Raw genomic sequence first — 40,403 nt, 5'->3', positions numbered from 1 at the left:
TCCGGACACTGTCCCGGGGGTAGGTCACACGTCGGGCGACGCCATCAGCGCCGCCGCCGTGAACAGCTCGACGCCCACCGTGATCGCGTTCTCGTCGGCGTCGAAGTCGCCCTGGTGCAGATCGCGTACGGTCCGCTCGCCGGGGCGGCGGACGCCGAGGCGGGCCATGGCGCCGGGGACGTGCTCCAGGTACCAGGAGAAGTCCTCGCCGCCGAGGCTCTGCTCGGTGGACTCCACCGAGTCGAGACCGCAGCGCGTGACCATCGCGCGGCGCAGGAGTTCGGCGGTGTCGCGGTCGTTGACGACCGGCGGCACGCCGCGCACATAGGTGATCTCCGACTTGGCGCCGTGCAGGGTGGCGACCTCGTCGATGGCGGCGTGCACGATGTCGGGCGCGTCCCGCCAGGCGTCCAGGTCCAGGCAGCGGACGGTGCCGGAGAGCTCGGCGTGCTGCGGGATGACGTTGGGGGCGTGGCCCGACTCGATACGGCCCCAGGTCAGGGCCAGTCCGCTGCGGGTGTCGACGCGGCGGGCGATCAGCGCGGGCACGTCGGTGGCGACGCGGGCGGCGGCGGTGACCAGGTCGGTGGTCAGGTGCGGGCGGGCGGTGTGGCCGCCGGGGCCGTCCAGGGCGACGTCGAGCCGGTCGCAGGCGCTGGTGATGGGGCCGTGCCGCAGCCCGATCCGGCCGCACTCGACCTTGGGGTCGCAGTGCAGGGCGAGGATGCGGCCGACGCCCTCCAGCGCGCCGTCGGCGATGGCGGTCAGGGCACCGCCGGGCAGCTGCTCCTCGGCGGGCTGGAAGATCAGCCGCACCGGGCGGGGCAGCAGGCCCTTGGCGTGCAGGTCGGCCAGGACCAGGCCGGCGCCGAGCACGACGGTGGTGTGCACGTCGTGGCCGCAGGCGTGGGCGCGGTCGGGCACGGTGGACCGGTACGCGCAGTCCTTGGTGTCCGGGATGGGCAGCGCGTCGATGTCGGCGCGCAGGGCCAGCAGCGACACGTCGGAGCGCTCACCCTCGGTGTGCCCGATGTCGCAGATGAGCCCGGTTCCGGTGACCAGGACACGGGGCTTCAGCCCGGCCCGCTCGAGCCGCTCCTTGATGGCGGCGGTGGTGCGGAACTCCTGGTTGCCCAGCTCAGGGTGCATGTGCAGGTCACGGCGGAACGCCACGAGTTCGGCGTGCAGTGACTCGCTGAGCGCGCCGGGGAGCACAGCACCGGGGAGGTCGGCCACGGTCTCTCGGGTCATCGATCGGTTCACCCTCTGAAGGGTAGGACGCCCGGACGGTCGACTGACCCTCGATCAACAAAACTTCAGCCCGTGGAGGGAAGAAAATCTGACCGGCGGACGCTTGGCGGCGGACGGGGGTGGGTAAGACCTTTCCTTCTCCCTCCACGGATACCATGCCCGCCGCCCCGGCGCTCGGTTTGTCCAGGGACCGGACCCGTGCGGCCGAGCGGCGCCGGTAGGGTGCGGGGGCGTGACCGACAGCACCTCGGACTACCTGCGTACCACCCACGCGTCCGCGAGCCGCGGGGCGAGGAGGCTCGGGCACGGGGGTTCGTACCGGCGCGGAAGGGCTGACCCTCACGGAGCAACCGGGCCTCAGGTCCCCGGTATCACCGTCGTCAGCCGGTGGGTGTCGCGGGCCGTGCCCGTCACGCCGGACAGGAATCCCTGGGCGCGGGGTGAGGCGTGGGCGGTGAGCCAGGCGGGGTCTATGTCGCAGACCGCGACCCGCACACCGGTGCCCTTCAGGGCGAGGGGGAGGGTGTGGACGACCGTGGAGGGGAAACTCAGCACGGTGCCGCCGATCGGGCCCCGGCGGGCGATCAGCTCCAGGGGCAGGTCGGGGCGGACGATCTCCAGGCCGGTCTCGACGGCCAGCCGGTGCAGCTTCGGGGTGCTCTCGCGGCGGTGCGCGAAGTAGCGGGTGGCGCCGTGGGCCTTGGCCAGCGCCTGTACGGCGGCGAGGTAGCGGTCCGCGTCGACCACGCCGGTCTCCACCAGGGAGGTGCCCACCAGGTCCGCGCTCCTGGTGACGCGGGGCGGGCCGAAGCGGGCGCGGGTCCAGGCGAACTCGTTGGCGGTGACCGTGACGCCGTCCGGGGTCTCGGTCACCGGCATCGCGGAGAAGACCTCCACCCGCCGGCCACCGCGCGGGGTGAGACGGCGCCGGGCGGTGGCGGCCACCGGGGCGAAGAGCAGGTCGCGGGGGCCGGGCCGGCCGCCCCTGCGGTGCCAGCGCACCAGGCGCTCGCCCCGGGCGAGCTGGGCGACGAACTCCATGGTGGCGGTGCCGTCGTCCACCACGACCAGCTCGGGCGCCCGGGTGATGGTGAGCAGGAGCTGTACGTAGCGGGAGAAGGGGTCGCCCATGACGATCCGGCCGGCCCGCCGGAGCGCCCCGGCCAGCGACCCGACGGTGTGGAACGGGGCACCGGCCCCGCCCCGCGCCTCCTCCCAGCGCACCTCGTACCCCTCGTCCCGGGCGAGGTCGGCCATGCGGCGCAGCTGGCCCCGGGTCATGGGGTCGGTGGGGGCCAGCACGACGAGCGTCAGCTCCGCCCCGGCCCCCTCGCGCGCGGGCACCCCGCCCGCGTGGGCCCACTCCAGTACGTTCAGCAGCTGCACCGGGCTCTCCACGAAGGCGAGCGTGCGGGCAGGGGGGCCGGGGTGTCCGGCGCGGGGGCTCATGGGGGTGCGACCGTCCTGTCGTAGAGCAGTCGGGCGAGTGGGATCAGACCGTGAGCGGTTCGCCGGCGGCGGCGGCGATCTCCGCCTCGGCGACCACACCGGAGACCCGGCGCAGCTTCTTCATCGGGCCCAGCTCGGAGTCGTAGACCTTCTTGACGCCGTCGCCGAGGGACGCCTCGATGGCGCGGATGTCACGGACCAGGCGGATCAGGCCCTGCGGCTCGACGGAGGCGGCCTGGTCGGAGCCCCACATGGCGCGGTCGAGGGTGATGTGGCGCTCGACGAAGACGGCGCCGATGGCGACGGCGGCCAGCGTGGTCTGCAGGCCGGTCTCGTGGCCGGAGTAGCCGATCGGGACGTTCGGGTACTCCTTCTCCAGCGTGTTGATGACGCGGAGGTTCAGCTCCTCGGCCTGCGCCGGGTAGGTGGAGGTGGCGTGGCACATCAGGATGTTGTCGCTGCCGAGCACCTCGACCGCGTGCCGGATCTGCTTCGGGGTGGACATGCCGGTGGAGAGGATCACCGTGCGGCCGGTGGCGCGCAGGGCGCGCAGCAGCTCGTCGTCGGTGAGGGAGGCGGAGGCCACCTTGTGGGCGGGCACGTCGAACTTCTCCAGGAAGGCGACGGCCTCGGTGTCCCACGGGGAGGCGAACCAGTCGATCCCCTTCTCCTTGCAGTACTCGTCGATCTGGCGGTACTCGTCCTCGCCGAACTCCACGCGGTGGCGGTAGTCGATGTAGGTCATCCGGCCCCAGGGGGTGTCGCGCTCGATGTCCCACTGGTCGCGCGGGGTGCAGATCTCGGGGGTGCGCTTCTGGAACTTCACGGCGTCGCAGCCGGCCTCGGCGGCGGCGTCGATCAGCTTGAAGGCGTTGTCCAGCTCACCGTTGTGGTTGATGCCGATCTCGCCGGTGACGTAGACCGGGCGGCCGGGGCCGGCCTCGCGGGAACCGAACTTGCGGATGCGGGAGTCGGTGCTCATGTCAGGGTGTTCCTTACTTGCCGGTGGAGATGGGGAGGGTGTCGGGGGAGTCGAGGGAGGGGCCGAGGAGCCAGCCCGCGATCTCGCGGATCGCGCCGTGTCCGCCGGGGACGGTGGTGACGGCGCGGGCGGCGCCGCGTACGGCGTCATGGGCGTCGGCGACCGCGACGGGCCAGCCGACGAGGGCGAGGCAGGGCAGGTCGTTGACGTCGTTGCCCGCGTAGAGCACCCGCTCGGGGGCGATGCCCTGTTCCTCGCACCACTGCTTGAGGGCGAGGTCCTTGCGGTCGATGCCGTGCAGCACCGGCAGCCGGAGCTTGCGGGCGCGGGCGGCGACGACGGGGTTCTGCTCGGTGGACAGGATCAGCGTGGGCAGCCCGGCGCGGCGCAGCGCGGCGATGCCGAGCCCGTCGCCCCGGTGCACGGCGACGATCTCCCGTCCGTCGGTGTCGATCAGCACCCGGTCGTCGGTCTGGGTGCCGTCGAAGTCGAGGACCACGGCGTCGACGTCGTCGAGGGTGGGCAGGGCGCCCGCCGGGACGGTGTCCAGCAGCGGGGCCAGGGCGCGGGCGCGGGCCAGCTCGTGCGGGTCGTCGATCTCCAGCACCCGGGCCGGGTCGGTGCGGACCAGCTCGGTGCGGCCGAAGAAGCGGTGGCCGTGGGCGCGGAAGCCGCTGACGTCCATCGCGTAGGCGGCGCCGGTCTCCAGCAGGTCCTGGGGGCGGTCCTGGCGGCGGGGGCGTACGGCCTTGTCGTGGTTGACGCCGTAGCCGCCGGGCGTCCCGGGGGCGTCGTCGCGCCAGACGAAGCCGTGGAAGGGCGCCACGGTGACGGCGGTGTCGGCGCCGTCACGGGCGACCGCCCCGGCGACCCTGCCGATGTCGTCGGCGAGCAGGAAGGGGCTGGTGCACTGCACGAGCAGCACCACGTCGACGGCCGACCCGGTCCGCTCCTCGAAGGCGTCCAGGGCGTGCAGGACGGCGGCCTCGGAGGTGGCGGTGTCGCCGGCGATGGCGGCGGGCCGGGTGACGATCTCGGCGCCGGCCGCGCGGGCGGCGGCCGCGACGGCAGCGTCGTCGGTGGAGACCACGACGTCGGTGACGGCCGGGGCGCCCAGGCAGGCACGCACCGCGCGGGCCACCAGCGGGACACCGCCCACGGGCGCCAGGTTCTTGGCGGGCACCCCCTTGGAGCCGCCGCGCGCCGGGATCACGGCGAGTACCCGGCGCGGCGGGCCGTCCGGATCGGCGGGCGTGTGGGTCATGGGTTCTGCTCCTCGGGGTGGGGTGGGGTTGGTCACAGCTCGCCCATCCGCCGGATCACGGGGGCGACCCGCTGGACGCCGTGCCGGTAGGCGCCCCGGGCCGCGCGGCGCACGATCTGCCGGACGGGTCCGGCCTCCGCGCGGGTGGCGGGGCTGCCGGGCAGCGGGGCGCCGTCGGGGCCGAGGTGGTGGCGGGCGAGGATGCCGGGCAGATAGCCGGGCGCGGTCTCGGGCGTGTAGTAGGGGTCGAGGCGCGGCAGCGCGCCGGACCGCTCCAGCAGGGCGCCGATACGGGCGCGGGCGGCGTCGAAGGCGCCGGCGTACGACCCGTCCCCCGCGGCGACCCCCTGCCGGGCGAGCCACACCGGGTCGGGCTCCGGGCGGTGCCCGGCGTCCAGCCGGTCCCAGGAGGTGAGGCAGCCGGAGCCCAGGAAGTGGTGGTTGCCCAGCGCCTCGCGGACGCCCAGGTCGGTCAGCACGGCCGTGGGGATGCTCCGGTGCAGGGACTCCAGGGCGGCGGTGGAGCTGACGGTGACCAGCAGGTCGGTCCGGTCCAGCACCTCCCCCATGTGCCCGTACACCAGACGGAGATTGGCCGGCAGCGCCCGCCCCCGGACCAGCTTCTGGTACGGCAGCTCCTCGATGTGCGTGGTGTGCTCGCCGGGCTTGGAACGCAGCTTGAGCAGCACCTCGCGCTCGGGGTGCCGCCGGGCGTGCCCGATGAGCCGCTCCAGCAGGTAGGTACGGTCGGTCCGGTTCTCCGGTACGGAGGGCTGCGCGGCGAACGTCACCGTGAACGGGGCCCGTTCACCCGTGTACGCCTCTCCGCCGAGGAACGGCAGCGCGACCTCGGTGACCGCGCCGGCGTCGGCGCCGACTCCCTCGTACACGGCCCGGAACCGGTCCGCGTCCTGGGCCGAGTTGGCGAGGACGAGGTCGGCGCCGTGCCGCAGCAGCAGGCCGTCGGCGAGCTTCTCGTAGACGACTCCTACGTACCCGGTGACGACCACCGGGCGCGGGCCGCCGCCCCAGGCGTTCCTCAGTCCGTGCAGCATGGCCTGCACCCCGCCGCCGACCAGCGCGAGGACGAGGATGTCGTACGACTCCGCCGTCATGGCGCGCAGGAACTCCGCGCCGGTGACCTCGCGGAGCGAGTCGGCGGTGACGCCGGTCTCCGCGAGCTGGCGGGGTGTCGGGGTGGCCCGGCCTCGCAGGAGGTAGCCGTCGAGGCGGATTCCGGCGGCGGCGGGAGCGATACGGCGCGCGGTGAGCGCGCCCCACTTCCACCGGGTGTCGGAATCGGCGAGGACGGCGATCCGCGGGGACTTCGTTGCACTGGCTGGCACGCCGAAGACGCTAGGAAGCGATTCGTAGCCCCGGCCCAACCCGGCCTCAACAAAGGGTTAACAGCACATCGACGAATGGGGATCCGGGCCCGGATCGGCCTCCGGGAAAACCTGGTTCACTGCTTCGCCACGCTTCGTTCACCCGGTATCCAGACGAGCGTCGACCCGAATGCCGGGCCCCGCCCTAACGTCCTCGGCGTGGTCAAGCTCTCGGTCATCGTGCCGTTCTACAACGTGCAGCAATACGCGCCGGACACATTGAGGAGTCTTCGTGCGAACGCGCGGGACGATTACGAGTTCATTCTCGTGGACGACTGTTCCCGCGACGGGACGCCGGGCATCCTGGAGCGCGCCGAGCGCGAACTGCCGGGCGCCGTCGTCGTCCGGCACGAGCGCAACGGCGGGCTGGCGACCGCCCGCAACACCGGTATCGACCGGGCGCGCGGCGAGTACCTGACGTTCCTCGACGGCGACGACTGGCTCGCACCCGGTTACTACGACCAACTGGTGGGGCACATCGAAGAGTTGGGCTGCGACTTCCTGCGGACCGACCATGTCCAGTGCACCGCGCGCGCCCGGTCCGTGCACCGGGTGCCGCACGGCCGGCGCGGGGTCGTCCTGGACCCGAGGGCGGCGATCCTGCCCGCCGACCGGTCGACCTCGGTGGACTACGCGTACGCCTGGGCCGGGATCTACCACCGGCGGCTGGCGGAGCGGGGGCTGCTGCACTTCACGGACGGGCTGCGCACGGCGGAGGACCGGCCGTGGATCTGGCGGCTGCACCGGGAGGCGGAGTCGTTCGCCGTGGTGGGGCTGCTCGGGGTGTTCTACCGGCGCGGGGTCGCCTCCTCGCTGACCCAGATCGGAGATGTCCGGCAGCTCGACTTCCTCCGCGCGTTCGACCAGGTCATAGCCGAAACGGCCGCCGACAGGGACGCCGATTCCCTGCTGCCGAAAGCCGTGCGCACCTATTGCGCGATCATTTCCCACCATCTGGGAAGCATCGAAAGGTTCGAGCCGCAGGTGGCGAGAAAACTGAAATCCCTGAGCGCGGCCGCCCTGCGGCGCATGCCGCAGGACGTGCTGAACGAGGCGCTGGACTCCATGGACCTGGCCCGCGCCACCCGCCTGCGCCGGCTCCGCCGCCGCCCCTCCCCCGCCGGGGCCGCCGCGTGACCACCCAGATCTTCCAGGCGTCCACGCTGTACGGCGTGGCCACCCTGGCCGCCGCCCTGGACTCCGGCTGCTTCGCCCCCGCCGACCGGCGCGTCCTGCTCGTCTGCAACAACGCGGCGACCCCGGAGACCACACCCCCGCTGGACGAGATGCCCGGCTTCGCCTCGCTGCGCGACCGCTTCGACGACGTGCTGTCGTACAACGAGACGATCCACCCCTTCCACCCCGGCGGCTGGCTGCCTCGCGCGGACGACATGCCGCTGTGGCAGCGGTACTTCCGCCACGAATGGGAACTGGGGGACGAGCGGGTCGAGTTGGCGGTCGAGTCGATCCAGGTCAACCCGTCGCTGGCGCTCACGCAGATCTTCATCGGCGCCCCGGTCACGGTCTACGCGGACGGTCTGATGAGCTACGGCCCCACCCGCAACAAGATCGACCCGCTGGTCGGCACCCGCGTGGACCGGCTGCTCCACCTGGACCTGGTGCCGGGCCTCCAGCCGCTGCTGCTCACCGAGTTCGGGGTCCCGGCCGAGGTGGTACCGTCCGCCGCCTTCACCAAGGTGCTGGCGGAACTGGCCGACACCGGGGACGAGTTGCCCGCGATCGAGGAACCCGCGCTACTGCTCGGCCAGTACCTGTCGGCGCTGGACATCCTCACCCCGGACGAGGAGGAGGCGCTGCACGTCCGGATGCTGCGCGGCGCGGTCGGACTGGGCCACACCCGCGTGGTGTTCAAGCCGCACCCCACCGCACCGGCCCGCTACGCCCGCACCCTGGAGGAGGAGGCGGAGCGGCTCGGGGCGGACCTCACCGTGCTGGACACCCCGGTGCTGGCCGAGGTGCTGTACCAGCGGACGCGCCCGGCGCTGGTCGTCGGCTGCTTCTCCACCGCCCTGCTGACCGCCGCCACGCTGTACGGCCTGCCCGTGGCGCGGGTCGGCACCGGCACCCTGCTGGAGCGGCTCGCCCCGTACGAGAACAGCAACCGGGTCCCGGTCACCGTGGTCGACGCGCTGCTGCCCGAGCTGGGCGACCGGGCGGCCGTCACCGAGGGGCGGCGCGGGATGGCGGTCGCCGAACTGGGCGAGCTGATAAGGGCGGTGGGCTTCGCCATGCAGCCGAAGATCCTGCCCCGGCTGCGGGCCGAGGTCGAGGACTTCCTCACCCGGCACCTGGACCCGGGCACCCTGCGCTACTTCAAGCGCCGGCGGCTGACCGTGCTGGGACTGCCCGGCGGGGTGCCCGCGCAGCTGGCGTTCATCCCGCGCAACGCGACCGTCCGCCGGGTCGCGCGCCGGGCGCGCGGGCTGCGCCGGACCGCCCGCGGCTGAACCGCCCTCCTACCGACCGATTCGATGCCAAGGACTCCACAGATGACCGCCATCTCGCCGCTGGCCCCGCCCGCCGGCCTCTCCCAGCCGGTCGCCACCGGGGCGCGGAACCGGCTCCTCGCCCTGGACGGGCTCCGGCTCGTGGCCGCGCTGATGGTGTGCCTGTACCACTACGCCGGGCGCGGCGGCACGATCTCGGAGTCCTGGCACCAGAGCCCCTCCGAGGTCTTCCCCCGGCTCTCCCAGATCGCCCCCTACGGCTGTCTGGGCGTGCAGTTCTTCTTCGTGATCAGCGGTTTCGTCATCTGCATGAGCGGCTGGGGCCGCACGCTCGGGGACTTCTTCCGCTCCCGTGTGGCCCGGCTGTACCCCGCGTACTGGGTGGCGCTGGTGCTGGTCACCGGGGCGGCCTTCGTACTGCCGGTGGTGGTGCACCCCGTACGGGCGGACGAGTTCCTGGTCAACCTGACCATGCTCCAGCAGCCGATGGGCGCCTCCCGGGTGCTGGGCGTGTGCTGGACGCTCTGGGCCGAGGTCCGGTTCTACGCGCTGTTCGCCCTGTTCGTGGTATGGCGCGGGGCGACCTACCGGCGGGTGGTGCTGTTCGCCAGCGTCTGGACGCTGGCCGCCGCGATCTCCACCACCGCCGGGAACGCCCTCACCGACGCGCTGGTCATGCCGCAGTACGCCCCGTTCTTCGTCGGCGGACTCGCCCTGTACCTGGTCCACCGCTTCGGCAGCAGCCCGCTGCTGTGGGGCCTGGTGGCGATGTCCTGGCTGCTCGGGCAGAGCGCGGCGGTGCGCGGGCTGTGGCATCCGGGGGCGCACGGCGACTTCACCCGGTATCCGGTGGTGATCGTCGCCGTGGTCACGCTGGCCTTCGCCTCGGTGGCGGCCGTCGCCCTCGGCTGGACCCGCTGGGCGTCCTGGCCCTGGCTGGTGACGGCGGGCGCGCTGACGTACCCGTTCTACCTGGTGCACGAGCACCTGGGCTGGTTCGCGGTACGGGTGCTGCACAGGGGTCTCGGGCTCGCGCCCTGGCCGACGCTGGGGCTGACGGTGACGGGGATGCTGGTGCTGGCGTGGCTGCTGCACCGGTTCGTGGAGCAGCCGTTCGGCCCCCGGCTGCGCCGGGCGCTCAAGAGCTGACGTCAGCGGACGCCGTACGCGGCCTCGACCCCGGCCGCGATCAGCTTCAGCCCGTACTGACCTAACCCGCCGCCAGCGACAGCTTCACCGCGAACCCCAGGAACAGCACCCCGGCCGCCGAGGTGGCCGTCGCCGAGAGGCGCCTGCGGCGGCGGAACGCGGCGGCCAGCCGGGAGCCGCTGAAGATCAGGGCGGTGAGGTAGAGGAAGCTGGCGATCTGGGCGAAGGCGCCGAGTACGACGAAGGACAGCGCGGGGTAGGCGTAGGCCGGGTCCACGAACTGGACGAAGAAGGCCACGAAGAACAGGATCGCCTTGGGGTTGAACAGGCTGACCACGAACGCCCGCCGGAACGGCCGCTCGGCCGCCGGCCCCTCCTCGACGGCCTCCGCCACGACCGCCTCGCGCCGGGTCCGCCACAGCTGCCGGGCGGCCCGCAGCATCCCGATCGCCAGCCAGGTGAGATAACCGGCACCGGCGTACTTCACGATCCCGAACAGCACGGCGTTCGCCTGGAGCAGCGAGGCCACTCCGGCCGCCGACAGGGTCATCAGCACGGCGTCCCCGCACCACACCCCGGCGGCCGCCGTATACCCGGGCCTGACCCCCTTCCGCGCCGCCACCGACAGCACGTACAGCGAGTTGGGACCCGGAAGCAGAATGATGAGCAGCAGCCCGGCCAGGTAGGCGGGCAGATCAATGACGCCGAACATGAGAGCGAGTGTCGCACGCCGGCACCGGTGGCTCAGCGGGCGTCCGGTAGCTGATACACCCCCCACACCGACCGCAGCATGACGCGGATCTCGCCCGGGGTGGCCTGGGCGCGGGGGGGCGTTGGCGGCGCCCTCGGCGGCGGTGCCGAACCCGGCGTTCTGCCGCATGGTCCAGGGACGGCCGGTGTACCTGCTCGGGTACACGCCACGGGTGCAGGGGTACGCGCCCGGTTCGCCCAGCTCGGTGGCGGGGTCCCGGCCGGGCAGCGCGTGAGGGCCGTAGACCGGCCGGACGGGTGTGCCCGACTCCGGTTCCCGCGCCGTGGCTGCCTCCGGAATCCGGCGGGGTCGGTCGCCTTCCTCGATGCCTCGATGCCTCGATGCCTCGTTGTTCGGCGGCGGGCGCGCGGGGGAAGCATCCCGGGCATGAGGATTCCGGGGAGCACCGTCGCCCTGTTCGCCTCGGCCGCCGCCCTCGCCGTGGCGCTCGGGGGGTGCAAACCGCCGCCGGAGGGGGCCGACGGGAAGCCGCGGTACCCGGTCCACTTCGACACGCCGTCCGCCCGGCCGCACACCACCACCCGGTTCTTGTTCGCGCGCGGGGACAGCGGGACGGGGGTGCGGGAGCTGCAGGCCCGGCTGCGTCAGGTCCAGTGGCTGTACGACGGGCCGACCGGGGAGTACGACGACCTCACCGAGCGGGCGGTCAGCGGGTTCCAGGCCAAGCGCGGGCTGCCCCGTACCGGCCGCGTGGACCCCGTCACCTGGCAGCGGCTCCGGGCGATGACGCACCGGCCGGGCAGGTGGGAGCTGTATCTGATGGGCGGCCAGCCCGCCGCCGCGCCCGACCCGCGCTGTCTGACCGGGCGGGTGCTGTGCGTGAGCAAGACCAGCCGGACCCTGCGCTGGATGATCGACGGCCGCACGCTGACCACCGTCTCGGTCCGCTTCGGCTCGCAGTACACCCCCACCCGCGAGGGTGTGTTCAGCATCTACTGGAAGTCACGGCACCACGTGTCGACGCTCTACGACTCCCCGATGCCGTACGCCATGTTCTTCAGCGGCGGCCAGGCGGTCCACTACTCCTACGACTTCGCGGCGCGCGGCTACGCGGGCGGTTCGCACGGCTGCGTGAACGTCCGGGACGAGGGGGCCGTCGCCTCGCTCTTCGCCCAGGTGCGCAACGGCGACAAGGTGGTGGTGTACCGGTGAGCGGCGTCCGCCGGTGAGCTGAGGGCGCGGGCAGGACCGGGGGAACGTGTCCCGCCCGCGCCGGTGCACGAGCCGTGAGGTACGGGGGGAACCCCGGCTCAGTGCGACGGCCGATGACCAGTCGGCTCACTCAGTACTGCGCCACCGCGTCCAGAAACGTCACACCTTTCCGAAACAAATTTGCGGAAGTGACAAAGTCGCAGGTCAGAGGGGATCTGATGGCTTGAGGGAAGGTGGAGGTGGAGGTGGGTGTGGGTGTGGGTATGGGGGCGGGGGGCTTCGGCGCCGCCGGCATGGCTGCGGCCGGGCCGGCCGCCGCCCTGCTCCTGATCGCGCTTGCGGCCTCCGCCGCCCTCGCGGTGCGTGCCCCGGTGGTCGCGGGTGCGGCCGGAGCCGTTCACCTCGGCGGCGACCAGTACGGCCCGGCAGTACACGTCGATCCGGTCCGGACCGCCCGCGAGACCATCCAGGGCCCGTCTGTCGCCGGCCTCCGGCTTCTGGCCGTCGCGCAGGTCGCGGCAGGCGGTGGCGGCGGCCCACCAGCGGGCGCCGGGGCGGCGGGAGGGGCGGCCGGACGGGGGCCGCGTGGTGGCCTCGTCCGTGGGCCCGGCCGCTTCGGCATGGTTCCCGGGCGCCGGTGCCCCGGGGTTGACCCCTGGGATGCGCGAGGTGTCCGGGGTCCGCGAGGTACCCGGCGAGGGCGCCGGGGACGTCGGGTCGCCGGACCGGACCGGGCTGGCGGCGGCGGAGACGGAGGCGCCGGGCCGGGGTGTGCCGTGCCGGAACGGGCCGGGCAGCACCCCGCTGCCCGCGGCCACCGCCACCCCGCCCAGCGTGCCGGCGGCCAGCGCGGCGGCGAGCCCGAGCCGGAGCGGCAGGCCCCAGCGGGAGCGCCGGGCCGGCGGGGCGGGGGCGCCGATGCGGACGAGGCCCGCGTCGGCGCGTCCGTACGTGCTCCCGGTCGGGACGGCAGCCGCACGCGCGTCCCGGAACGCGGCCAACGCGGCCTTCTCTCCCGGCAGTTCACCGAGCGCGGGCGCTCCCTGGGCGGCCAGCGCGGCGAGCACTCCCGCGAGCCGGCCGACCCGGTCACGCGCACCGGCGTCGACGGCTTCCAACGGCTGACCACGCAGCAGACGTTCCGACGCCTCACCGTCCAGCCACTTGTCGTGCTCGTCGGCCATCACATGTCCCTCTGCGTCCGCGTACGCGTACGCGTCACACTCGCGGACGGCACCGTGCGACCGCGCGGTGTCCGCTGGGGCGGGAGCGCGTCGAGCCCTCCCGTCGACTCCGGGTCGGCGCCGAGGAGTTCGGCGAGCCGTTTCAGACCCCGGTGCGCGGCGGTGCGGACGGCGCCCGCGCGCTTGCCGAGCGTCTCGGCGGCGGTCTTGGCGTCGAGCCCGACCACCACGCGCAGCACGACGGCCTCGGCCTGGTCCTGCGGGAGCCGGGCGATGAGGGAGAGGGTGCCGCCGGTGGTCAGGGCCTCCATGGCCTCGACCTCGGTGTCCGACTCGGCGGCCCGGCCGGTCAGTTCGGTCTCGTCGCCGCCTATCAGGGGGCGGCGGCCGCGCATCCGTATGTGGTCCAGGGCGCGGTTGCGGGCTATCCGCGCGGCCCAGCCCCGGAACCGGTCGGCGTCACCGTCGAACCGGCCGAGGTCGCGCGCGATCTGCAGCCATGCCTCGGACGTGACGTCCTCGGCGTCCAAGTCGCCGACCAGCGTGCGTACATAGCCGAGCAGCCGTGGATGCACCGCGCGGTACACCGTACGGAACGCGGTCTCGTCCCCCGCCTGAGCCGCGCGCACCGCGGCCGTCAACTCCGCGTCGTCCCCCTGCACCGCACTCCCTTTACGCCCGCCCTCGATCGGCGCGAAACGCACGTTACGGCCTGAAACCGCTGCTCGTCCATGTCTGTGGAAGATGCAACTGACTCGTGACACGTCCTGGGTGTGACACATGACGCGGCCATGACGCAGAACAACATGACGGACCGCTCGCGGTCCGCACCACGCGACGGCCGGGGTCTCTCCTGTGGGGGGTGGCGGCCCTGGCCGTCGCTCTGGCGTTCGGCCCTCCGCCGGGGCACGATGCGGCCCGCGTACGGGGTGCGGGACGGACGGCGCGACGCCGGGCCCGGGGCGGGCTTCGGGAGCCCTTCGACCCGGCGCCTGCAGAACCGAATCATCAAGTTGTCCGGCAAGAGGTTTGACAGTCGTCTGAGCGTACATACGTCGTGTTAACAAAACCCTTACGTCGTCAAGGAGCCGTGTCATGGGCATTATCGCGTGGATTCTCATCGGACTGATCGCCGGATTCATCGCCAAGGCGATCATGCCGGGGAAGGACCCGGGCGGGGTCATCATCACGATCCTGATCGGCATCGCGGGCGGTCTGCTGGGCGGCTTCCTCGGCAAGGTCATCTTCGGTGTCGACTCCATCGACGGCTTCTTCGACCTCTCCACCTGGATCGCGGCCATCATCGGCTCCGTCATCCTGCTGGTCCTCTACCGCGTCATCACGGGCAACCGGCGACACGCCTGAGCACTCCCGGAAACGCGGCACACCGAACGGCTCCTCCCCGCACCTTGTGGGGACGGAGCCGTTCGCCGTGCGTAAGCCCGGCGCGAGGGGGCAGTCGGTGAGAGATGTGATCGACGAGAGTCATCGGCACGTAGCGCCGTGACGCCGTCGCCGTATGGAAGGAATGTCATGTTGCTGCCGGCCGAAAAGAGTCTGCGCGTGGTTCTGGCGCGCTTCGCCGCCGCGCGTATCGACCACGACCAGCGGCCCACCCCCCGCACCGACCGGATGCTGCAGGACTCCGTCTACACGCTGTGCGTCATGACCGGCACCCACACCAGCGAGGACGCCCTGCACGCCGCCGACGCGATGCTGGAGCAGTACCGCGCCGGCCGCGACGGCGTCACCCAGGCCGACGAGGTACTCGCCGCCTGAGGGCCCTGGAGGACCCCTTGCGCCCGCACGCCGGAGGGCGTCTCAGCCGGACACGGGGGTCAGTTCCTCATCGGCCCACTCGGCGAAGGTGGTGAGCGGGATGCCAAGCTCCCTGGCGAACTCGGGCCGGGCGGGCTGGAGGACGACGTTGTTCCACTCGTGTCCGGCTCCCCACTTCGGCATGCCCGCGTCGAGGGCCTCTTCCGCGCTCATGGAGGGCGCGGTCACGGGCACGCCCCATGCGGCGGACAAGGTCTGCGCGATCTGCTCCATGGTGCGCAGGTCACCGGCCAGTTCCAGTTCCACCTGGTGGAACCGGTCGGGGTCCTGGAAGGCGTGCGCGGCGGCCGTGCCGATGTCCCGCGTGGCCACCAGGGCGAGTTCGGTGTCCGGTTTCAGGACCGTCAGCAGTCCGCCGCCGGGCCCCTGGGGAGCCAGTAGGGGCAGGTTCTCCATGAAGAAGGCGGGCTTGATCACCGTCCAGCGGGCAAAGCCCGCACCGCGCACCGCCTCCATGATCGCCTGTTTGGTCTGGAAGTAGTCCGCCATCGCCGCCCAGCGGCCCTCGGCCCAGCCGGGGACCCGGGTGTGCTCACCGACTCCGCTGGTCGAGGACTGCACGAACTGCCGCACACCCCCTGCCTTCGCCGCGTCCACCAGGTGGGCGGCCTGGGCGAGTTCGGTCGCGAAGTCCACGCTGGTGTCGGTCATGGGCGGCATCTGCACCGAGAACACCGCGCGGACCCCGTCGACCGCCGGGCCGAGGGAGGCCCGGTCGGAAAGATCCGCCCGCACCAGTTCGGCACCCAGCGCCTCGATCGCCCTGGCGGGCTTCGACCACGGATCGCGGACGAGCGCACGCACGGGCACCTCGGCGGCCAGGAGTGCGCGAGCCGTGGCCCCGCCCTGCCGGCCGGTGGCTCCGGTGACCAGGACGGTATCGCTGGAGATGGGCATGACCGCTGCTCCTCACGGACCGGGGGAAGATAAAACGGCGGGTCCCGCCGTTTCCCTGCCGCTAAAATATGGCAGGGCCCGCCGTTTAGCAATGAGGAGATCATGACCGGTCAGCGCTCGGACGCCCGACGCAACTACCAACGCATCCTCGCCGTCGCCGAAGCCGAGGTCGCCGCGCACGGCGCCGAGGCGTCCCAGGAGCAGATCGCCCGCACGGCGGGCGTCGGTTCGGCGACCGTGCGCCGACACTTCCCCACCCGCCGCGCCCTTCTCGAAGCCGTCTTCCAGGAGCGCGTCGAGGCCCTGTGCGAGGACGCCCACCGCCTGAGCGCGGCCGGGGACGGCCGCACCGCACTCCTGGAGTGGCTCCACGCCTTCGTCCGCTACGCCGTCTCAGCCCGCGGATTCGCCAGTGTCCTCAGCTACGAGCCCCCCACCGAAGAACCCTCCCCGAACGGCTGCGGCGGCAGCATCGAAGCGGCGGGGAGCCCCCTGCTCCAGCGGGCCATCCGCGACGGGGCGGTGGCGCCGCACGTCACCTTTCACGACCTGCTGACCCTCGCCACCGGCATCGCCCTGGCCACCGAAAACCACAAGGACCCCGCCACTCAGGCCGACCGCCTCTTCCGCCTCGCTGTGGAAGGGCTCAGCCCTGAGCACGGCACAGCCGGCGAGCCTGGAAACTCCCACTCGTAGGCGCTGGGGACAGAAGGACCGCCGAACGCGCGGATCTGCGCCGCCGCAGCGAGCCGGAACCGCACACCGGGTCCCAGCTGCGGCCGTCCGGGGGGTAAGCGGTCCTGGCCGGCCACGCGTCACACGATTCGGCGCCGTTCCGGCAACCTGCGCAGGACCGCCCCATCGCACCCTCAGGACGGACACAGAACCCGCCCCGAGCCGAGGTTCAACCCTGCGCCCGCGCCCGCCGGGACACCACCGCACGCAGTACCCGCCGTCCCTCCCCCGACACGTCCAGCGCCCGCCGCAGCCCCTGCGGGCCGTGCTCCGCGAGGAGTTGGAGGACGACCGTCTGCCGCCCCAGCTCGGCGGCGACCAGCGGCAGTTCCTCATCCACGCCCTCAGCGCCGGCGGGACCCAGCAGCCGGTGCACCCGCAGCGAGGCCGCCGAGCATGCCTCGGCCCACTCCCGCAGCGCCTCCCGGTCCCGCCCGTCCGGAGCCGACAGCAGCATCCCCCGCGCCACCCACGCCGCCTCGTTCTCACCGGCGGCGGGCTCCACCGCACCCAGCACGGCCCGCACCTTCTCCAGGCTCCCGGACCAGTCGGAGCCGTCCACGAGATGAGCCCACAGCGGGCGCAGCAACTCGTCGTCGTCGACGAGCAGGGACACGCACCGATCCGAACAAGCCAGTCCGCTCGCGGCCAGCCCGCGTTCGTCGGCCTGCGCGATCAGTTCCTCCAGGCTCATGGATGCCTCCCTCGCCTGGGCACCGTCTGTACGGAGCCCGCATTTCCCCTTACTGCGTGCGACGGGCCCGGAGTGTCACAGTCACCGGTTTTCAGCCAAGAGCGCCGGACGGCAGCGACGGCAGCGACGGCCCTTGAAGCGCCTTCTCGTGCTGCATCCGGGTCAGCCGGAGGACCACCACGGCGGCCAGCGCGGCGGAGACGAGACCGATCCCGTCGGCCACGGCCTGTACACCCGCCCCGGGTTCCACCCGCAGCAGCCGTACGACGAGCAGCCCGGCCACCCAGGACGCCCACCACAGGTCGACCAGCCCGTGCCCGGCCGGCCGCCCCAGCGGCGCGCTGGCGTCCCACGCGTCCAGGACGATCCGGCGCGGGAACCAGAGGTTCACGAACGGCACGAGCCAGCCGCCGATCGTCCACCACCGCGCTTTGCTCTGCGAACTCGCGTCGAACACCTCGGCGTTGATGTGCACCCGCCACAGCCAGCACAGGTACACGGTCGCCGTGGGCAGCAGCAGGACCCCCTGCGCGATGGTGAGGAGCGATCCGATCCGGACGGACGGCCGCGCCAGGTCGGTCCAGACCGCGACCAGGTCGACGGCGCCGACCAGCCCCAGCAGTACCGCGGTCGCCCGCCCCAGCCCCACCGGCGAGCGAGGCGGCGGCCCCGGCGGCACGAAGGGCGTGAAGTCCGCCGCCGGCGCGCAGCGGGCGCACCGCGTCTCCCCGGTGACGGCCTCGACGCTGTGGCAACTGGCGCATTTCATGGCGGTGTTCCCCCCCGTACGACGGAAAAGGTGTACGCGGCCCTCCCCAGAGCCGCGTACACCCGAGCGAACACGAGAACCTACGTGCTCAGCGCATGTCCGTCCACTTACCCCAGCCTGTTGGCCAGCTCCTCGAACTGCGGCCAGGTCAGCGGCGGTTGCCCCGGGTCCCAGAGCTTCTGCACGGTGGCCCGCAGCGGCATCCGGATGCCGGACGCGACCTGGCTCTCGGTCTGGGCGTTGGGGAAGTCGCACCACACGGCGAAGGAGCCGCCGAGGATCCGGCCGTCGTACCGGGCCGGGACCGGGCTGGTGCCCCGGATCACGCGCGGGGTCCACTCCTGGTAGATCCGCCGGCCGGTCGGGTAGGTGAAGTCGTTCGGCTCGCCTAGGACGTAGTACAGGTACTCGTCGTTGTAGTTGTAGAGCTGGCGGCCCGCGCTCAGGTAGTCCACCGGGGGCCGGGCGCCGATCTCCTTGCCGGTCCAGTAGGCGACCTGGATGTCCTTGGCGGGCTGGATCGTGGAGTCACGCAGGAAGCCGTCGTTCCACGCCCGCATGGTGCGGTCGTGGGCCCGGACGGTGTCCGCGCGGCCGTTCAGCCAGCCGGTGGTGAGGTCGGCGACGTTGCCGTTCGCGCCGTAGGCGTCGCGGGCGGCGGCGGCGAGCCGCGGGTAGGACGCCTCGGGGTCGGAGACGACCAGCGCCTGGTACTCGTCGCCGCCCAGGTTCCACTTGTCGCCGGGGAAGAGGTCCGCGTACTCGTCCAGCAGATCGTCCACGATCTTCGCGGACTCGGGCTTGGAGATGTCGATCGCGCCGCGCGTCGCCTTGCCGTCGACGTTGCGGAGCTGGAGATCGGGGTGGGCGGCGATGACGGCGCCCAGGTGCCCCGGCGAGTCGATCTCGGGCACGATCGTGATGTGCCGGGCGGCGGCCAGGTCCACGATCCTCTTGACCTGCGCCTTGCTGAGATGGTCCTTGGAGACGATCTCGGGGTGGCTGGTGGACTGGATGCGGAACGCCTGGTCGTCCGAGAAGTGCAGCCCCAGCTCGTTGTACTTCAGATCGCCGAGTTCGCGTATCCGGTCCTCGATCCAGGTCTCGGAGAACGGTTTGCGCGCGATGTCGAGCATGAAGCCGCGCGCGGGCTTGGCGGGCTCGTCCTCGACCACGCCCTCGGGCGCGGTACCGCCGCCGTGGACCTCCTGCTTGAGGGTCCGGGTGCCGTAGAAGACGCCCGCGTCGGCGGGCCCCTTGATGTCCACCCGGCCGTCGCGCACGGTCATGGTGTACGACTCCGGGTTGCCGCTCCCGCCGAGGCCGAGGCGGACGTCGCCGGCCTTGGAGTCGCTCTTCTCCCCGCCGTAGTCGAGGCCCAGCTCACCCGCTATGAGCCTGCCCTCGTCGGCCAGCGCCGGGTCGGTGACCACCACCCGGCCGCCGTCCCGCGGCTTCCAGCCGGGCCCTCGGGCGGCGGTGTGCTCGCGCACCGCCGGGATGGTCCGCGGTGCCTGCGACACGGGGTAGGAGCGGCTGGGCGAGGGGGTCGGCGGATCGGCCTGCCGGGAGGCGCCGACCGTGCCCGCGTCCGAGCCTCCGGCGGAACCACTCCCTCCGGATGACGCCCACACTCCGACGCCCACCCCGGCCACCACGGTCCCGACGACCGCGGCGGCCATGATGGTCCGCTTCCGCTCGAGCTGTCGTGCCGAAGCGCGATGTCTGTGCTTGCTCACCCTCCCAACGTACGACCGATCCGCGGTTCACCCGTCACCGAGATGTTCCGAAACTCTCCCGTCCGAGTGAAATTCGGGCATCAGCCGGACACACAGTGACCACTCTCGATAGCGTGTCGGCACATCCTTCACAGGCTTCCCTGTCACCCCTCCCCTGCCCTCCCCTGACTTCTCCTGACCTCCCATGAGGACCCAAGCTGCCTGCGCACCGTTCGCCTTATCTCCCCACCCCGCTCGACGCCTTCAACCTGGCGCCGGCCGAGGAGGCCCGCGCGCTGCTCCTGCGCTGTCTGCGCAACGCCCGCTGGGCGCACCGGCTCGCCGAGCACCGGCCCTACCCCGACCTGGCCGCCCTGCTGGCGGCCGCGGACGAGGCGGCCTACGACCTGCGGGTCGTCGACCTGGCCGACGCCCTGGCGGGCGAGTCGCTGCCCGAGCTGCCCGAGGACACCTACTCGGCCGCCCACACGGCGCTGAGCGCTGCGCACGCCGCCTACGAGGCCCGCTTCGGCCATGTCTTCGTGATCGCCCCGGGCGGCGCCTCACCCGGGGAGGCGCTGGACCGCGTCCTCGCGGGCATCCGGTCACGATTGGCGAACGATCCCGAGGACGAGCGGGTGGTGGCCGCCGAGGAGCTGCGGGGCCTGGCCCGGCACCGGCTCGCGACCCATCTGGGCGGCGCTAACACCCGCGCGACCAGCCACTACGCGCCCCGACACGGCGTATAGGGGGCGAATCCGCCCGGATGGCCGCGAAGGGGAAAGCATGACCGGCCTGATCACCCGTAACAGGCCCCCCGTGAGCCGCACCGCACCTCATGGATACGATGCTGAGGGCCGGTGGACCGTACCCGGCCGGGCCCGGCCGACACAGAAGCCGGCGCGGCCCTAGTCCCCGCATCCGGAGGGTTCTTCCGTGCCGGCTGGAACGTTGTACCGCGGCCGGGAAGGTATGTGGTCCTGGGTGGCTCATCGAGTCACCGGCGTCCTCATCTTCTTCTTCCTGTTCGTTCACGTGCTGGACACCGCCCTCGTGCGTGTCTCCCCCGAGGACTACGACAAGGTCGTAGCCACGTACAAGACCCCGATCGTCGCGCTGCTGGAGTACGGCCTCGTGGCCGCCATCCTCTTCCACGCGCTCAACGGTCTGCGCGTCATCGCCGTCGACTTCTGGTCGAAGGGCCCGCGCTACCAGAAGCAGATGCTGTGGAGCGTCCTCGGCGTCTGGATCATCCTGATGGCCGGCGCCCTGTACCCGGTCCTCGGCCACGCCGCTCGTGTCCTGTTCGGGAGCTGACGCCGATGTCCACCTCTGAGATCAACCTGACGGGCTCCTCCGCGGCCGCCGAGGACGCCTACGCGCTGTCCATCGACGCCCCGCGCTCGCGCACCCGTACCAAGAGGACCGCGAAGTCCACGCGGGGCAACTTCGAGATGGCCGCCTGGCTCTTCATGCGCCTGTCCGGCGTCGTGCTGGTCGTGCTCGTCCTCGGCCACGTGCTGATCCAGCTGGTGCTGGACGGCGGGGTCTCCAAGATCGGCTTCGCGTTCGTGGCCGGCCGCTGGGCGTCCCCGTTCTGGCAGGTCTGGGACCTGGCGATGCTGTGGCTGGCGATGCTGCACGGCGCCAACGGCCTGCGCACGGTCATCAACGACTACGCGGAGCGTGTGAACACCCGCCTGTGGCTCAAGGGCCTGCTCTACACGGCCACGGTGTTCACCATCCTGCTGGGCACGCTGGTGATCTTCACCTTCGACCCGAACATCCGTTAGGCACGGGGCTGCGAGAATCATGAAGATCCACAAGTACGACACCGTCATCGTCGGCGCCGGCGGCGCGGGCATGCGCGCGGCCATCGAGTCGACGAAGCGCAGCCGCACCGCCGTGCTGACCAAGCTCTACCCCACCCGCTCCCACACGGGCGCCGCGCAGGGCGGCATGGCCGCCGCGCTGGCCAACGTGGAGGAGGACAACTGGGAGTGGCACACCTTCGACACGATCAAGGGCGGTGACTACCTGGTCGACCAGGACGCCGCCGAGATCCTGGCGAAGGAGGCCATCGACGCGGTCCTCGACCTGGAGAAGATGGGCCTGCCGTTCAACCGGACGCCCGACGGGACGATCGACCAGCGTCGCTTCGGCGGTCACTCCCGCAACCACGGCGAGGCCCCGGTCCGCCGGTCCTGCTACGCGGCCGACCGCACCGGCCACATGATCCTCCAGACGCTGTACCAGAACTGCGTCAAGGAGGGCGTGGAGTTCTTCAACGAGTTCTACGTCCTGGACCAGCTGATCACCGAGGTCGACGGCGTCAAGACGTCCGCCGGCGTGGTCGCGTACGAGCTGGCCACCGGCGAGATCCACGTCTTCCAGGCGAAGTCCGTGATCTACGCGTCCGGCGGCACCGGCAAGTTCTTCAAGGTGACGTCCAACGCGCACACCCTGACCGGTGACGGCCAGGCCGCGTGCTTCCGCCGGGGCATCCCGCTGGAGGACATGGAGTTCTTCCAGTTCCACCCGACCGGCATCTGGCGCATGGGCATCCTGCTGACGGAGGGCGCCCGCGGTGAGGGCGGCATCCTCCGCAACAAGGACGGCGAGCGCTTCATGGAGAAGTACGCGCCGGTCATGAAGGACCTCGCGTCCCGTGACGTCGTCTCGCGCTCGATCTACACCGAGATCCGCGAGGGCCGGGGCTGCGGTCCCGAGGGCGACCACGTCTACCTCGACCTCACCCACCTGCCGCCGGAGCAGCTGGACGCCAAGCTCCCGGACATCACCGAGTTCGCGCGCACCTACCTCGGCATCGAGCCGTACACGGACCCGATCCCGATCCAGCCCACCGCGCACTACGCGATGGGCGGCATCCCGACCAACGTCGAGGGTGAGGTCCTGTCGGACAACGCCACCGTCGTGCCGGGCCTGTACGCGGCCGGCGAGGTCGCCTGTGTCTCCGTGCACGGCGCCAACCGCCTGGGCACCAACTCGCTGCTGGACATCAACGTGTTCGGCCGCCGCGCGGGCATCGCCGCCGCCGACTACGCCCACACCGTGGGCTTCACCGAGCTGCCGGAGAACCCCGAGGCGACGGTCGTCGCGCAGATCGAGCGGCTGCGGGACGCCACCGGCACCGAGCGGGTGGCCGACATCCGCCGGGAGCTGCAGGAGACCATGGACGCCAACGTCATGGTGTTCCGTACCGAGCAGACGATCAAGACGGCGGTCGAGAAGATCGCCGAGCTGCGCGAGCGGTACCTCAACGTGTCCATCCAGGACAAGGGCAAGCGGTTCAACACCGACCTGCTGGAGGCCATCGAGCTGGGCAACCTGCTGGAGCTGGCCGAGGTCATGGCGGTGTCCGCGCTGGCCCGCAAGGAGTCCCGCGGCGGTCACTACCGCGAGGACTACCCGAACCGCGACGACGTCAACTTCATGCGTCACACGATGGCGTACCGCGAGATGGGCGAAGACGGCTCGGAGACCGTGCGTCTCGACTACAAGCCGGTCGTCCAGACCCGCTACCAGCCGATGGAGCGTAAGTACTGATGGCTACCCCTGTTCTGGACAAGGCCGAGGCGGCGTCCGCCGCGTCCCCCTACATCACGGTCACCCTCCGCATCCGCCGGTTCAACCCGGAGGTCGCGCCGGAGCCCTACTGGGAAGACTTCCAGTTGGAGATGGACCCCAAGGAGCGCGTCCTCGACGGGCTCAACAAGATCAAGTGGGACCACGACGGCACGCTGACCTTCCGCCGTTCCTGCGCCCACGGCATCTGCGGGTCCGACGCGATGCGGATCAACGGCAAGAACCGTCTGGCCTGCAAGACGCTGATCAAGGACGTCAACCCCGGGAAGCCGATCACGGTCGAGCCCATCAAGGGCCTGACCGCGCTCAAGGACCTCGTGGTCGACATGGACCCGTTCTTCCAGGCGTACCGGGACGTCATGCCGTTCCTGGTCACCAACGACACGAACGAGCCGACCCGTGAGCGGCTCCAGTCCGCCGAGGACCGCGAGCGCTTCGACGACACCACCAAGTGCATCCTGTGCGCCGCGTGCACCTCGTCGTGCCCGGTGTTCTGGAACGACGGCCAGTACTTCGGCCCGGCCGCGATCGTGAACGCCCACCGCTTCATCTTCGACTCGCGCGACGACGCCGGCGAGCAGCGCCTGGAGATCCTCAACGACCGCGACGGCGTGTGGCGCTGCCGCACGACCTTCAACTGCACGGACGCCTGCCCGCGCGGCATCGAGGTCACGAAGGCGATCCAGGAAGTGAAGCGCGCGCTGATCACCCGCCGCTTCTGAGTCTGCGCCGCGAGGGCCCCGTTCCGACTCCCGGAACGGGGCCCTTTGCCGTCGCCGGACACGTTCGGGTGAAGGTGATCGATCGGGACGTAGGGGGACGGTACGGCATACGATGATGCTCTCGGCACCAGCCCCTGGGAGGCACCACATGTCCGCAGCGGCCGTCGAGCAGCCTCACGGCGAGAGCGCGCTGATCGCGGAAGCCACCCGGCTCATGGAGCGCAATCCGGGCTACCGCGTCGAGATCATCGGAGGCCAGCTCCTCGCGTCCCCGCCCCCTGACGGCCCGCACGGCGTCGCTCTGACCGACGTGATGGCTCCCTTCATGGCAGCCGCCCTGCACGGAATCGAGTCGAAGGTCGTACAGGGCATCGGCCTCTGGCTGCCGACGGGCTCCGACGACTACGCGGTCCCGGACCTCTCCCTGGTCGACGGCGACTATCGCGAGCACTACGTGAGCAACAACTGCTACGACCCCGCGTGCTTCCGCCTGGTCGTGGAGGTCACCTCCAGCAACTACCGCACCGACCTGCGCACCAAGGTCGCCGCCTACGCCGAGGCGAAGGTACCGGTGTACGTCATCGTGGACCGGAAGCACGAACGACTGCACGTGCTCTCCTCTCCCGCGGGTGACACCTACGAGAGCCATCGCCCCTACGCCCCCGGCGAACTGGTCGTCCTCCCCGACACCATCGGAGCGAAGGTCACCCTGGACGCGGCCGCGATCATCGAGGCGGGACGCCCCCAGCGCCCCTGACCGATCCGCTGTGGTGTCTCGGCTCAACGAGTGATCGCGCAGCCCCCGTACGGGCGCTCCGCCCTGTTGAAGCGGGGCTTCGCCCTAGCCTGACGCCATGTCAGACGACGAAGCGTATGAGCTGCTGGGGTTCGACAGCGTGGTACTTCCCGTGGGGGACCTCGGGGAGGCCGTGGGGTTCTACGAGCGGGCCGGGTTCACCGTGGGGTTCCGGTTCGACGAGGGCGGGATCGCGCTGCTGAGGGTCGGCGGGGAGACGCCGGGAGTTCTGCTGCGCCACGAGGAGGGCCTCGGGCACCGGCCGCCCTCCTGGCCCGCGCCCCGCCTCTGGCTGGAGGTGCCGGACGCCCGCGCGGCGGCCCGGCGGCTGGCGGCGGCCGGGATCGAGCCGGTGGACGAGGCGATGTCGACGGCGACCGGGCGGACCGTGGAGTTCGCGGACCCGTGGGGCAACGTCTTCGGCCTCACCGACTACACCAAGCGCCCCGAACTCGCCCGCAGGGCTTGAGATCCAGACCTCACCCCACTTGGTTGAACACGTTCAAAAACAGGTCTACAGTCATCCCTGTCAGCGTTTTGAACGCGTTCAAGAAGGGGTGGGGCATGGACCGCACCGTCATCGCCTACGTGATCTACCTGGCCGTCAGCATCGGGCTGACCGTCTGGGTCGCCCGCACGCTCAGCCGCAACGGCCGGATCTTCCTGTCCGACGTGCTGCACGGCAACGAGAAGCTCGCGGACGCCGTCAACCACCTGCTGGTGGTCGGCTTCTACCTCGTCAACCTGGGCTTCGTCGCGCTCTACCTGAACGACGACGGCACCATCGCGGACACCCGGGGCATCTTCGAGGCCCTGTCGGCCAAGCTCGGTGTGGTGCTGCTGGTGCTCGGCGTGATGCACCTGGGCAATGTCTTCGTGCTCAACAAGATCCGCCGCCGCGGCCTGATGGAGCGCGAGACCCAGCCGCCGGTCGCCCCGCAGGGCTGGGTGGCACCGACGGCCGGAGCATGAGCGGGACCGTGGACCGGGGCGTCACGAGCGCCCCGGTCCGGGGGCTGACTGTCCTCTACGACGCCGAGTGCGGCCTCTGCACCCACCTGCGCGACTGGCTCGTACGGCAGGCCCAGCTCGTACCGCTGGAACTGGTGCCCGCCGGGTCGGCCGAGGCGCGGACCCGGTTCCCCGGCGTGGACCCGGCCGCCACGCTGGAGGAGGTCACCGTGATCGGGGACTCCGGGCAGGTGTACCGGGGTGCGGCGGCCTGGGTCGTGGTGCTGTGGGCGCTGCGCGAGCACCGCCCGCTGGCCCACCGGCTCAGCACACCGGCCGGCGCGCTGCTGGCGCGGGGCGCGGTGCTGGCGGCGGCGAAGTACCGGGGCGCGCAGTGGGGCACGCGACAGGGCGGTCGGTGGGGCGGTCAGGGTACGTACCGCCGCGCGGACGGCTGGCGGTACGTACCGGAGCAGGGCTGGGTGTTCGACCCGCCGTCCTGCGCCGACGGCTCCTGCCCCACTGGCTAGGCTCCTTACGTGCCCGCTAAGAACGACGGCCCCGAGGCCGGACCCCAGAGCAAGTCGGAGCAGACCCGCGCGCTGATCCTTCAGACCGCGATGCGCCTGTTCCAGGAGAACGGCTACGAGAAGACCACGATGCGGGCCATCGCCAGGGAGGCCGGCGTCTCGGTCGGCAACGCCTACTACTACTTCGCGGGCAAGGAGCATCTGATCCAGGGCTTCTACGACCGGATCGCCGCCGAGCACGAGGAGGCGGTCCGGTCGGTGCTGGCGGAGGAGACCGCCCTGGAGGCGCGGCTCGCGGGCGTGCTGACCACGTGGCTGGACATCGCGAAGCCGTACCACGAGTTCGCGGTGCAGTTCTTCAAGACCGCCGCCGACCCGGACAGCCCGCTCAGCCCCTTCTCCCCGGAGAGCGAGCACGCCCGCGAACAGGCGATCAGCGTGCACCGGGAGGTGCTGGCGGGCTCCAAGTCCAAGGTCTCCCCCGAGCTGCGGGACGCCCTGCCCGAGCTGATGTGGCTCTCCCAGATGGGCCTGGTCCTGTACTGGGTCTTCGACCGTACGGAGAACCGCGAGCGCAGTTACCGCCTGGCCCGGCGAGGCGCCCGCCTCACCGCGCGCGGCGTCGCCCTGTCCCGCTTCCGCGTGCTGCGCCCCCTGGTCCTGGAGGTCCACGAACTCTTCAACGACTTCCTGCCGGGCATGACGAAGGCGCTTCCCGCGCCGCGCGGCCGAAGCTGATCCCGTCCCGTGCGGAGAGTCATCCCGGCGCACGGCGGGGGTACACGGTGGGGGCCCGAACACTTCGCATACTTCGCACGAGAGTGGTGCCCCTCATGGCCGAGACCAAGGACGTCGTCGAACTCATCCTCCTGGACCACCGCCGCATGGAGGACCTGTTCCGGCAGATGCGCAGCGTCGAGGCGGACCGGGCGGCGGCGCTGAAGGAGTTCGCCGATCTGCTGGTGGCGCACGCGCTGGCGGAGGAGGCGGAGGTGTACCCGGCGCTGAAGCGGTACCGGAACATCGACGACGAAGAGGTCGAGCACGGCGAGCACGAGCACGACGAGGGGAACGAGGCGCTGCTGCACCTGCTGGAGGTGAAGGAGGTCGGCTCCGAGGACTGGGACTCCAAGCTGGAGGAACTGGTGGAGGCGATCACCCACCACACCGACGAGGAGGAGCGCACCATCCTCAACGGCGCCCGCGAGAACGTGCCGATGCCGCGCCGCGAGGAGCTGGGCGCGGCCTTCGTCGCGGACCGCGACCGCCGCCTCAAGGACGAGCCCGGCTCGGTCGAGAACCTCCGCCGGGTCGTCAACTCCTGACCCCTGGTGGCGCGGGCCCCGCACAGGCCCGCGCCGCCGCTCTCAGCCGTGGATGTCGAGCGCGGTCCCGTACAGCCGGTCGGCGGCTCGCAGCCGGATGACCACCCGGTGCTTGTCCACCAGTCTTGGTCAGTTGGGGATTCCCGCCGCGCCGGACGGTGGCGAGTGTGCCGAACCGTCGCTTGCCCGGCAGGCCGGAGAGGGCTTCGTCAGCCGTGCAGGAGGTCGCGCATCTCCCAGGAGTGGCCGGGGTCGTGGCCGGCGAAGAGGGTGCACGCGTCGTCGTCCTCGGCCGGGGCCTCGCAGGGGCTCAGCCGGACGAAGTCGTAGTGGTCGCCGTCCCAGCGGACCCAGAGCTGGGTTTCGCGGTCGATCTCGCCGAGGTGGTCCGCATGGGGGCCGTCGTGGGCGGCGTCCAACTCGCAGGTGAGGTGACTCAGTTCGTGCGGGGGTAAGTCGGCGGGGTCCTTGCCGGTGGCTTTCAGGTGCTGGATCAGCTCTTCGCGGGGCGGGCGGCCGGGCTGGTTGCAGTGCCGCCTGGGTCGATGAGCCGGCGACGGGAGTCCTGCGATCCCTGCGGCAACTCTTCCGGGTCGAACCACCGGGTCTCCAAAATCTCGAAGTCGTCCATCTTCAGGGTTCCTCCGGTGTGCGGGGCCTCGTGGGCGACCTCCACACGGAGTCGGTATCCGCTGGTCAGGCGGACGAGACAGGGTCACAAGCATTCACCCCGGCTGCGTCTGTTCGCGCGAGCGGTCAGCGCGCGGAGTCGCTGTTCGGGGCTGGCCGGCCGTACGTCCTCGGGGCGCACGGTCCATTCCGTCCCACCGGTGGCGGGCCGCAGGCACCACAGGCCGGCCCATTCCCCCCGGAATTCCCCCACACGTTCGTATGCGTCCACCAAGAGGGTTCCGATGGGCGGGAGTTGAGGGGATTCGTCCAACACTGGGCACTCCTCTCCGTAGTGAATCCACTACCAAGGGAAGTCAGCGTGACCTAGAGTTCGGTACCACTCAACTTGGCGTAAGTGGACGGAAGGTCGGTGATCGCGCCTTGAACATCAAGGAGTTGAACCCTGACAGCTCGCCTCAAGCGGCCTTCGGCGCGCATCTGCGCTCTTGCCGGGAGGAGAGGGGGTGGAAGCAGGAGGATCTCGCCACCGAGATGGAATATTCCAGCACGCATATTTCATCGGTGGAAACTGGTCGCAAGATGCCGACCTTGCGGTTCTCGCGCAGCGCCGACCGGGCGCTCGGAACCGGGGACCAGTTCGAGCGACGCTGGCGCGAGCTGAAGCACGGCGTGCTGCTGGAGGGGTTCCCGGAGTACGCGGGGCTGGAGGGGCGGGCAGTGGAGATCCGGGTGTTCGATACCGGGCTCATCCCTGGCCTGCTTCAGACTGCGGAGTACGCCCAGGCCCTCGCGGACAGTGCAGTACGACGCGGCACGATCACCCCCGAACAGGCCGCCGAGCGTGTCTCATTCGTCGCGGAGCGCCAAGCGGCACTGGTGCGGGCCCGGCCTCCCATGGTGTTCGTGGTGATGGACGAGAGTTGCATACGCCGGATTGTCGGCGGCCCTGAGGTCATGGATGTACAGCTTGACCAGCTGATCGAGTTCGCCGCCCGTCCCAACACCGTGCTTCAGGTGGCTCCATTCGGCATAGGGGAGCGTCGCACGATCGACCTCCCGGTGAACCTTCTGACGCTGTCCGACCGGTCCATTCTGTGCTACGCGGAGTCCCAGACACAGGGACGCCTGGACCGCGAAACCACGTCTGTGCTGCCTGTCCTGACGGCCTACCATCAACTACAGGCCGAATCGCTCTCCCAGGCGCTGTCTGTGGACGCGATCGAACAGCTTCGAAAGGGCACTTCGTGACGACCAACGACTCCCCCCGCTGGTTCAAGTCCTCTTACAGCAACAACGGCGGCACCTGCGTCGAGGTCGCCACCAACCTGCTCCCCTCGCGCGGCACCATTCCCGTCCGCGACTCCAAGCACCGCGCAGGTTCCGTGCTGGAACTCCCCGCCGCCGCCTTCTCCACCTTCGTGACCGGGGTCAAGAACGGCCAGTTCGGCACCGTCTGATCACCAGGGCCTCGCTGCCGCTCTGTGCGAGCGCAGCGAGGCCGACGCATGTCCGGTTCCGCACCCTCGCGGGACCGATCGAGGCGGTCCTACCCTCACGGTGACGAAAGGACACGCCGTGACCGAGACCCCGAACTGGTTCAAGTCCTCGTACAGCGACAATGGCGGCGCCTGCGTCGCGATCGCTGTGATGCCGGAAACCCCCCGCTGGTTCACGTCCTCACACAGCAACAACGGCGGCCAGTGCGTCGAGGTCGCCACCAACCTGCTCCCCGTCCACGTCCGCGACTCCAAAGTCCCCGCAGGCTCGGTGCTGGAACTCCCGGCCGCCGCCTTCTCCACCTTCGTAGCCGGCGTCAAGAACGGCCAGTTCGGCTCAGCTTGACCCCCTCCGCCTCGCTGCCAGAGGGGCGCCGCGCTGTTCTGCCTGCGGTGAACCCCCGCCCGGCCGTGCCCGTCGGTCACTACCGTCCAGACTCATGACGCCGATCACCACGCGCACGGTCGAGTACCTGGCCGACGGGCTGACCATGTTCGGGCACCTCGCGCTGCCGGCCGGTACCGACCGCCGGCCCGCAGTGCTGCTTGGACCGGAGGGCACGGGGCTCAGTGACGTCGAGCGCCGCAGGGCCGACGCCCTCGCCGAACTGGGTTATGTGGCACTTGCCTTCGACCTCCACGGCGGACGTTATCTGGGCGACCCCGAGGAGATGCTGGCCCGTTGCCTGCCGCTGCTCGCCGACCCCGAGCGGATGCGGGACCTCGGCCACGCGGCACTCGATGTGCTGCGTGCCGAAGCACGGACGGACCCCGGCCGGATCGCCGCTGTCGGCTACGGCACCGGCGGCGCCATCGCGCTGGAACTAGGGCGCGACGGCGTCGGCCTGCGTGCGATCGGGACCGTCAACGGACTGACCACCGGCCGGCCGGGCGACGCGGCGCGCATCCGCTGCCCGGTGTGGGCCGGGGTCGGGTCGGAAGACCCGATCATGCCACCCGCGCAACGGGACTCGTTCACGGCCGAGATGCAGGCCGCGGGCGTCGACTGGCGACTCGTGGTCTATGGCGGCGCCCTGCACGCCTTCCATCACCCGCCGGTCGACCATCCCACGGTCCCTGGCGTCGGCCATCACCCACGGCACGCGCGGCGAGCCTGGCACGACGTCATCAACCTGCTCGCCGAGTGCCTGCCTCTGACGGAGTGATGGGGCGCGTACGCACGCGGCGCCGGAGTTCGGGAATCCCGCCCACTGGGCCGCGGGCCTGCCGGACAGACCGCGCTCGACCGGGCACAGCCTGGAGCGGATCACCGCCGCGGCCGAGGAGGCGTTCCACCTGCGCTTCCTGGCTCAGAGCGCAGTGCCCGACGCGCAGATGGTGACCGTAGGCAAGACCCTGCACCTGGTCGACGTGGTCACTGGATCTGCCGCCGCCCTCACCCTGACCGACGGCGGTTGGCGGGTGCGCGAGGGCGGCCCGGTGAAGCTGTGGGAACGCATCGAGCGTGTCATGGACGCCTTTGACGCGGCCGGTGCTCCGGGGCCGGAGACCTTCACCTTGCATGTCTATGGCGGTGGCCAGCACTTGCGGCACATGCGGATGGCCGGCCTGCCGCTGTCCCTGTCCTGAGAGTCCGTCCTTGAACCCGCAGGGCCGAGCAGTGCGGCGTCTACCGGCGCGCCCGCGTCCGCCACCGTGCCGCCCTCGCGGAGCGGCAACTCCGGCTGGGGCAGCTCGAAGCGGCGTGCCGGACGTGGCGGGCCGCGCTCGACGAGTGGCCCATGGTCCAGTCGGGCCGCGCCGACGACCGCATGCGCACCATGGTCGAGCTGATCAGGCCGCACACCACGAACGCCCATGCGCGATCCCTGTACGACCGGGCGCGGGCCACGCTGCCCTCCTCCATGCGCTGAGAGGCAAACGGCGTGTCGGAGCGGCGGGGACGTATCGGGGCGGAAGGGTGTCCACCCGGACACACCACCAGGGAGAGGCAACGATGCCCGAAGTCACCGCCCCGTACGCGACCGGCACCCCCTGCTGGGTCGATCTGATGGCGCCGGACCAGCAGGCCGCGCTGGACTTCTACCGTGACCTGTTCGGCTGGCAGGGTTCGCCCGGCCCTGCCGAGTTCGGCGGGTACGCGGTGTGCGAGCTGCAGGACCGGCCCGTGGCCGGTATCGGCCCGGCGATGGCGCCCGAGGGCACACCGGAGCCGCCCACCTTCTGGACCAGCTACCTGGCCAGCACCGACGCGGTGGCCACCCAGGACCAGATCATCGCGGCGGGCGGCAACCTGCTCGCGCCGGTGATGGACGTCGGCACCCTCGGCCGGATGCTGATCGCGGCCGACCCGCAGGGCGCGGTGTTCGGGGTGTGGCAGCCGGGCGACTTCTTCGGCGCGGGCGTGGTCAACGAGCCCGGCGCGCTGACCTGGAACGAGCTGCACACCAGCGACGTGGAGGCGGCCACCGCGTTCTACGGCGAGGCGTTCGGCATCGAGATCATGCCGATGGCGGGCCACGACTCGTACTGGGAGCTGCGCGTGGGCGGCCGTACGGTCGGCGGGGCCTCCCTGCTCGCCAACGACCCGCCCGGCACCCCGGCCCACTGGCTGACGTACTTCGCGGTGGACGACGTGGACTCCACGCTCGACGCCCTGGTCCGCCGGGGCGGCAACGTCCTCGCCCCGCCCTTCGACATGGCCGCGGGCCGCATGACCGTGGTCACCGACCCGCAGGGCGCGCCGTTCGCGATGATCAGGTCGGCCGGCTCCTGAGGCGGCGCTCCGGGGCCCGGCGCCGTGCCGCATGCTGACCGGCATGGCACGCCGGGATTCGCGGGGTGGGCGACCCGCCGGGCCCGGGGCCGCCCCTGGTTCGGGGACGCCTGGCGGGACACCCGGCGGGGCGATCGGACGCCCCGGGGAACAGGCGGTGCGGTCGGGGCGGTTGTGGCGACCGAGGTCGCGGCGCGTCCGCCGTGGCCTCGTACCAGGACGTTTCCCGCAGGAGGACCTCATGACCGGCCGGCCCTTGACGCTGATGGCAGTGCACGCCCACCCCGACGACGAGGCGACCGGGACCGGCGGCATCCTCGCGCGGTACGCGGCGGAAGGCATCAGGACGGTGCTGGTGACCTGTACCGACGGCGGTTGCGGGGACGGGCCGGGGGGTGTGAAGCCGGGCGAGCCCGGACACGATCCGGCGGCGGTCGCCCGGCTGCGCCGGGACGAACTGGAGGCGAGCCGCGAGATCCTGAAGATCAGCGACCTGGAGCTGCTGGACTACGCCGACTCCGGGATGATCGGCTGGCCGGGCAACGACGCCCCGGGCTCCTTCTGGCGGACCCCCGTACCGGAGGCCGCGGCCCGTCTCGCCGAGCTGGTGCGGCACTACCGCCCCGATGTGGTCGTCACCTATGACGAGAACGGTTTCTACGGTCACCCCGACCACATCCAGGCCCACCGCGTCACCATGGCGGCGCTGGAGCTGACCGATCTGACCCCCAAGGTGTACTGGACCACGGTCCCGCGCTCGGGGATGGCCCGCTTCGGCGAGGTCATGCGCGAGTTCGCGGGCGACATGCCGGAGCCGGACCCCGCCGAGGCCGCCGCCCTGGCCGACGTCGGCCTCCCCGACGACGAGATCACCACCTGGGTCGACACCACCGCGTACAGCGGTCAGAAGTACGACGCCCTGGCCGCGCACGCCAGCCAGGGCGAGAACATCTTCTTCCTCCGGATGGGCAGGGAGAGGTTCGGCGAGCTGATGGGCGTGGAGACCTTCGTCCGCGTGCAGGACCCCACCGGCGTCCCGGCCCCGGAGGACGACCTCTTCGCCGGGCTGCGCTGACTACGCCTCGCGTGACGCCAGTTCGATCACCGTGATGTCCGACGGCGCCCACACGCGCGTCGGCGGGCCCCAGGCGCCCGCGCCCCGGCTGACGTAGAGCTGGGTGTCGCCGTAGCGGTCCAGGCCGGCGACCGTCGGGTTGGCGGCGCGGGCGATCAGGTTGCCGGGCCAGAGCTGGCCGCCGTGGGTGTGGCCGGAGAGCTGGAGGTCCACGTCATAGTGGACGGCCTGGTGGATCTGGACCGGCTGGTGGGCCAGGAGGACGACGGCGCGGGCGGGGTCGCGGTCGCCGAGGGCCTTGGCGAAGTCCGGGCCGTGGCCCTCGCTCTCGCCCTGGAGGTCGTTGACGCCGGCCAGGTCGAAGTACGGCAGCTCGGTGCGGGCGTTCTCCAGCGTGCGCATGCCCAGGGTGCGGACCTCGTCCAGCCACTGGGCGGCGCCGGAGAAGTACTCGTGGTTGCCCGTGACGAAGTAGGTGCCGAGGCGGGACTCCAGACCGGCCAGGGGTGCCGCAGCCGGGCCGAGGTTCTTGACGCTGCCGTCCACCAGGTCGCCGACGACCGCGATCATGTCCGGCTGGGTCGCGTTGATGGTGTCGACCACGGCCCGCGCGAAGTCCCGCCCCAGCACCGGGCCCAGGTGGATGTCGCTGACGACCGCGATCCGGAAGCCGTGCGCCGAGCGCGGGAGCTTGGCCAGGGGGACCGTCAGCCGCTTCACCCGCGGGCCGCGCAGCACCCCGTACGTGCCCCAGCCGGTCGTGCCCAGCGCCACCGCGGCCGCCGTGCCTCCGGCGACGCGGGAGACGAAGACGCGGCGGGAGAGGGCGGCGGCGGCGAGCGCGGTGGCCTGCGGCCCTTCGGCGGAGGACGTGCCGTCAGCCCCTGCGGACGGCTCCGCCGGGGCCGGGGACGCGGGCGCCTCGTCAGCCCGCACGGACGGCTCTGCGGGCGACGCGGGCGCCTGCTCAGCCCGCACGGACCTCGCCGGGGACGCCGGCGCGTCGTCGGCCACCCCGGCCCGCTCCGCCGGAGGCACCCGCACCCCGCCGAGCCCGGCGAGCACCGCCTCCCGTGTCGCCCGCCGGGCCCGCCGCTCCGCCCGCACCCGCACCGGCTCGGTCGCCAGCGTCGCCAGCAGCAGGTAGAGGGCCAGCGGCATCCAGAGGAAGCCCGGCCAGGCCAGGGCCCGTTGGAGCCAGAAGGGGGCGCCGGAGCGTTCCGCGGCCAGGGCGGCGACCATCAGCAGCGGGGCCGCGACGAACAGGGCAGTGCCGGCTCGGCGGGCGGCGCCGGCCGGGCGGGTGGTGTCGCGGATCAGGCGGCGCCAGACGTACCGGTGGAGGCCCGCCACGAGGGCCAGTACGGCCAGGGCGACGAGCACGAAGACGATGACCACCCGAGGGGTCTCCTATGACGTCCGACGCAGTGCGCGCAGTCCGCGCAACCCGATGACCCCGACGACCGTCCCCAGTACGAAGGACACGACCGCCAGCGTCAGGTGTACCCAGAAGTAGGCCGTGGGGTGCCCGTCGTCGAAGGCGAGACCGCTGCCGTCCGCAACGAGATTCTTGACGAAAGTGACCCAGATGACCCAGCTCCACACCCCGAAGGCGAGCAGGAACCAGGAGACCGGGCGGCTGAGCTTCATGAGTCCAGTATCGCCGCCCCCTGTCCCGTTCCGTGGCCGGGGTGGAGCGGGAGGCGGGACTTCGCAACCTGGGGCAGGTACGTTCTCGATCGTGTCCGCACCGAAGAAGATCGCTCAGCGATCCTTGTTGATCACATCTGCCGCATTGCTGACCGTCTCCGGCATCGCCCCGTCAGCCTTCGCCGCACCCAGGCCGTCAGGCACTCCCACCGCCGCTCCCCCGGCCCACATGTCCCAGGTAGGCGGTGCCCGCCTCGGCGTGCCCGGTACCCAGGTGAACCTCGCGGCCGGCGTCCCCGTGCTGCCGGGGGACCTCTCCGCGCGCTCCTGGATCGTCACCGACGCGGAGAGCGGCGACGTGCTCGCCTCGCACAACGCGCACTGGCGGCTCCCCCCGGCGAGCACCCTCAAGATGCTGTTCGCGGACACCGTGCTCCCCCGCTTCCCCCGGGACCAGCGCCACAAGGTGCTGCCCACCGACCTCGCCGGGATCGGCGCCGGTTCGAGCATGGTCGGGATAAAGGAGAACGAGACCTACACCATCCGCGACCTGTGGCTCGGTGTCTTCCTGCGCTCCGGCAACGACGCCGTCCATGTGCTCTCCGCGATCAACGGCGGTGTCCCGCGGACCGTCAGGGACATGCAGGCCCACGCCGACGCGCTCCAGGCCCGCGACACCCACGTGGTCAGCCCCGACGGCTACGACGCCCCCCAGCAGTACTCCTCGGCGTACGACCTCACGCTGTTCGCCCGCTCCGGGCTGCAGAAGAAGGACTTCCGGGAGTACTGCTCCACGGTGCGCGCCAAGTTCCCCGGCGCCACCACGAGCAAGGGCAAGGGCAAGGGCACCCGCGAGACCTTCGAGATCCAGAACACCAACCGGCTGCTGAGCGGCGACACGGACACCGCCGTCTATCCGGGCATCGCCGGCGTCAAGAACGGCAACACCACCAACGCGGGCGCCACCTTCACCGGGGTCGCCGAGCGCGGCGGCAAGGTGCTGCTGGTCACCGTGATGAACCCGGAGAAGCACGAGCACGACGAGGTCTACAAGGAGACCGCGCGGCTCTTCGACTGGGGCTTCAAGGCCGCGGGCAAGGTCCAGCCGGTCGGCACGCTCGTCCCGCCGCTGGACGCCACCCCGAGCGCACGGCCCAGCGGCGCGCCGAGCGCGGAGGTCACCGGCGCCCCGCAGGGCACCGCGAGGGCCGGGTCCGAGCCGGTGAAGGGCGCCACCGCCCCGGGCGGCTCCGGCGGCGGCGCCGGGACCGCGCTGGGTGTCGCCGCCGGGCTGCTGGTGCTGCTCGCGGGCGCGGCCTTCCTGGTCAACCGCCGCTGGCCGCTGCCTGATCTGCTGCGTCGCCGGACCCGTCCGTGACCTTCCCCTCGTCGCTGCGCGTCGCCGTCCAGGCGGCGCAGAAAAGGATCAGCTTCGAGGTGAGGTTGATCCACAACAGCAGGGCGACGGGGACACCGAAGGCGCCGTACACGCTCTTCGCGGCGACACCCTGGATGTAGCCGCTCAGCAGCAGCTTGAGGAGTTCGAAGCCGAGCGCGCCGAGCAGGGACGCCACGAGCAGGCGGCGGCGCTGCGGTTCGACCCCGGGCAGCAGGCTCAGTACGTACAGCAGGACCAGGAAGTCGGCGAGCACGGCGACGGCGAACGCGGTGATCCGCAGCAGCACGACGCCCCAGCTGTGCTCGTCCAGGCCGATCGCGCCCGCCAGCTTGTCGATGGCGGCCGAGGCGAGCGTGGAGGCGGCCAGCGTCACCAGCAGGGCGCCGCCGAGGCCGATCAGCACCCCGGCGTCCTTCAGCTTCAGCATCACCGGGTTGCCGTCCCGCTCGGGCAGCTCCCACACCGCGCGCAGACAGTCCCGGACCTGGCCGACCCAGCCGATACCGGTGAACAGCAGCGCCGCGCCGGCGATCAGTCCGACCGTGCCCGCGTTCTGCACCAGCCCGTTCAGGTCGAGCTGGTCGGCGAGGCCCGGGAACTGGCTCGCGATGTTCTTCTCCACGGTCTTCTGCCGGGCCGGGTCGAGCGTGGCCGCCGCGACCGCCGCGGCGACGGTCAGCAGCGGGAACAGCGCCATGAAGCTGACGAACGTCATGGCCGCGGCCAGCCAGGTCCAGTTCACCCGGTCCAGGCGCGCGTACGAGCGCCAGGCGTGCGTGGCCATCAGCCAGGTGACGATCGGCCCGACGCCGGGCAGCTTCTTCAGCCAGTCCATGGTCCGCCTCTGCCCTTGTCGCGGGCCCTCCATGTGCCGATACCCCGGATCAGCACGGGCCCGTCGGCCATCCGTCGGCGTGTCCCAGCGATCACCCGTTGCGGGGAGCCCGGCGCCGCCGTGCGGACACTCGGCCATACAGGGACGATACGGTCACCCGCATGTCTGCTGTCTGCCGTTCTCCCCAGTCCCTGCTCGTCCTCGGCGGCACCTCGGAGATCGCGCTGGCCACCGCGCGCCGCCTCATCGCCCGCCGCACCCGAACCGTCCGGCTCGCCGGGCGTCCCGGCCCCGCCCTGGACCGTGCGGCGGAACGCCTCTCCGTGCTCGGCGCCGACGTCCGCACGGTCGCCTTCGACGCGCTGGACCCGGAGTCCCACGAGACGGTCCTCGGCAGGGTGTTCGCCGAGGGCGCCGTCGACATGGTGCTGTTCGCCTTCGGGGTGCTCGGGGACCAGGCGCGGGACGAGCGGGAGCCGCTGCACGCGGTCCGGGTCGCCGCGACCAACTACACCGGGGCGGTCTCGGCCGGCCTGGTCGCCGGCCGCGCGCTCCAGGAGCAGGGCCACGGCTCGCTGGTGATCCTCTCCTCGGTGGCCGCCGAGCGGGCCCGCCGCTCCGACTTCATCTACGGCTCCAGCAAGGCCGGCCTGGACACCTTCGCCCAGGGACTCGGCGACGCGCTGCACGGGACGGGCGTGCGCGTGATGGTCGTACGCCCTGGGTTCGTACGGACCGCCAGGACCGCCCACCTGGCGCCCGGACCGCTCTCCACCACCCCGGAGGAGGTGGCCGCCGCCGTCGAACTCGGGCTGCGCCGGGGCTCGGAGACGGTGTGGGTGCCCGGCGCGCTGCGCCCGGTGATGTCGGTGCTGCGGCACGCGCCGCGCGCGCTGTTCCGCCGGCTGCCGGTCTGAGCGGTACGGGTCAGCAGCTGGGGATGGTGTCGCGCTCGGTGTGCCCGGCCTGCGGGGGCACCACCGGGCTGCCGAACCAGTAGTCGCGCAGCTTGCGCCACACCCCGTCCCGGCCCTGCTCGTAAAGCGCGAACCCGGTGCACGGCCAGGCTGCCTCGAACCCGGCCAGCTCCTCGAAGGCGCGGTCCATCGCCGCCTCCCCGATGCCGTGCGCCACGGTGACGTGCGGGTGGTACGGGAAGAGCAGCTCGCGCGGCACCGGCCCGGACGCGTCCCGGACCCGCTGCTGGAGTTCGGCGCAGTCCTCGGTGCCCTGCTCGATCCGGACGTAGACGACCGGTGAGAGCGGGCGGAAGGTGCCGGTGCCGGACAGCCGCAGCGGGAAGGGCCGGCCGGCCGCCGCGACCTCGGCGAGGTGCGCGTCCACGGCGGACAGGTCCGCCTCCTCCACCTCGGTGGGCGGCAGCAGCGTGATGTGCGTGGGGATGCTGAGCGCGGCGGCGTCGCCGAAGCCCGCGCGCCGCTCCTGGAGCAGGCTGCCGTGAGGCTCCGGGACCGCGATCGACACGCCGATCATTACGATCCCCACGTCGTCTCCTGTCGTCGCGCTTCGTTCTGAGAGCCGTCTTCGCGTACGGCCTTCGGCTATCGACTGTACGGCCACGGGTGTCCGCAGGGCAGGCGCACCGGAAGTGATGTACGGCGCTCTGCCCCACCGGTCACGCGTGCGGTCGCACGTCCGGGGGCGGCTGTGCGCCCCCGGCCGCCCGGTCAGTGCCCGGTCATCGCCTGTTGAGGGCCTGTTGAGGGCCCGTCGAGGACCCGTTCAGTGCTTCGCCGGGAGGAAACCGACCCGGTCGTACGCCAGTGCCAGGGTCTCGGCGGCCACGGCGCGGGCCTTCTCGGCGCCCTTGGCGAGGACCGAGTCCAGCGTCTCGGTGTCCTCCAGGTACTGCTGGGTGCGCTCCCGGAAGGGGGTGACGAAGGCGACCATGATCTCGGCGAGGTCGGTCTTGAGGGCGCCGTACATCTTGCCCTCGTACTCCCGCTCCAGCTCGGCGACGGGCGTGGCGGTGAGGGTGGAGTGGATGGTGAGGAGGTTGCTGACGCCGGGCTTGTTCTCCCGGTCGAAGCGGATCACCGTGTCGGTGTCGGTGACCGCGCTCTTCACCTTCTTCGCCGTGGTCTTCGGGTCGTCCAGCAGGTTGACGAGGCCCTTCGGCGTGGACGCCGACTTGCTCATCTTGACCGCCGGGTCCTGGAGGTCGTAGATCTTCGCCGTCTCCCTGAGGATGTACGGCTTGGGGCTGACGAAGGTCTCGCCGAAGCGGCCGTTGAACCGGTCGGCGAGGTCGCGGGTCAGCTCCACGTGCTGGCGCTGGTCCTCACCGACCGGGACCTCGTCGGCGTTGTAGAGCAGGATGTCCGCGACCTGGAGGACCGGGTACGTGAAGAGGCCGACGCTGGCCCGGTCGGCGCCCTGCTTCGCCGCCTTGTCCTTGAACTGGGTCATGCGGGACGCCTCGCCGAAGCCGGTGAGGCAGTTCATGACCCAGGCGAGCTGGGCGTGCTCGGGGACCTGGCTCTGTACGAAGAGGGTGCAGCGGTCGGGGTCCAGACCGGCCGCGAGGAGCTGGGCCGCGGCGAGGCGGGTGTTGGCCCGCAGGTCCTTCGGGTCCTGCGGGACCGTGATGGCGTGCAGGTCGACGACCATGTAGAACGCGTCGTGGGTCTCCTGGAGGGCCACCCACTGGCGGACGGCACCGAGGTAGTTGCCCAGGTGGAACGAGCCCGCGGTGGGCTGGATTCCGGAGAGAACGCGAGGCTTCTTTTCAGCGGTGGGCTTTTCAGCGGGGGCCATGATGCCCATTCTTCCAGAGGTGAGGGTGGGTCCAGTGCCTAGGTGCGGGGTGGCTGCGGGGGCGCGGGTGCCGGAACCACGACGCGAACAGCAGCCCGAACTGGTGTGAGTGCGCGGTGCGCCGCGACCGGCCGACTCCGCCGTCCCCGCCGAAGGTGGCTC

At 71.7% G+C, this 40,403-nt stretch carries 45 protein-coding genes and 3 pseudogenes; 28 read left to right on the top strand and 20 right to left on the bottom strand.

What is annotated here, in order from left to right:
• Positions 1 to 24 precede the first annotated feature (24 nt).
• From ACFWN1_RS10845 to ACFWN1_RS10825, 5 genes are all read right to left on the bottom strand, one after another.
• Positions 25 to 1,251, bottom strand: coding sequence for a M20 family metallopeptidase (locus tag ACFWN1_RS10845; RefSeq protein WP_384359786.1), 1,227 nt, complete (start codon positions 1,249 to 1,251; stop codon positions 25 to 27).
• Between the two features lie 357 nt (positions 1,252 to 1,608).
• Positions 1,609 to 2,700 carry a hypothetical protein gene (locus ACFWN1_RS10840; RefSeq protein ID WP_384359784.1) on the bottom strand — a complete coding sequence of 364 codons (1,092 nt, stop codon included), beginning with the start codon at positions 2,698 to 2,700 and terminating at the stop codon, positions 1,609 to 1,611.
• A gap of 43 nt (positions 2,701 to 2,743) precedes the next feature.
• A complete protein-coding gene (locus tag ACFWN1_RS10835; protein ID WP_384359782.1) occupies positions 2,744 to 3,682 on the bottom strand; it encodes an N-acetylneuraminate synthase family protein in 939 nt (312 codons plus the stop codon).
• A gap of 13 nt (positions 3,683 to 3,695) precedes the next feature.
• A complete protein-coding gene (locus tag ACFWN1_RS10830) occupies positions 3,696 to 4,946 on the bottom strand; it encodes a cytidylyltransferase domain-containing protein (RefSeq protein ID WP_384359780.1) in 1,251 nt (416 codons plus the stop codon).
• 32 nt (positions 4,947 to 4,978) lie between these two features.
• Positions 4,979 to 6,292, bottom strand: coding sequence for a DUF6716 putative glycosyltransferase (locus tag ACFWN1_RS10825; protein ID WP_384359778.1), 1,314 nt, complete (start codon positions 6,290 to 6,292; stop codon positions 4,979 to 4,981).
• A gap of 198 nt (positions 6,293 to 6,490) precedes the next feature.
• Here ACFWN1_RS10825 and ACFWN1_RS10820 point away from each other — a divergent pair, with 198 nt between their 5' ends.
• Genes ACFWN1_RS10820 through ACFWN1_RS10810 form a run of 3 tightly spaced genes read left to right on the top strand, consistent with a single transcriptional unit; the run spans position 6,491 to position 9,948 of the window.
• Positions 6,491 to 7,468, top strand: coding sequence for a glycosyltransferase family 2 protein (locus ACFWN1_RS10820; protein WP_384359776.1), 978 nt, complete (start codon positions 6,491 to 6,493; stop codon positions 7,466 to 7,468).
• Positions 7,465 to 8,799, top strand: a complete 1,335-nt coding sequence (locus ACFWN1_RS10815) for an alpha-2,8-polysialyltransferase family protein (RefSeq protein WP_384359774.1) — start codon at positions 7,465 to 7,467, stop codon at positions 8,797 to 8,799. The genes ACFWN1_RS10820 and ACFWN1_RS10815 overlap by 4 nt, the downstream gene beginning before the upstream one ends.
• 42 nt (positions 8,800 to 8,841) lie before the next feature.
• Positions 8,842 to 9,948, top strand: coding sequence for an acyltransferase family protein (locus ACFWN1_RS10810; protein ID WP_384359772.1), 1,107 nt, complete (start codon positions 8,842 to 8,844; stop codon positions 9,946 to 9,948).
• Positions 9,949 to 10,009: 61 nt separating this feature from the next.
• Here the strand turns inward: ACFWN1_RS10810 and leuE are convergent, their stop codons facing one another.
• A complete protein-coding gene (leuE, locus tag ACFWN1_RS10805) occupies positions 10,010 to 10,660 on the bottom strand; it encodes a leucine efflux protein LeuE (RefSeq protein WP_384359794.1) in 651 nt (216 codons plus the stop codon).
• 141 nt (positions 10,661 to 10,801) lie between these two features.
• A pseudogene (locus ACFWN1_RS10800) lies at positions 10,802 to 11,206 on the bottom strand (methylmalonyl-CoA mutase family protein); the annotation flags it as partial.
• Here ACFWN1_RS10800 and ACFWN1_RS10795 point away from each other — a divergent pair.
• Positions 11,087 to 11,872 (top strand): L,D-transpeptidase family protein, encoded by a 786-nt coding sequence (locus tag ACFWN1_RS10795; protein ID WP_384359770.1) that lies wholly within the window; start codon positions 11,087 to 11,089, stop codon positions 11,870 to 11,872. The pseudogene ACFWN1_RS10800 and the gene ACFWN1_RS10795 sit on opposite strands and share 120 nt — an antisense overlap.
• A gap of 98 nt (positions 11,873 to 11,970) precedes the next feature.
• Here ACFWN1_RS10795 and ACFWN1_RS10790 read toward each other — a convergent pair whose 3' ends face one another.
• Together ACFWN1_RS10790 and ACFWN1_RS10785 are read right to left on the bottom strand one after the other, a co-directional pair.
• Positions 11,971 to 13,056 (bottom strand): hypothetical protein, encoded by a 1,086-nt coding sequence (locus tag ACFWN1_RS10790; RefSeq protein WP_384359769.1) that lies wholly within the window; start codon positions 13,054 to 13,056, stop codon positions 11,971 to 11,973.
• Complete coding sequence (locus tag ACFWN1_RS10785) at positions 13,056 to 13,718, bottom strand: RNA polymerase sigma factor (protein WP_384359767.1); 663 nt, start codon at positions 13,716 to 13,718, stop codon at positions 13,056 to 13,058. Before ACFWN1_RS10785 ends, ACFWN1_RS10790 begins: the two co-directional genes overlap by 1 nt.
• A gap of 433 nt (positions 13,719 to 14,151) precedes the next feature.
• Between ACFWN1_RS10785 and ACFWN1_RS10780 the strand changes: the two genes are divergently transcribed.
• Positions 14,152 to 14,421, top strand: coding sequence for a GlsB/YeaQ/YmgE family stress response membrane protein (locus tag ACFWN1_RS10780; RefSeq protein WP_355194859.1), 270 nt, complete (start codon positions 14,152 to 14,154; stop codon positions 14,419 to 14,421).
• Positions 14,422 to 14,589: 168 nt separating this feature from the next.
• A complete protein-coding gene (locus ACFWN1_RS10775; RefSeq protein WP_384359766.1) occupies positions 14,590 to 14,835 on the top strand; it encodes a DUF5133 domain-containing protein in 246 nt (81 codons plus the stop codon).
• A 42-nt stretch (positions 14,836 to 14,877) separates the two neighbouring features.
• Here the strand turns inward: ACFWN1_RS10775 and ACFWN1_RS10770 are convergent, their stop codons facing one another.
• A complete protein-coding gene (locus tag ACFWN1_RS10770; protein ID WP_384359765.1) occupies positions 14,878 to 15,792 on the bottom strand; it encodes an NmrA family NAD(P)-binding protein in 915 nt (304 codons plus the stop codon).
• 102 nt (positions 15,793 to 15,894) lie between these two features.
• On the opposite strand from ACFWN1_RS10770, the gene ACFWN1_RS10765 reads away from it, so the two are divergent.
• Complete coding sequence (locus ACFWN1_RS10765; RefSeq protein WP_384359764.1) at positions 15,895 to 16,488, top strand: TetR/AcrR family transcriptional regulator; 594 nt, start codon at positions 15,895 to 15,897, stop codon at positions 16,486 to 16,488.
• Positions 16,489 to 16,696: 208 nt separating this feature from the next.
• On the opposite strand, the gene ACFWN1_RS10760 is transcribed toward ACFWN1_RS10765, so the two are convergent.
• From ACFWN1_RS10760 to ACFWN1_RS10750, 3 genes are all read right to left on the bottom strand, one after another.
• Positions 16,697 to 17,221 (bottom strand): hypothetical protein, encoded by a 525-nt coding sequence (locus tag ACFWN1_RS10760; RefSeq protein WP_384359763.1) that lies wholly within the window; start codon positions 17,219 to 17,221, stop codon positions 16,697 to 16,699.
• 91 nt (positions 17,222 to 17,312) lie between these two features.
• On the bottom strand, positions 17,313 to 17,990 hold the full coding sequence (locus tag ACFWN1_RS10755) for a DUF4328 domain-containing protein (protein ID WP_384359762.1): 678 nt from the start codon (positions 17,988 to 17,990) through the stop codon (positions 17,313 to 17,315).
• A 107-nt stretch (positions 17,991 to 18,097) separates the two neighbouring features.
• Positions 18,098 to 19,672, bottom strand: a complete 1,575-nt coding sequence (locus tag ACFWN1_RS10750) for a glycoside hydrolase family 20 protein (protein ID WP_384359792.1) — start codon at positions 19,670 to 19,672, stop codon at positions 18,098 to 18,100.
• A 254-nt stretch (positions 19,673 to 19,926) separates the two neighbouring features.
• Here ACFWN1_RS10750 and ACFWN1_RS10745 point away from each other — a divergent pair, with 254 nt between their 5' ends.
• The 11 genes from ACFWN1_RS10745 to ACFWN1_RS10695 all read left to right on the top strand — a co-directional run bounded on the left by ACFWN1_RS10745 (position 19,927) and on the right by ACFWN1_RS10695 (position 27,638).
• Positions 19,927 to 20,457, top strand: a complete 531-nt coding sequence (locus ACFWN1_RS10745) for a 2-oxo-4-hydroxy-4-carboxy-5-ureidoimidazoline decarboxylase (RefSeq protein ID WP_384359790.1) — start codon at positions 19,927 to 19,929, stop codon at positions 20,455 to 20,457.
• Between the two features lie 187 nt (positions 20,458 to 20,644).
• Positions 20,645 to 21,025 (top strand): succinate dehydrogenase, cytochrome b556 subunit, encoded by a 381-nt coding sequence (gene sdhC / locus ACFWN1_RS10740; protein ID WP_037774792.1) that lies wholly within the window; start codon positions 20,645 to 20,647, stop codon positions 21,023 to 21,025.
• 5 nt (positions 21,026 to 21,030) lie between these two features.
• Positions 21,031 to 21,501, top strand: a complete 471-nt coding sequence (locus ACFWN1_RS10735) for a succinate dehydrogenase hydrophobic membrane anchor subunit (protein WP_384359761.1) — start codon at positions 21,031 to 21,033, stop codon at positions 21,499 to 21,501.
• Positions 21,502 to 21,520: 19 nt separating this feature from the next.
• Positions 21,521 to 23,275 carry a succinate dehydrogenase flavoprotein subunit gene (gene sdhA, locus ACFWN1_RS10730; RefSeq protein WP_384359760.1) on the top strand — a complete coding sequence of 585 codons (1,755 nt, stop codon included), beginning with the start codon at positions 21,521 to 21,523 and terminating at the stop codon, positions 23,273 to 23,275.
• Positions 23,275 to 24,036, top strand: coding sequence for a succinate dehydrogenase iron-sulfur subunit (locus ACFWN1_RS10725; protein WP_384359759.1), 762 nt, complete (start codon positions 23,275 to 23,277; stop codon positions 24,034 to 24,036). The genes sdhA and ACFWN1_RS10725 overlap by 1 nt, the downstream gene beginning before the upstream one ends.
• Before the next feature lie 148 nt (positions 24,037 to 24,184).
• Positions 24,185 to 24,793, top strand: coding sequence for a Uma2 family endonuclease (locus ACFWN1_RS10720; RefSeq protein ID WP_384359758.1), 609 nt, complete (start codon positions 24,185 to 24,187; stop codon positions 24,791 to 24,793).
• Between the two features lie 97 nt (positions 24,794 to 24,890).
• On the top strand, positions 24,891 to 25,301 hold the full coding sequence (locus ACFWN1_RS10715; RefSeq protein ID WP_384359757.1) for a VOC family protein: 411 nt from the start codon (positions 24,891 to 24,893) through the stop codon (positions 25,299 to 25,301).
• 95 nt (positions 25,302 to 25,396) lie between these two features.
• Positions 25,397 to 25,804, top strand: a complete 408-nt coding sequence (locus ACFWN1_RS10710; RefSeq protein WP_384359756.1) for a hypothetical protein — start codon at positions 25,397 to 25,399, stop codon at positions 25,802 to 25,804.
• Complete coding sequence (locus tag ACFWN1_RS10705) at positions 25,801 to 26,313, top strand: thiol-disulfide oxidoreductase DCC family protein (protein WP_384359755.1); 513 nt, start codon at positions 25,801 to 25,803, stop codon at positions 26,311 to 26,313. Before ACFWN1_RS10710 ends, ACFWN1_RS10705 begins: the two co-directional genes overlap by 4 nt.
• Positions 26,314 to 26,322: 9 nt before the next feature.
• A complete protein-coding gene (locus tag ACFWN1_RS10700) occupies positions 26,323 to 27,051 on the top strand; it encodes a TetR/AcrR family transcriptional regulator (protein WP_384359754.1) in 729 nt (242 codons plus the stop codon).
• A 95-nt stretch (positions 27,052 to 27,146) separates the two neighbouring features.
• Positions 27,147 to 27,638, top strand: coding sequence for a hemerythrin domain-containing protein (locus tag ACFWN1_RS10695; RefSeq protein ID WP_384359753.1), 492 nt, complete (start codon positions 27,147 to 27,149; stop codon positions 27,636 to 27,638).
• Positions 27,639 to 27,847: 209 nt separating this feature from the next.
• On the opposite strand, the gene ACFWN1_RS10690 is transcribed toward ACFWN1_RS10695, so the two are convergent.
• Positions 27,848 to 28,057, bottom strand: coding sequence for a hypothetical protein (locus tag ACFWN1_RS10690; RefSeq protein WP_384359752.1), 210 nt, complete (start codon positions 28,055 to 28,057; stop codon positions 27,848 to 27,850).
• Positions 28,058 to 28,131: 74 nt separating this feature from the next.
• Positions 28,132 to 28,347: pseudogene (locus tag ACFWN1_RS10685) on the bottom strand (hypothetical protein); the annotation flags it as partial.
• 344 nt (positions 28,348 to 28,691) lie between these two features.
• Here ACFWN1_RS10685 and ACFWN1_RS10680 point away from each other — a divergent pair.
• The 8 genes and pseudogenes from ACFWN1_RS10680 (at position 28,692) to ACFWN1_RS10645 (ending at position 33,579) form a co-directional block, all read left to right on the top strand.
• Complete coding sequence (locus ACFWN1_RS10680; protein WP_384359751.1) at positions 28,692 to 29,519, top strand: helix-turn-helix domain-containing protein; 828 nt, start codon at positions 28,692 to 28,694, stop codon at positions 29,517 to 29,519.
• Positions 29,516 to 29,728 carry a DUF397 domain-containing protein gene (locus ACFWN1_RS10675; protein ID WP_384359750.1) on the top strand — a complete coding sequence of 71 codons (213 nt, stop codon included), beginning with the start codon at positions 29,516 to 29,518 and terminating at the stop codon, positions 29,726 to 29,728. The genes ACFWN1_RS10680 and ACFWN1_RS10675 overlap by 4 nt, the downstream gene beginning before the upstream one ends.
• Positions 29,729 to 29,918: 190 nt before the next feature.
• Entirely contained in the window at positions 29,919 to 30,113 is a 195-nt protein-coding gene (locus ACFWN1_RS10670) for a DUF397 domain-containing protein (RefSeq protein WP_384359788.1), read from the top strand.
• A gap of 94 nt (positions 30,114 to 30,207) precedes the next feature.
• The gene (locus tag ACFWN1_RS10665; RefSeq protein ID WP_384359749.1) at positions 30,208 to 30,933 is read left to right on the top strand and encodes a dienelactone hydrolase family protein; all 726 of its coding nucleotides are present in this window, start codon (positions 30,208 to 30,210) and stop codon (positions 30,931 to 30,933) included.
• Positions 30,934 to 30,937: 4 nt separating this feature from the next.
• A pseudogene (locus ACFWN1_RS10660) lies at positions 30,938 to 31,357 on the top strand (SAM-dependent methyltransferase); the annotation flags it as partial.
• A gap of 152 nt (positions 31,358 to 31,509) precedes the next feature.
• Positions 31,510 to 31,641 carry a hypothetical protein gene (locus ACFWN1_RS10655; RefSeq protein ID WP_384359748.1) on the top strand — a complete coding sequence of 44 codons (132 nt, stop codon included), beginning with the start codon at positions 31,510 to 31,512 and terminating at the stop codon, positions 31,639 to 31,641.
• 83 nt (positions 31,642 to 31,724) lie between these two features.
• A complete protein-coding gene (locus ACFWN1_RS10650; RefSeq protein WP_384359747.1) occupies positions 31,725 to 32,504 on the top strand; it encodes a VOC family protein in 780 nt (259 codons plus the stop codon).
• A gap of 241 nt (positions 32,505 to 32,745) precedes the next feature.
• Positions 32,746 to 33,579 (top strand): PIG-L family deacetylase, encoded by an 834-nt coding sequence (locus ACFWN1_RS10645; protein WP_384359746.1) that lies wholly within the window; start codon positions 32,746 to 32,748, stop codon positions 33,577 to 33,579.
• Here the strand turns inward: ACFWN1_RS10645 and ACFWN1_RS10640 are convergent, their stop codons facing one another.
• Positions 33,580 to 34,977, bottom strand: a complete 1,398-nt coding sequence (locus tag ACFWN1_RS10640; protein WP_384359745.1) for a metallophosphoesterase — start codon at positions 34,975 to 34,977, stop codon at positions 33,580 to 33,582. It abuts the gene before it with no gap.
• 12 nt (positions 34,978 to 34,989) lie between these two features.
• Positions 34,990 to 35,229, bottom strand: a complete 240-nt coding sequence (locus tag ACFWN1_RS10635; protein WP_086695049.1) for an SCO4848 family membrane protein — start codon at positions 35,227 to 35,229, stop codon at positions 34,990 to 34,992.
• A 91-nt stretch (positions 35,230 to 35,320) separates the two neighbouring features.
• Between ACFWN1_RS10635 and ACFWN1_RS10630 the strand changes: the two genes are divergently transcribed.
• Positions 35,321 to 36,607: a D-alanyl-D-alanine carboxypeptidase family protein gene (locus ACFWN1_RS10630; protein ID WP_384359744.1), complete on the top strand. Its 1,287-nt coding sequence runs from the start codon at positions 35,321 to 35,323 to the stop codon at positions 36,605 to 36,607.
• Here ACFWN1_RS10630 and ACFWN1_RS10625 read toward each other — a convergent pair.
• Positions 36,555 to 37,463: a YihY/virulence factor BrkB family protein gene (locus ACFWN1_RS10625; RefSeq protein WP_384359743.1), complete on the bottom strand. Its 909-nt coding sequence runs from the start codon at positions 37,461 to 37,463 to the stop codon at positions 36,555 to 36,557. The two genes, ACFWN1_RS10630 and ACFWN1_RS10625, sit on opposite strands and share 53 nt — an antisense overlap.
• A 161-nt stretch (positions 37,464 to 37,624) precedes the next feature.
• Here ACFWN1_RS10625 and ACFWN1_RS10620 point away from each other — a divergent pair, with 161 nt between their 5' ends.
• Entirely contained in the window at positions 37,625 to 38,380 is a 756-nt protein-coding gene (locus ACFWN1_RS10620) for a decaprenylphospho-beta-D-erythro-pentofuranosid-2-ulose 2-reductase (protein WP_384359742.1), read from the top strand.
• A gap of 10 nt (positions 38,381 to 38,390) precedes the next feature.
• Here the strand turns inward: ACFWN1_RS10620 and ACFWN1_RS10615 are convergent, their stop codons facing one another.
• Complete coding sequence (locus ACFWN1_RS10615; protein ID WP_384359741.1) at positions 38,391 to 38,969, bottom strand: 2'-5' RNA ligase family protein; 579 nt, start codon at positions 38,967 to 38,969, stop codon at positions 38,391 to 38,393.
• A gap of 237 nt (positions 38,970 to 39,206) precedes the next feature.
• Complete coding sequence (gene trpS, locus ACFWN1_RS10610; protein ID WP_384359740.1) at positions 39,207 to 40,241, bottom strand: tryptophan--tRNA ligase; 1,035 nt, start codon at positions 40,239 to 40,241, stop codon at positions 39,207 to 39,209.
• Positions 40,242 to 40,403: the final 162 nt, after the last annotated feature.

Source organism: Streptomyces sp. NPDC058459 (genome assembly GCF_042721685.1).
Lineage (GTDB): Bacteria > Actinomycetota > Actinomycetes > Streptomycetales > Streptomycetaceae > Streptomyces.
The sequence above is the reverse complement of the archived record's forward strand: the minus strand, read 5'-3'. Positions and strand labels throughout refer to the sequence as shown.

Coding starts and splice junctions, on each gene's coding strand:
- ACFWN1_RS10845 (WP_384359786.1), bottom strand. CDS start 1,251: ATGACCCGAGAGACCGTGGCCGACCTCCCCGGTGCTGTGCTCCCCGGC.
- ACFWN1_RS10840 (WP_384359784.1), bottom strand. CDS start 2,700: ATGAGCCCCCGCGCCGGACACCCCGGCCCCCCTGCCCGCACGCTCGCC.
- ACFWN1_RS10835 (WP_384359782.1), bottom strand. CDS start 3,682: ATGAGCACCGACTCCCGCATCCGCAAGTTCGGTTCCCGCGAGGCCGGC.
- ACFWN1_RS10830 (WP_384359780.1), bottom strand. CDS start 4,946: ATGACCCACACGCCCGCCGATCCGGACGGCCCGCCGCGCCGGGTACTC.
- ACFWN1_RS10810 (WP_384359772.1), top strand. CDS start 8,842: ATGACCGCCATCTCGCCGCTGGCCCCGCCCGCCGGCCTCTCCCAGCCG.
- leuE (WP_384359794.1), bottom strand. CDS start 10,660: ATGTTCGGCGTCATTGATCTGCCCGCCTACCTGGCCGGGCTGCTGCTC.
- ACFWN1_RS10795 (WP_384359770.1), top strand. CDS start 11,087: ATGAGGATTCCGGGGAGCACCGTCGCCCTGTTCGCCTCGGCCGCCGCC.
- ACFWN1_RS10790 (WP_384359769.1), bottom strand. CDS start 13,056: ATGGCCGACGAGCACGACAAGTGGCTGGACGGTGAGGCGTCGGAACGT.
- ACFWN1_RS10780 (WP_355194859.1), top strand. CDS start 14,152: ATGGGCATTATCGCGTGGATTCTCATCGGACTGATCGCCGGATTCATC.
- ACFWN1_RS10775 (WP_384359766.1), top strand. CDS start 14,590: ATGTTGCTGCCGGCCGAAAAGAGTCTGCGCGTGGTTCTGGCGCGCTTC.
- ACFWN1_RS10770 (WP_384359765.1), bottom strand. CDS start 15,792: ATGCCCATCTCCAGCGATACCGTCCTGGTCACCGGAGCCACCGGCCGG.
- ACFWN1_RS10765 (WP_384359764.1), top strand. CDS start 15,895: ATGACCGGTCAGCGCTCGGACGCCCGACGCAACTACCAACGCATCCTC.
- ACFWN1_RS10760 (WP_384359763.1), bottom strand. CDS start 17,221: ATGAGCCTGGAGGAACTGATCGCGCAGGCCGACGAACGCGGGCTGGCC.
- ACFWN1_RS10755 (WP_384359762.1), bottom strand. CDS start 17,990: ATGAAATGCGCCAGTTGCCACAGCGTCGAGGCCGTCACCGGGGAGACG.
- ACFWN1_RS10750 (WP_384359792.1), bottom strand. CDS start 19,672: ATGGCCGCCGCGGTCGTCGGGACCGTGGTGGCCGGGGTGGGCGTCGGA.
- ACFWN1_RS10735 (WP_384359761.1), top strand. CDS start 21,031: ATGTCCACCTCTGAGATCAACCTGACGGGCTCCTCCGCGGCCGCCGAG.
- sdhA (WP_384359760.1), top strand. CDS start 21,521: ATGAAGATCCACAAGTACGACACCGTCATCGTCGGCGCCGGCGGCGCG.
- ACFWN1_RS10725 (WP_384359759.1), top strand. CDS start 23,275: ATGGCTACCCCTGTTCTGGACAAGGCCGAGGCGGCGTCCGCCGCGTCC.
- ACFWN1_RS10720 (WP_384359758.1), top strand. CDS start 24,185: ATGTCCGCAGCGGCCGTCGAGCAGCCTCACGGCGAGAGCGCGCTGATC.
- ACFWN1_RS10715 (WP_384359757.1), top strand. CDS start 24,891: ATGTCAGACGACGAAGCGTATGAGCTGCTGGGGTTCGACAGCGTGGTA.
- ACFWN1_RS10710 (WP_384359756.1), top strand. CDS start 25,397: ATGGACCGCACCGTCATCGCCTACGTGATCTACCTGGCCGTCAGCATC.
- ACFWN1_RS10705 (WP_384359755.1), top strand. CDS start 25,801: ATGAGCGGGACCGTGGACCGGGGCGTCACGAGCGCCCCGGTCCGGGGG.
- ACFWN1_RS10695 (WP_384359753.1), top strand. CDS start 27,147: ATGGCCGAGACCAAGGACGTCGTCGAACTCATCCTCCTGGACCACCGC.
- ACFWN1_RS10670 (WP_384359788.1), top strand. CDS start 29,919: ATGCCGGAAACCCCCCGCTGGTTCACGTCCTCACACAGCAACAACGGC.
- ACFWN1_RS10665 (WP_384359749.1), top strand. CDS start 30,208: ATGACGCCGATCACCACGCGCACGGTCGAGTACCTGGCCGACGGGCTG.
- ACFWN1_RS10655 (WP_384359748.1), top strand. CDS start 31,510: ATGGTCCAGTCGGGCCGCGCCGACGACCGCATGCGCACCATGGTCGAG.
- ACFWN1_RS10650 (WP_384359747.1), top strand. CDS start 31,725: ATGCCCGAAGTCACCGCCCCGTACGCGACCGGCACCCCCTGCTGGGTC.
- ACFWN1_RS10645 (WP_384359746.1), top strand. CDS start 32,746: ATGACCGGCCGGCCCTTGACGCTGATGGCAGTGCACGCCCACCCCGAC.
- ACFWN1_RS10635 (WP_086695049.1), bottom strand. CDS start 35,229: ATGAAGCTCAGCCGCCCGGTCTCCTGGTTCCTGCTCGCCTTCGGGGTG.
- ACFWN1_RS10625 (WP_384359743.1), bottom strand. CDS start 37,463: ATGGACTGGCTGAAGAAGCTGCCCGGCGTCGGGCCGATCGTCACCTGG.
- ACFWN1_RS10620 (WP_384359742.1), top strand. CDS start 37,625: ATGTCTGCTGTCTGCCGTTCTCCCCAGTCCCTGCTCGTCCTCGGCGGC.
- trpS (WP_384359740.1), bottom strand. CDS start 40,241: ATGGCCCCCGCTGAAAAGCCCACCGCTGAAAAGAAGCCTCGCGTTCTC.